At 38.9% G+C, this 57671-nt stretch carries 59 protein-coding genes and 1 tRNA gene (2 of these 60 only partly in view); 40 read left to right on the forward strand and 20 right to left on the reverse strand.

The annotated features are described in order from the left end of the window. The 9 genes from LDM93_RS04200 to gdhA all read left to right on the forward strand — a co-directional run. A protein-coding gene (locus LDM93_RS04200) for a 2Fe-2S iron-sulfur cluster-binding protein (protein WP_223890826.1) crosses the window boundary here: on the forward strand, positions 1 to 376 show its final stretch. Its footprint begins 968 nt before the window's first position; 376 of the gene's 1344 nt are visible here — the last part of the coding sequence; its start codon lies off the left edge, out of view; it ends in the stop codon at positions 374 to 376. Next, on the forward strand, positions 373 to 1635 hold the full coding sequence (locus LDM93_RS04205; RefSeq protein ID WP_223890827.1) for a complex I subunit 1 family protein: 1263 nt from the start codon (positions 373 to 375) through the stop codon (positions 1633 to 1635). Before LDM93_RS04200 ends, LDM93_RS04205 begins: the two co-directional genes overlap by 4 nt. Further along, entirely contained in the window at positions 1625 to 2143 is a 519-nt protein-coding gene (locus LDM93_RS04210; RefSeq protein WP_223890828.1) for an NADH-quinone oxidoreductase subunit I, read from the forward strand. Before LDM93_RS04205 ends, LDM93_RS04210 begins: the two co-directional genes overlap by 11 nt. Continuing rightward, positions 2118 to 2633 carry an NADH-quinone oxidoreductase subunit J gene (locus LDM93_RS04215; protein WP_223890831.1) on the forward strand — a complete coding sequence of 172 codons (516 nt, stop codon included), beginning with the start codon at positions 2118 to 2120 and terminating at the stop codon, positions 2631 to 2633. The genes LDM93_RS04210 and LDM93_RS04215 overlap by 26 nt, the downstream gene beginning before the upstream one ends. Next, positions 2633 to 2941: an NADH-quinone oxidoreductase subunit NuoK gene (nuoK, locus tag LDM93_RS04220; RefSeq protein WP_223890832.1), complete on the forward strand. Its 309-nt coding sequence runs from the start codon at positions 2633 to 2635 to the stop codon at positions 2939 to 2941. The genes LDM93_RS04215 and nuoK overlap by 1 nt, the downstream gene beginning before the upstream one ends. Then, the gene (gene nuoL / locus LDM93_RS04225) at positions 2931 to 4823 is read left to right on the forward strand and encodes an NADH-quinone oxidoreductase subunit L (protein ID WP_223890833.1); all 1893 of its coding nucleotides are present in this window, start codon (positions 2931 to 2933) and stop codon (positions 4821 to 4823) included. The genes nuoK and nuoL overlap by 11 nt, the downstream gene beginning before the upstream one ends. Further along, the gene (locus tag LDM93_RS04230; RefSeq protein ID WP_223890835.1) at positions 4820 to 6292 is read left to right on the forward strand and encodes a NuoM family protein; all 1473 of its coding nucleotides are present in this window, start codon (positions 4820 to 4822) and stop codon (positions 6290 to 6292) included. The genes nuoL and LDM93_RS04230 overlap by 4 nt, the downstream gene beginning before the upstream one ends. Then, positions 6285 to 7775: an NADH-quinone oxidoreductase subunit N gene (locus tag LDM93_RS04235; protein ID WP_223890836.1), complete on the forward strand. Its 1491-nt coding sequence runs from the start codon at positions 6285 to 6287 to the stop codon at positions 7773 to 7775. Before LDM93_RS04230 ends, LDM93_RS04235 begins: the two co-directional genes overlap by 8 nt. A gap of 242 nt (positions 7776 to 8017) precedes the next feature. After that, positions 8018 to 9409, forward strand: a complete 1392-nt coding sequence (gdhA, locus tag LDM93_RS04240) for an NADP-specific glutamate dehydrogenase (protein ID WP_223890837.1) — start codon at positions 8018 to 8020, stop codon at positions 9407 to 9409. A 245-nt stretch (positions 9410 to 9654) separates the two neighbouring features. On the opposite strand, the gene LDM93_RS04245 is transcribed toward gdhA, so the two are convergent. Together LDM93_RS04245 and LDM93_RS04250 are read right to left on the reverse strand one after the other, a co-directional pair. Then, positions 9655 to 9936, reverse strand: a complete 282-nt coding sequence (locus LDM93_RS04245; RefSeq protein ID WP_223890838.1) for a hypothetical protein — start codon at positions 9934 to 9936, stop codon at positions 9655 to 9657. A 293-nt stretch (positions 9937 to 10229) separates the two neighbouring features. Further along, positions 10230 to 10320, reverse strand: a tRNA-Ser gene (locus LDM93_RS04250). A gap of 168 nt (positions 10321 to 10488) precedes the next feature. Here LDM93_RS04250 and LDM93_RS11320 point away from each other — a divergent pair. After that, complete coding sequence (locus tag LDM93_RS11320; RefSeq protein WP_255586205.1) at positions 10489 to 10611, forward strand: hypothetical protein; 123 nt, start codon at positions 10489 to 10491, stop codon at positions 10609 to 10611. Here LDM93_RS11320 and pyrF read toward each other — a convergent pair. Continuing rightward, the gene (pyrF, locus tag LDM93_RS04255) at positions 10601 to 11293 is read right to left on the reverse strand and encodes an orotidine-5'-phosphate decarboxylase (RefSeq protein ID WP_223890839.1); all 693 of its coding nucleotides are present in this window, start codon (positions 11291 to 11293) and stop codon (positions 10601 to 10603) included. The two genes, LDM93_RS11320 and pyrF, sit on opposite strands and share 11 nt — an antisense overlap. 67 nt (positions 11294 to 11360) lie before the next feature. Here pyrF and LDM93_RS04260 point away from each other — a divergent pair, with 67 nt between their 5' ends. The 5 genes from LDM93_RS04260 (at position 11361) to LDM93_RS04280 (ending at position 15710) form a co-directional block, all read left to right on the forward strand. Next, on the forward strand, positions 11361 to 11882 hold the full coding sequence (locus tag LDM93_RS04260; protein WP_223890840.1) for a peptidylprolyl isomerase: 522 nt from the start codon (positions 11361 to 11363) through the stop codon (positions 11880 to 11882). A 112-nt stretch (positions 11883 to 11994) separates the two neighbouring features. Next, on the forward strand, positions 11995 to 13893 hold the full coding sequence (locus LDM93_RS04265; protein ID WP_223890841.1) for an NAD(+) synthase: 1899 nt from the start codon (positions 11995 to 11997) through the stop codon (positions 13891 to 13893). Then, positions 13890 to 14546, forward strand: coding sequence for a DUF502 domain-containing protein (locus LDM93_RS04270; RefSeq protein WP_223890842.1), 657 nt, complete (start codon positions 13890 to 13892; stop codon positions 14544 to 14546). Before LDM93_RS04265 ends, LDM93_RS04270 begins: the two co-directional genes overlap by 4 nt. Before the next feature lie 187 nt (positions 14547 to 14733). Then, positions 14734 to 15210 carry a hypothetical protein gene (locus tag LDM93_RS04275; RefSeq protein ID WP_223890843.1) on the forward strand — a complete coding sequence of 159 codons (477 nt, stop codon included), beginning with the start codon at positions 14734 to 14736 and terminating at the stop codon, positions 15208 to 15210. Positions 15211 to 15491: 281 nt separating this feature from the next. After that, on the forward strand, positions 15492 to 15710 hold the full coding sequence (locus LDM93_RS04280; RefSeq protein ID WP_223890844.1) for a cold-shock protein: 219 nt from the start codon (positions 15492 to 15494) through the stop codon (positions 15708 to 15710). A gap of 53 nt (positions 15711 to 15763) precedes the next feature. Here LDM93_RS04280 and LDM93_RS04285 read toward each other — a convergent pair whose 3' ends face one another. Both LDM93_RS04285 and LDM93_RS04290 read right to left on the reverse strand, forming a co-directional pair. Further along, complete coding sequence (locus LDM93_RS04285; protein WP_223890845.1) at positions 15764 to 17179, reverse strand: DUF4139 domain-containing protein; 1416 nt, start codon at positions 17177 to 17179, stop codon at positions 15764 to 15766. A gap of 40 nt (positions 17180 to 17219) precedes the next feature. Continuing rightward, positions 17220 to 17585, reverse strand: a complete 366-nt coding sequence (locus LDM93_RS04290; RefSeq protein ID WP_223890846.1) for a c-type cytochrome — start codon at positions 17583 to 17585, stop codon at positions 17220 to 17222. An 89-nt stretch (positions 17586 to 17674) separates the two neighbouring features. Here LDM93_RS04290 and folD point away from each other — a divergent pair, with 89 nt between their 5' ends. The 8 genes from folD to trpB all read left to right on the forward strand — a co-directional run bounded on the left by folD (position 17675) and on the right by trpB (position 24486). Beyond that, on the forward strand, positions 17675 to 18520 hold the full coding sequence (gene folD, locus LDM93_RS04295; protein ID WP_223890848.1) for a bifunctional methylenetetrahydrofolate dehydrogenase/methenyltetrahydrofolate cyclohydrolase FolD: 846 nt from the start codon (positions 17675 to 17677) through the stop codon (positions 18518 to 18520). Beyond that, on the forward strand, positions 18520 to 19491 hold the full coding sequence (lepB, locus tag LDM93_RS04300) for a signal peptidase I (RefSeq protein WP_223890850.1): 972 nt from the start codon (positions 18520 to 18522) through the stop codon (positions 19489 to 19491). The genes folD and lepB overlap by 1 nt, the downstream gene beginning before the upstream one ends. Before the next feature lie 10 nt (positions 19492 to 19501). Then, the gene (gene rpiB, locus LDM93_RS04305; protein WP_223890852.1) at positions 19502 to 19960 is read left to right on the forward strand and encodes a ribose 5-phosphate isomerase B; all 459 of its coding nucleotides are present in this window, start codon (positions 19502 to 19504) and stop codon (positions 19958 to 19960) included. 385 nt (positions 19961 to 20345) lie between these two features. Continuing rightward, a complete protein-coding gene (locus LDM93_RS04310) occupies positions 20346 to 20924 on the forward strand; it encodes a hypothetical protein (protein ID WP_223890853.1) in 579 nt (192 codons plus the stop codon). Between the two features lie 283 nt (positions 20925 to 21207). Continuing rightward, positions 21208 to 21750, forward strand: a complete 543-nt coding sequence (locus tag LDM93_RS04315) for an adenine phosphoribosyltransferase (protein WP_223890854.1) — start codon at positions 21208 to 21210, stop codon at positions 21748 to 21750. Next, the gene (locus tag LDM93_RS04320) at positions 21750 to 21881 is read left to right on the forward strand and encodes a DUF2164 family protein (protein ID WP_223890855.1); all 132 of its coding nucleotides are present in this window, start codon (positions 21750 to 21752) and stop codon (positions 21879 to 21881) included. Before LDM93_RS04315 ends, LDM93_RS04320 begins: the two co-directional genes overlap by 1 nt. 61 nt (positions 21882 to 21942) lie before the next feature. Then, positions 21943 to 23043: a metallophosphoesterase gene (locus LDM93_RS04325; RefSeq protein WP_223890856.1), complete on the forward strand. Its 1101-nt coding sequence runs from the start codon at positions 21943 to 21945 to the stop codon at positions 23041 to 23043. A 198-nt stretch (positions 23044 to 23241) separates the two neighbouring features. Beyond that, positions 23242 to 24486, forward strand: coding sequence for a tryptophan synthase subunit beta (gene trpB, locus LDM93_RS04330; RefSeq protein WP_223890857.1), 1245 nt, complete (start codon positions 23242 to 23244; stop codon positions 24484 to 24486). 12 nt (positions 24487 to 24498) lie between these two features. On the opposite strand, the gene LDM93_RS04335 is transcribed toward trpB, so the two are convergent. Then, the gene (locus tag LDM93_RS04335) at positions 24499 to 25440 is read right to left on the reverse strand and encodes a hypothetical protein (RefSeq protein ID WP_223890858.1); all 942 of its coding nucleotides are present in this window, start codon (positions 25438 to 25440) and stop codon (positions 24499 to 24501) included. A gap of 144 nt (positions 25441 to 25584) precedes the next feature. On the opposite strand from LDM93_RS04335, the gene LDM93_RS04340 reads away from it, so the two are divergent. Beyond that, entirely contained in the window at positions 25585 to 27051 is a 1467-nt protein-coding gene (locus tag LDM93_RS04340; protein ID WP_223890859.1) for a leucyl aminopeptidase, read from the forward strand. Positions 27052 to 27092: 41 nt separating this feature from the next. Here LDM93_RS04340 and LDM93_RS04345 read toward each other — a convergent pair whose 3' ends face one another. Next, positions 27093 to 28718: a cation:proton antiporter gene (locus tag LDM93_RS04345; RefSeq protein WP_223890860.1), complete on the reverse strand. Its 1626-nt coding sequence runs from the start codon at positions 28716 to 28718 to the stop codon at positions 27093 to 27095. 183 nt (positions 28719 to 28901) lie between these two features. On the opposite strand from LDM93_RS04345, the gene LDM93_RS04350 reads away from it, so the two are divergent. Next, positions 28902 to 31319 (forward strand): Lon protease family protein, encoded by a 2418-nt coding sequence (locus LDM93_RS04350; protein ID WP_223890862.1) that lies wholly within the window; start codon positions 28902 to 28904, stop codon positions 31317 to 31319. A 16-nt stretch (positions 31320 to 31335) separates the two neighbouring features. Here the strand turns inward: LDM93_RS04350 and dnaJ are convergent, their stop codons facing one another. Further along, a complete protein-coding gene (dnaJ, locus tag LDM93_RS04355) occupies positions 31336 to 32433 on the reverse strand; it encodes a molecular chaperone DnaJ (RefSeq protein WP_223890863.1) in 1098 nt (365 codons plus the stop codon). A 16-nt stretch (positions 32434 to 32449) separates the two neighbouring features. After that, a complete protein-coding gene (gene dnaK, locus LDM93_RS04360; protein ID WP_223890864.1) occupies positions 32450 to 34282 on the reverse strand; it encodes a molecular chaperone DnaK in 1833 nt (610 codons plus the stop codon). A 198-nt stretch (positions 34283 to 34480) separates the two neighbouring features. Between dnaK and ychF the strand changes: the two genes are divergently transcribed. Genes ychF through LDM93_RS04380 form a run of 4 tightly spaced genes read left to right on the forward strand, consistent with a single transcriptional unit; the run spans position 34481 to position 36938 of the window. Further along, a complete protein-coding gene (ychF, locus tag LDM93_RS04365; protein WP_223890865.1) occupies positions 34481 to 35584 on the forward strand; it encodes a redox-regulated ATPase YchF in 1104 nt (367 codons plus the stop codon). 12 nt (positions 35585 to 35596) lie between these two features. After that, complete coding sequence (locus LDM93_RS04370) at positions 35597 to 36058, forward strand: DUF302 domain-containing protein (protein ID WP_223890866.1); 462 nt, start codon at positions 35597 to 35599, stop codon at positions 36056 to 36058. 1 nt (position 36059) lies between these two features. Further along, positions 36060 to 36539, forward strand: coding sequence for a DUF1456 family protein (locus LDM93_RS04375; RefSeq protein ID WP_223890867.1), 480 nt, complete (start codon positions 36060 to 36062; stop codon positions 36537 to 36539). Positions 36540 to 36557: 18 nt separating this feature from the next. Beyond that, on the forward strand, positions 36558 to 36938 hold the full coding sequence (locus LDM93_RS04380; protein WP_223890868.1) for a hypothetical protein: 381 nt from the start codon (positions 36558 to 36560) through the stop codon (positions 36936 to 36938). Positions 36939 to 36970: 32 nt separating this feature from the next. Here LDM93_RS04380 and LDM93_RS04385 read toward each other — a convergent pair whose 3' ends face one another. Continuing rightward, complete coding sequence (locus LDM93_RS04385; protein ID WP_223890870.1) at positions 36971 to 37750, reverse strand: exodeoxyribonuclease III; 780 nt, start codon at positions 37748 to 37750, stop codon at positions 36971 to 36973. A 97-nt stretch (positions 37751 to 37847) separates the two neighbouring features. Between LDM93_RS04385 and LDM93_RS04390 the strand changes: the two genes are divergently transcribed. Next, positions 37848 to 38420 (forward strand): bifunctional 2-polyprenyl-6-hydroxyphenol methylase/3-demethylubiquinol 3-O-methyltransferase UbiG, encoded by a 573-nt coding sequence (locus LDM93_RS04390; protein ID WP_223890871.1) that lies wholly within the window; start codon positions 37848 to 37850, stop codon positions 38418 to 38420. Positions 38421 to 38495: 75 nt separating this feature from the next. Here LDM93_RS04390 and LDM93_RS04395 read toward each other — a convergent pair whose 3' ends face one another. Then, positions 38496 to 39200, reverse strand: coding sequence for a DUF445 domain-containing protein (locus tag LDM93_RS04395; protein ID WP_223890873.1), 705 nt, complete (start codon positions 39198 to 39200; stop codon positions 38496 to 38498). Between the two features lie 130 nt (positions 39201 to 39330). On the opposite strand from LDM93_RS04395, the gene LDM93_RS04400 reads away from it, so the two are divergent. Continuing rightward, positions 39331 to 40479 (forward strand): MFS transporter, encoded by a 1149-nt coding sequence (locus LDM93_RS04400; protein ID WP_223890874.1) that lies wholly within the window; start codon positions 39331 to 39333, stop codon positions 40477 to 40479. Positions 40480 to 40503: 24 nt separating this feature from the next. Here LDM93_RS04400 and LDM93_RS04405 read toward each other — a convergent pair whose 3' ends face one another. The 3 genes from LDM93_RS04405 to LDM93_RS04415 are packed head-to-tail and all read right to left on the reverse strand — an operon-like array spanning position 40504 to position 42890. After that, positions 40504 to 41124, reverse strand: coding sequence for an HAD family hydrolase (locus LDM93_RS04405; protein ID WP_223890875.1), 621 nt, complete (start codon positions 41122 to 41124; stop codon positions 40504 to 40506). After that, positions 41124 to 42047 carry a PDC sensor domain-containing protein gene (locus tag LDM93_RS04410; RefSeq protein WP_223890876.1) on the reverse strand — a complete coding sequence of 308 codons (924 nt, stop codon included), beginning with the start codon at positions 42045 to 42047 and terminating at the stop codon, positions 41124 to 41126. Before LDM93_RS04410 ends, LDM93_RS04405 begins: the two co-directional genes overlap by 1 nt. Positions 42048 to 42074: 27 nt before the next feature. Next, a complete protein-coding gene (locus LDM93_RS04415; RefSeq protein WP_223890877.1) occupies positions 42075 to 42890 on the reverse strand; it encodes a phosphatidylserine decarboxylase in 816 nt (271 codons plus the stop codon). Between the two features lie 143 nt (positions 42891 to 43033). On the opposite strand from LDM93_RS04415, the gene LDM93_RS04420 reads away from it, so the two are divergent. Further along, positions 43034 to 43774 carry an exonuclease domain-containing protein gene (locus LDM93_RS04420; protein ID WP_223890878.1) on the forward strand — a complete coding sequence of 247 codons (741 nt, stop codon included), beginning with the start codon at positions 43034 to 43036 and terminating at the stop codon, positions 43772 to 43774. A gap of 33 nt (positions 43775 to 43807) precedes the next feature. Here LDM93_RS04420 and LDM93_RS04425 read toward each other — a convergent pair whose 3' ends face one another. The 3 genes from LDM93_RS04425 to LDM93_RS04435 form a co-directional block, all read right to left on the reverse strand. Next, entirely contained in the window at positions 43808 to 45511 is a 1704-nt protein-coding gene (locus tag LDM93_RS04425; RefSeq protein ID WP_223890879.1) for a diguanylate cyclase, read from the reverse strand. A gap of 116 nt (positions 45512 to 45627) precedes the next feature. Beyond that, a complete protein-coding gene (locus tag LDM93_RS04430; RefSeq protein ID WP_223890880.1) occupies positions 45628 to 46827 on the reverse strand; it encodes a class I SAM-dependent rRNA methyltransferase in 1200 nt (399 codons plus the stop codon). Positions 46828 to 46903: 76 nt separating this feature from the next. Continuing rightward, complete coding sequence (locus tag LDM93_RS04435) at positions 46904 to 49168, reverse strand: glutamine--tRNA ligase/YqeY domain fusion protein (protein WP_223890881.1); 2265 nt, start codon at positions 49166 to 49168, stop codon at positions 46904 to 46906. Positions 49169 to 49388: 220 nt separating this feature from the next. On the opposite strand from LDM93_RS04435, the gene gltX reads away from it, so the two are divergent. Genes gltX through LDM93_RS04450 form a run of 3 tightly spaced genes read left to right on the forward strand, consistent with a single transcriptional unit; the run spans position 49389 to position 52249 of the window. Then, on the forward strand, positions 49389 to 50696 hold the full coding sequence (gene gltX / locus LDM93_RS04440) for a glutamate--tRNA ligase (RefSeq protein WP_223890882.1): 1308 nt from the start codon (positions 49389 to 49391) through the stop codon (positions 50694 to 50696). Continuing rightward, positions 50693 to 50968 carry a YggT family protein gene (locus tag LDM93_RS04445; protein ID WP_223890884.1) on the forward strand — a complete coding sequence of 92 codons (276 nt, stop codon included), beginning with the start codon at positions 50693 to 50695 and terminating at the stop codon, positions 50966 to 50968. Before gltX ends, LDM93_RS04445 begins: the two co-directional genes overlap by 4 nt. Positions 50969 to 50971: 3 nt before the next feature. Beyond that, a complete protein-coding gene (locus LDM93_RS04450; protein ID WP_223890885.1) occupies positions 50972 to 52249 on the forward strand; it encodes a transglycosylase SLT domain-containing protein in 1278 nt (425 codons plus the stop codon). 18 nt (positions 52250 to 52267) lie between these two features. Here LDM93_RS04450 and LDM93_RS04455 read toward each other — a convergent pair whose 3' ends face one another. Continuing rightward, positions 52268 to 52786, reverse strand: a complete 519-nt coding sequence (locus LDM93_RS04455; RefSeq protein WP_223890886.1) for a hypothetical protein — start codon at positions 52784 to 52786, stop codon at positions 52268 to 52270. A gap of 91 nt (positions 52787 to 52877) precedes the next feature. Between LDM93_RS04455 and mobB the strand changes: the two genes are divergently transcribed. From mobB to LDM93_RS04470, 3 genes are read left to right on the forward strand one after another with little or no spacing between them, the layout of a single operon-like run. Beyond that, positions 52878 to 53375, forward strand: coding sequence for a molybdopterin-guanine dinucleotide biosynthesis protein B (gene mobB, locus LDM93_RS04460; protein ID WP_223890887.1), 498 nt, complete (start codon positions 52878 to 52880; stop codon positions 53373 to 53375). 17 nt (positions 53376 to 53392) lie between these two features. Further along, the gene (locus LDM93_RS04465) at positions 53393 to 54244 is read left to right on the forward strand and encodes a class 1 fructose-bisphosphatase (RefSeq protein ID WP_223890888.1); all 852 of its coding nucleotides are present in this window, start codon (positions 53393 to 53395) and stop codon (positions 54242 to 54244) included. After that, the gene (locus LDM93_RS04470; RefSeq protein WP_223890889.1) at positions 54244 to 54441 is read left to right on the forward strand and encodes a hypothetical protein; all 198 of its coding nucleotides are present in this window, start codon (positions 54244 to 54246) and stop codon (positions 54439 to 54441) included. Before LDM93_RS04465 ends, LDM93_RS04470 begins: the two co-directional genes overlap by 1 nt. Here LDM93_RS04470 and LDM93_RS04475 read toward each other — a convergent pair. Both LDM93_RS04475 and LDM93_RS04480 read right to left on the reverse strand, forming a co-directional pair. Next, entirely contained in the window at positions 54438 to 54686 is a 249-nt protein-coding gene (locus tag LDM93_RS04475; RefSeq protein ID WP_223890890.1) for a GIY-YIG nuclease family protein, read from the reverse strand. The genes LDM93_RS04470 and LDM93_RS04475 overlap by 4 nt on opposite strands. A 9-nt stretch (positions 54687 to 54695) precedes the next feature. After that, positions 54696 to 55211, reverse strand: coding sequence for a hypothetical protein (locus tag LDM93_RS04480; protein ID WP_223890891.1), 516 nt, complete (start codon positions 55209 to 55211; stop codon positions 54696 to 54698). On the opposite strand from LDM93_RS04480, the gene metG reads away from it, so the two are divergent. Next, on the forward strand, positions 55200 to 57326 hold the full coding sequence (gene metG, locus LDM93_RS04485) for a methionine--tRNA ligase (protein WP_255586206.1): 2127 nt from the start codon (positions 55200 to 55202) through the stop codon (positions 57324 to 57326). The genes LDM93_RS04480 and metG overlap by 12 nt on opposite strands. Positions 57327 to 57328: 2 nt before the next feature. Further along, positions 57329 to 57671, forward strand: partial view of a hypothetical protein gene (locus tag LDM93_RS04490; RefSeq protein ID WP_223890893.1) — the 5' portion only. Its footprint extends 638 nt past the window's final position; the window shows 343 of its 981 coding nt (coding positions 1–343); the start codon lies at positions 57329 to 57331; its stop codon lies off the right edge, out of view.

Below are 57671 nucleotides of genomic sequence, written 5' to 3' on the forward strand. Positions count from 1 at the left end.
TTCTCTAGCCTATATGGATGAGAATTTTGGGGATGACTGGCTAAGGACCAATGATCTCAGTGCTAACTTTACAGGGGTAAAAGAGCTCAATATCAATAGTTCTAAAGAGGCGTTTGAGACTTCTTTGGAAAATGCAGAAGTAGTCATCAATTTTGATCATGACCTTTTAAAACATCAAGCCTTACACCATAAGAGAGTGGTTCAATTCACAACATCAAATTGTGATACGCATTATGAACTTATTTTTGCTATTGCCAACTTTGCGCATGACAATGGTACTATTATCAACTGCGATGGTATAAGACAAGATTTTTATGCCACTAAATATAAGAGTGAGACCCCTACTTTAGTAGAACTCTTAGGAGAGTTAGTATGAATACCATTTTCATTCTTCTCCCCCTGGTTTTAACACTGCTTTACTCACTTGCCAGTGTTCCTATTTTGGTCTGGATGGAGAGAAGAGTTGCTGCGTTGATCCAAGACAGACTTGGACCTAATAGATGTCATATAAAAGGATTTAGACTTGGCGGAATTATTCAATCCGTTGCGGACATGATGAAGCTTGTTTTCAAGGAAGAATTTTTACCTTCACATATTAAAAATAAATTTTACTATTTGGTAGCGCCCTCTATTGCCTTTATGAGTGCATTTTTAACTTTTATGGTGATACCTTATGCTGACAACATCACGATCGATGAGAAGACGTATCACATGCAAGCGCTACCGACAGAGTTAGGTGTATTATGGTTCTTGGCATTTGCAGGGTTAGGTGTGTATGGCATTATCATTGGCGGTTGGGCCAGTCACAATAAATATGCCATTTTAGGTTCTCTGCGCGCTACTGCACAAGTGATCGGCTATGAAGTTGCTATGGGTTTATCTTTAGTATCTATGCTGATCACTTACGGTACCATCAGTTTAAATGATATGGTCGTTTACCAGTCACAAAGCTTTTTTATACTTCCTGCATGGGGTGTTGTACTCCAGCCTCTAGCCACGATCATTTTTATAGTCACAGCATTTGCTGAGACGAACAGAGCCCCTTTTGATGCAGCTGAAGGAGAAAGTGAAGTAGTTGCCGGGTATCATACTGAGTATGGTGCAATGAAATTTGGTCTTTTTTTTGTAGCGGAGTATATTGCTATGGCAGCTTCAGGTGCATTGATCGTGACGCTCTTTTTTGGTGGATACCAACTTCCCTATCTCAGTACAGCTGACCTTTTAAACCATTTTGAATTAGTCTTATGGATCATCATAGCCTTTGCTGTTGTAAGTTCTCTGATATTTTTAAAATGGATGAGAAAACACAACATATTTAGAACGTCTGGTTTCAATGAGACAAAAATATATACAACGATGATTATTGGGCTTACGATCTTTGCAATCATGCTGATGTCTTATTATGCTCTTGGACTGGGAGATGCCGGTACATTAGGTGTCATGCTCTTACAGTTCGCTATTTTTACTGTCAAGCTTTTCTTTCTACACTTTGTTTTTATCTGGGTGAGATGGACGTTGCCTCGTTTTCGGTATGACCAAACCCAAAAACTCGGGTGGAATATTTTACTGCCGCTTTCTCTGGCAAATATCTTTATCACAGCGATGGTTGTAGTAGGAGTGAATTATGGGAATTAAAGTGGTTGAACGTCATGGAAATACCTTTAAAGAGAAAATCTATCTGCATGCTGTATTTTCCGGGATGAAAACAACACTTAAGCATTTCACAGCAAACTTAAGTAATGCCAGTAATATCCCTACGATCTGTTATCCTGAACAGATGCCTACAGATATTACGCCTCGTTACCGTGGAGTACATAGACTGACACATAGAGAAGAAGATGATTCCATTGCGTGTGTAGCCTGTTTTATGTGTGCCACAGCTTGTCCAGCAGACTGTATCAACATTGTTGCTGTCGCCAGAGAGGACAGTGTGGATGAAAAGATGCCCGAAGTGTTTAATATTGATTTGTTAGAGTGTGTGTTCTGTGGGTATTGTGTTGAAGCCTGTCCCTGTGATGCCATCCGGATGGATAGCGGTATATTCTCAGTCATAGGTGATAACAGAGAAGACTTTATCTACAACAAAGAGAAACTACTGAGTATCAAAGGTATCTCAGATGAGGAGTATAGCCTTGCAAAATGAGATCATTTTTTTGATATTGGCAGTGCTTGCTGTTGTAAGCTCCATAGTGATGATCACTGCGCATAGACCTATTGATTCAGCACTCAGTTTTATCGTGACACTTATCAGTATTGCTGCACTTTTTGGACTTGTAAATGCAACATTTTTATTTGTTGTACAGATCATTATCTATGCAGGTGCCATTTTAACACTGATATTGTTTATTATTATGTTTTTAAATATCAAGGATGAGAATTTACCTGATGAAAAGTACAAAAACCTGTGGCTGCTCGGAACAACTCTCCTTATCCTGCCCTTTTCTGCTATTCTGATTCATTTGATCCTTAAAAGTGACATTGCTCTCAACAGTGTCACAGATGAGTCATTCGGAACGATCAAAGATGTGGGTTTGACACTTTACAGTCAGTGGGTATTGCCTTTTGAATTGGTCTCTGTCTTACTACTCGTTGCATTGGTTGGTTCTGTAACGCTCTCAAAAAGGAATGATTGATGTTAAAAGCATACATGATACTCTCGATCATACTTTTCTCCATTGGGATGGTGGGACTGATAAGCAGAAGGAACATTATTGTGATATATATGTCTATAGAACTGCTGCTCAATGCCGTAAACTTATCTTTGATCGCCATAAGTGGAGATCTGGGAGACTCCTCAGGTCATGTCATGTCACTGATCATCATAGCTATTGCAGCGGCAGAAGCTGCACTTTTTATGTCTTTGTTCGTTGTACTATTTAGAAAAAAGGGCTCACTTGATGCCAATATTTTTGATCTACTAGGTAGTAAATATGAGTCATAGCATACTTTTAAATATTTTACTTCTTGCTCCGCTCACAAGTGCATTTCTGATTTTTTTACTCACTATCAGCACGAGATATACCAAACAGACGCTCTATACGTTTTTGGCATTATCAGGTTCCGGACTAAGTGCAATGATTGCTTTGTATATCAGTTATAGTAGTTATTTTGAACATAAACTTTTTGTTTCACATCTTTTTACATGGTTGAATATCGGTGATTTTACCATTGAAGTGACACTCAAAGCTGATGCACTAAGTTCTTTTATGTTGCTTTTTGTTGCACCGGTTAGTTTTCTCATTCATATTTATGCCACAGGTTATATGCATAAAGACAAGAGTTATGGGCGTTTTTTTACGTATTTTAATCTGTTTATCTTTTTTATGTTTTTACTGGTATTGGCAGATAATCCTATTATTATGTTTGTAGGCTGGGAGGGAGTCGGACTCATATCCTATCTACTTATAGGTTTTTATTTTGATGATATTAAAAATACCTATGCCGGAAATAAAGCATTTATTGTAAATAGAGTGGGAGACTTCGGATTTTTAAGTGCATTGATGCTTTTGTTTATTGAAATAGGCAGTGGTGGTTTCTCTTATCATGCAATATTTTCAAACCTATCTTCCATAGAGTCACCCATGTTAAGTTTAATTGCCCTCTTACTTTTTGTTGGAGCGATGGGGAAATCTGCACAATTACCGTTATTTGTATGGTTACCTGATGCAATGGCAGGGCCAACACCTGTTTCTGCACTGATACATGCCGCCACTATGGTTACAGCAGGTATTTATATGGTTGCCCGTTTTGCACCTTTATACACTCTCACCGTCGATGTTTCACTTTTGATCGCATACGTTGGAGCACTTAGTGCAATGTTTGCCGCTGTCGTTGCTACAAGACAATATGATATTAAAAAGATACTTGCCTATTCAACGATCTCTCAACTGGGATTTATGTTTATGGCTCTTGGAGTTGGTGCCTACTCTACTGCATTATTTCATATGTTCACACATGCCTTTTTTAAAGGATTACTCTTTATGGGAGCCGGTGCCATTATCGTTGCATTTCATCATACACAAGATATACGGAAACTTCGTGGCATAAGAAAGTCTGTACCTACTGTTTTTATCATGATGCTTATAGGGTCACTGACTATTTCTGCTATACCTCCCCTGTCCGCTTTCGTTTCTAAAGATGCCATTATGACTGTCCTATATGCCAGTCATCATTTAGATCTGTTTTTGATGGCACTGCTCTCTTCATTATTCACTGCCTTGTATATGTTCAGGATGCTATTTGTACTCTTTTTCAGTGAAACTACCTATGAAGCTACGCTGGAACCTTCCCGAAACAGTGTCAAATCCATGATCTATCCGATGGCCATTTTAACACTGCTTTCTATCTTTGCAGGCATGCTAAACCTTCCCGAAATATTTGGTGGAAATTTACATATTTCATGCTGGCTTGATCTTGCAAATAGACACTTTGTTCTTTCGCATACCCATGAGATAGTGTTAATGTCAGTCAATACGGTATTAATACTCTCTGTCATATTCTATGCCTATAAAAGATATGCATACAAGGATACGATCCTGAAAGAGAGCAACACCGGCTTTGTTGCAAATAAATTTTATATTGATGCACTATACAACCTGATCATTGTCAAACCCCTATACCTATTATCTGTTTTCTTAGATAGAAAAATAAGCCACGAACTCATTGATAATACGATTAATTCAATGGCATTCAATTATAGAAAACTTGGAAAATTTTTCTCAATTCTTGAAAATGGAAATGTGAGGTTCTATGCACTTTATATGCTCATAGGTCTTGTTTTAGGATTCATATATCTATTTTTATTATTGAAGGCAATACTATGAATATATTAAGCATCATTATCTTCTTGCCTATCATCACTGCAGTGCTATTGTTTTTTGTAAGAATACCTATCAGACTCATTAAGATCATTTATATGATGGTAACATCGATGATCGCATTTTTAACACTAAAACTCTACATAAGTTTTGAACATCATGCTTCTATACAATTTGAAGAGATGCATCGTTGGATATCTGAGTATGGTATCAATTATCATATTGGTGTGGATGGGGTATCTCTTGGTATTGTTGTCATGAATGCGATCTTAATGCCACTGGTAGCCATAGCCCTATATAAGCAAAGAGATAAACGCGGTTACTGGATTAATTTATTGTTTGTTCAAGGTGGTATCATGGGGGTTGCATTATCTCTTGACCTGATGCTTTTTTATCTATTTTGGGAGATTATGCTGCTACCAATATTTTTAATGATCGGTTTTTTCGGTTATGGAAACAAAAATTTTATTACAATGAAATTTAATATATATACTATATTTGGCTCATTAATGATGCTTATTTCTATCTTATATATCGCAGTACAATATAAACTACAGTTTGGTGTCTACACTTTTGATCTAGATAAACTTCAAAACCTCGTTTTAGATTCGACACAATCTATTTTGGTATTTAGTGGTTTTATGATTGCGTTTGCTATAAAGATCCCCATATTTCCATTTCATACGTGGCTGATCGACACGTACAGGAGTGCACCAACAGGAGCTGTCGTGGTCATGTCGGCACTCATGGCAAAACTTGGTGCTTATGCAATATGGAGAGTGTTATTTACCCTATTGGATAAGACTTCCCATGAACTAGCCTCTTATTTTATAGGAATCGGACTTTTGGGACTGATATATTTTGGTATATCCGCTATGAGTCAAACCCATTTAAAAAGTATGTTCGCACTCTCATCTGCTTCTCATTTATCTTTAATTGTCGTTGGTTTTTTTATCTACGATGTCTATGGACTGATCGGTTCATCTTATCTGATCGTTGCTCATGCTATCTCTTCTGCTGCTCTATTTATGATGGCTGCTATGTTATATGAAAGAACCAAGACATATGACATCTCTTCTCTTGGCGGTATTGCAGCAGTTGCACCAAGATTTTCGTTATTCTTCACTTTGTTTGCTTTGAGTATTGTTGGCGTACCTATGACAGCAGGTTTTGTTGCTGAAGTTTTGATCGTTCTTGGTGCATTTCACTATAATATCTATATAGGATTTATGACTGCCACTACCCTATTGATAGCAATGCTTTTTATGTTTAAAATGATAAGTCAAGTTTTATATGGCAAGGTAAATAAGGCTACAGAAAACTTTGAAGACCTTCGAATGCATGAGCTTATTGCATTAATACCTCTGGCTTTACTCATCTTAGCGATGGGGATCTTCCCAAACTATTTTATGCAAAAGATTGAGCCGACAGCTCTATCTTATACCGTTGAAAAAGAGGTATCTTATCATGAGTGATGCATTTATCGCTTTAGCAGTACCAGCATTATTATTATTTAGTGCTCTGTTTATTTTACTTTTTGGCTTTAGTTCATACTATAATAAAAATAGAGGTTATTATATTACTCTAACCACTCTGTTTATCACTTTCTGTATTTCTGTCAATGGTGTAGGTGACATACACTCTGCTGAACTTTTGCCTCAACTATTTAACGCAATGGTCATCTATGATACCTTTAGTGCTACCTTTATTTCTCTCTTCTTACTTGGTGGTTTTTTATCCTTAGCTATTGCAAAATCGTTTATAGATCAAACAAACTTTTTTACCCATGAATCATTTGTTTTATTTCTTTTTTCACTTTTTGGCATGGTAGTTTTAACGATGGCAAATGAACTGCTTACAGCTTTTATAGCTTTGGAAATTGCCTCAATGTCTGTGTATGTTTTGGTGGGACTCAATAAAGAATCTCTGAGAGCATCAGAAGCATTTTTCAAGTATTTATTACTCGGCTCATTTTCCGCATCATTTTATTTACTGGGGATGATGCTTATCTATGCACAGGCTAAAAGTACACATTTAAATGTTATTGCAGCATATATTTTAAACCATGATCTAAACTCTCAACTATTGATCATCGCAGGTGGTATGTTGATCATTATCACCATTATGTTTAAAATAGCGGCTCTTCCATTTGGAGCTTGGGTTCTTGATGTATATGAAGGGGCTTCTCTCCCTATTACAGCGTATATGGCCACGGTATTTAAAATTGCTGTATTTGCATTTACCATAAGAGTATTTTTGAAAAACAATGATCTGATTCAACTGGTTTTTGACCCTTTGATTGTGATAGGGGCAGTCATAACAATGATTGGTGGCTCACTCTTAGCTGTCATTCAAAATAGTGTTAAAAAGATGTTGGCAGCTTCTTCTGTTGTTCATAGCGGGTATTTGATGATAGCTTTAGCATCCATTGAAGATGCAGACTCAAGTGCTTCCAGTGCTATTATTTTTTATTTATTTGCATATTTTATCAGTGCCATAGGCGCATTTGGGGTTTTAAGTTATATCAGTAAAGGTACGGATAAACTTATATCTTTTGATGACTTAAATGGTCTTGGTAAAAACACCCCGATCATTGCAGTCTCTTTAACAATTTTCATGCTTTCATTGGCCGGATTTCCATCCACCATAGGTTTTATCGGTAAATTCTACATATTCACATCAGCCATTGAATCAGGCTATACACTGTTGGCTCTTTTTGGTGCAATTACTGCTTTTATTTCCATCTATTATTATTTTAAAGTCATCGTACATCTATATTTTAAAGAGTCTGCCTATGTAAAAGTAGAGTATGGATATAGAGTATCGTTAGCTTTTATCATTACCGCTGCCTTTATTGTATTGTGGGGAGGCGTAGGAACATCATTAATACTAAATATTCCAGGTATTAATGAACTATATGAATTGAGTAAACATGCCATACAATCGCTTAATTTCTAATACCTTATTTGTATAATAACAAAATTCAAAAAAAGTGAATTTCTGGCCTATAATTCACTGGCTACAATTCACTTGCATTTTATTAAGGGACTATAGTAGCCCCTTAATTTTTTATTACTGATTATTAATTTTACAAGTGCTACAATAAGTATAGGAGCTATAGTAAGTTCTTATGTCTCTCTATCACAAAAGTAGCATAGATTATACGATCCTCATATCATCATTTTAAGGAATATTAAATAATGTCACATATAGATATAACACTAGAAGAAGCACACGAGTATATAAAAAAAGAGATAGAAAAAGAAATAGAGCACTATCGTTGTGAACATGATATCTTTTTTCAAGCAGTGGAAGAGGTTTTATTGTCTATTGCTCCACTTTATCTTGCGGACGATAGATATGCAAAACATAACATTATCAGAAGATTGGCACATCCTGACAGAATTATAAAGTTTAAGATCGAATGGTTGAATGATAAAAACGAAATTCGGGTCAATACCGGCTACAGAGTTCAGTTTAATAATTCAATGGGACCATACAAGGGAGGGCTTCGTTTTCATCCATCAGTTAATGAAGGGGTTTTGAAGTTTTTAGGGTTTGAACAGATCCTTAAAAATGCACTGACAGGTCTTCCTATAGGTGGTGCTAAAGGTGGAAGTGACTTTGATCCAAAAGGGAAAAGTGACTTTGAGATCATGAAATTCTGCAGGGCTTTCATGAGAGAACTACACAAATACATCGGTCCACGTATGGATGTTCCTGCCGGAGATATCGGCGTGGGTTCAAGAGAAATATCATATCTTTTCGGTGAATACAAAAAGATCACGTCAACCTTTGACGGTATCTTAACGGGTAAACCGCTTTTCTCAGGGGGTTCTCTCGCGCGTACGGAGGCCACAGGCTATGGCGTTGTTTATTTTACCGAAGCGATGCTGGAAATAGAAAATAAAGAGAGTTTAAAAGGCAAGATATGTACGGTGAGCGGTGCAGGAAATGTAGCACTTCACACCATAGAAAAGCTTCTTGAGATAGGAGCCATTCCAGTTACTTGTACAGACTCAAGAGGAACAGTTTATGATGCCAGAGGTGTAGATATCGCATACCTCAAAGAGTTGAAGTTCAACCGTAGAGGAGGATCGTTGGAGGAATACATTGTCAAACATCCCGAGGCGACTTACATTCCTGCATCAGAATATCCTGAAGATGGGCATGCGGTATGGAACATAGAGTGTTATGCCGCTTTTCCTTGTTCTACACAAAATGAGCTGACTGATCTTGATGCTAAAAATCTGATTGCAAATGGTTGTGTCTCTGTAACTGAGGGGGCCAATATGCCATCTACTCCGGAAGCCATTGCAACCTTTTTAAAAAATAAAATCTGTTTCGGTCCAGCTAAGGCAGCCAATGCAGGCGGAGTTGCTGTAAGTAATTTTGAAATGAGTCAAAATGCTTCTATGTTGAAATGGAGTTTTGAAGAGGTTGATGCCAAACTAAAAGAGACAATGTATGATATTTGTCATAATGTTGCTGCTACGGCTAAAGAGTATGGTGTCGAAGGCAACTATGTGGATGGTGCAAATATTTCCGCATTCAAAAAAGTTGCAGATGTAATGATCTCTGAGGGAATATAAAAAGACAAAATCAGATGATATGATTGCAGTAAATATTGCTATCTACCTGTTTTACTTCCATCATTCTTTTGATTGTTTTTTCTTTAAGTGTTCAACATGAACTATTAGTCCATCAACTGTTTTCTTTAATAAATCGAGTTCGTCAATAGTCAGATCATCTAACTGTTCGAGGTTGTACTCTATTGTGTCAATTATCTTCTTATGAGGTCGTTGCATAGGTTTCATAAAATAGGATGTGACAGTTGCTACAATCGTTCCAAAAAAAATATTGAACCAATTACTATCCACAGACCACCAACAAACTGAGCGGTACTCGAGGTTGGTGTATCAGCGATGCCTGCGGTAGAAAATGCCTCTCCATATGAATCTATAGATGCACCCTCAACACCCTGCTCAGCTAAATATAGTCCAGCAGAAAATATTAACCATAATACAATTAATAAAAGTATCATTTTTATAAATAGAGTGTGAACAATAATATCATTAATAAATCTCTTAAATCGTGTATGTCGCCCTATTCTTCTCATTACTTTATCTTTCGAAAACGTAATAATAACCCCAACTCTATCATTTGAATTATTCCGTTTATAGTATATAAATTTAATCTGTCAATTTCTAAAAATTAATGCAAAAGGTAGTTATTGGCCTCTTGCACATGATTCGCACTAAATGATTACTTTTTTATAATTATTAATTTTATAAAAGATGTACTTCAGATAATAACTATGTACCCTCACTAGTAAAATATTAGTAAATGATAATAAAGTTGGCAGAGTCATTTTTTTAAAGTGTCTGGAAAGGCCGTAAATAAGGGATTAGATGGCGGACAGTGAGGGATTCGAACCCTCGGTACCCTTACGAGTACGCATCCTTAGCAGGGATGTGGTTTCAGCCAACTCACCCAACTGTCCATGTGTTTTTGTGGATGAGATTATAATTAGATTGGGTTAAATAGAAGCTTAAAATAATATCAATTCGTTCTAAATTGATTTTTTTTCACTCTATGCTATTATTTTTTAGGAAAATCACTAAAAAACTGATTATCATTACATCATATATTTACAGAAAAAGGTACCAAAATGTTAAAAAAACTCACACCTCTTATCGTACTTGCACTGTTTGCTTTAGGTGCTTACTTTATGATGCAGGGTATGGATCAGGCTGTCCATATGACTAAAGAAAAGAAAGAGATCAAAAAGTAGCGATTACCTTCAGTATCTCTTCTACTTTACTTTGAGGATCACTGTCTTTGTAGATAGGTCTTCCTACTACAGGGTAGTCTACACCCTCTTCATTCGCAAGATCCAGGGTTGCTACACGCTGTTGATCTCCGGCATCTTCTCCAAAAGGTCTGATCCCTGGACAGAGTGTCAAGAATGTGTCAGACGTTGCATTTTTGATAGCCCTACTCTCAAAAGTGGAACACACCACACCGTCCAAACCATTTTCATAACTCATTTTTGCGAACTGTTCTGCTTTTTCATCTATGCTTTTTTCGTAGACGGTCTGGAAGTTTGCTTCATCAAAAGAGGTCAATGCCGTCACAGCCAGTACCAAAGGACGGTTTTCATAGGGAGCCAGTCTGTCCATCACTGTTTTCATCGCGACAGCCCCTGCTGATGCATGAATGTTGAACATATCTACACCTATCTTAGCTATCTCTTCTGCTGCATCTGCCATCGTGTTGGGGATATCGTAAAGTTTGAGGTCTAAAAATATCTTGAAATCAGGGTTTATCGCTTTTAACGCTTCTATAAAAGGTTTGCCATCACGAATATAGGCACGAAATCCTACTTTCATCCAGACATTGTACGATTTCAGTGACTCTGCAAGGGCCAAATTCTCTTCAGCTGACGGCAAATCAAGTGCTACACATAGTTCCATAGTTAAAACCTCTTATCTTTTAATGGTATAATAATAGCCTAATTTTAATATATAAGGACTAAACAATATGTTTGGAAAAGAATCAAAAAGATACGATATCGTTCAATCTGTAATGGATACATATAACTACGCAAAATTTACAACTTCTAAAGGGGTCATCTGGGCTAAGCTTTTTAAAGATGATGCACCTAACACCGTTGCAAACTTTGCTCACCTTGCAGAAGAGGGGTTCTACAACGGCCTTAAATTCCACAGAGTGATCCCTGGATTTATGGCACAAGGCGGTTGTCCTCATTCTAAAGACAATCCATCTATGGCTGGTACAGGCGGTCCAGGCTGGAATATAGACTGTGAAACGGACACTAGTACACATCCGCACAGAAGAGGAACACTTTCTATGGCACATGCCGGACCGAACACAGGTGGAAGCCAGTTCTTTATCACTTTTGTAGCTACACCACACCTTGATGGTGTTCACACTGTATTTGGTGCTATCGATGAAGATGATACTGAAAGCTTCATGGTTCTGGACAAGATTGATCAAAATGATGACATCGTTAGTATTGAAGTGGTTGAATCAAGAGATTAATGCATTTTCTCATTCTCGTGCTTAGCACGAGGATCTAAGATTAAAACGGAAATAAAAACCTGTAGATTCCAGTGTCAAGCATGAGAATAACGGGTATTTAAAAAGGAACTGTATGTTTGGATATTATAGAGTTGCATCGGCTGTGAACAAAACCACCGTAGGAAATCCTGCAAAAAATGCCGAAGAAGTCATCAAACTCATCCAAGAAGCACAGTCTAAAGAGGTTAGTGTCGTTGTATTTCCGGAACTCACGCTTACAGGATACACTGCCAGTGACCTCCTTCTCAATCAAACACTCATGGCTTCTCAAAATGAGCAACTCAAGCATCTATTACAAAAGACAGAAAAGATCAATACCATTGCGATCATCGGTATTGCTCTACTTGAAGCAGACAGACTTTACAATTGTGCAGCTGTACTGCAAAGTGGAAAGATCTTAGGGATCATACCTAAAAGCTATCTGCCTAACAAAAAAGAGTTTTACGAAAAACGTCAATTTGTAACGGGCCGGGATATCACAAGAGCCACAACAGAGCTATGGGAAGAGGAGATACCTTTCGGGGTTGACCTTCTTTTCAGTGACACTAAAGAGATGACCTTTGGGGTGGAGATATGTGAAGATCTTTGGGCGGTGACTCCTCCTAGCAACCATATGGCAAACAATGGTGCCAACCTTCTTTTTAACCTTTCGGCAAGCAATGAACTCATAGGCAAAGCTGAATATCGCGAAGAGTTGGTACGTACACAAAGCGGCCGTTGTATGGCTGCCTATGTCTATGCTTCTTCCGGTGTAGGTGAATCAACGACCGACACTGTTTTTGGAGGACATGCGATCATCTCGGAGTATGGTACAACTTTGGTTCAAAATGGCCGCTTCAGTCTGGAAAATACACTTATCACAGCGGATGTGGATCTGGAACGTTTAAGATGGCTTAGACTCAATGAATCAAGCTACTCTGACGGAAGACGTAAAAAAACACGGGTCATTAAAGTAGGACAGCTTCCTGCTATGCATGAACTGGAACGCGCTATCAACCCTATGCCATTCGTGCCTTCACGTTTTGCAGAGAAAACACACCGTTGTGATGAAATTACCCATATACAAGCCCATGGACTTATCAAACGTATGCGTCATGCACATATCAAAAAAGCGGTCATAGGTATCTCCGGCGGACTTGACTCCACACTTGCCCTGCTCTCTACACACAAAGCTTTTGAAATAATGGACTGGGATGTGAAAGATATCATTGCAGTCACGATGCCTGGATTTGGGACCACCAGCCGTACCAAGTCCAATGCAGTCAAACTTTGTGAAGCATTGGGTGTGACCTTTAAAACCATCGATGTCACAGAAATCTCCCATAAAGAGTTTGAAGCTATAGAACACGATGTTAATGAACATACTGTCACCTATGAGAATGTACAGGCAAGAGCAAGAACGTCGATCCTGATGAATATGGCCAATAAAGAAGGTGGCCTTGTGATCGGTACGGGTGACCTTAGTGAGATAGCCCTTGGCTGGTCTACTTACAATGGTGATCACATGAGCATGTATGCTCTCAACTCAGGCATACCCAAGACGCTCATACAGTATGTCATCGAGTATTATAAGTCTAATATATCTATTGCTGATATTATCGATGATATACTTGATACGCCTATCAGTCCGGAGTTGCTTCCTCATGTAGATGATAAGATCGTCCAGGAAACAGAAGAGATCGTCGGAGCGTATGAGCTGCATGATTTCTTTCTCTACCATTTTATCAAGTACGGTGCACATCCTACCAAGATACGATTCCTGGCACAACAAGCCTTTGATGGAAAATATGATGAGGCGACCATTACAAAGTGGCTCAAACTCTTTTTGAGACGTTTCTTCACCCAGCAGTTTAAACGTTCGTGCATGCCTGATGGACCAAAAGTAGGTACGATCTCTTTAAGTCCGAGAGCGGATTGGAAGATGGCCAGTGATGCAGATGTTGAAATTTGGTTAGAGGAGTTAGACAGATGAAGTCAAACAATACAATAAAGCACTTCATCAACACGATGATCCAGGGAGTGTTTTGGCTTTTGCCGATCGTTGCCATTATCATCATCATTTCATGGCTTTTTGGCAAAATAGAACTGTTAGTGGGTGAAGTATTCAGGTTTATCGGTTTTATACCTGAAAAGTATTTCTTTTTGTGGGAAGTTTTCGCGGTAGTTGTCTTTTTAGTTACACTTTACATACTGGGGCATCTTGCACGAACAAAACTTGCAGGTCTATTTGAGCACCTATTTGCAAGAATCCCCGGTTACACTACGATCAAAGAACTCGTAGGTATTTTCAACTCTTCCAAAAAAGGCAAAAATCAAGTATTGGTCGTAGCGATCAAAGGTTTTGGAAACGCAGGTTACAACATAGGTCTGATGTATTCACAAAAAGAAAGTATCATCAAAGACCATTACACCATTACGCTCTCTATGTCACCCATACCCAATGGTGGATTTATGTTTGAGATCCATAAAGAGAAGATCTATGTCATAGACAATGCCACCTTCGACAACAACTTACAATACCTGCTCTCGATGGGTGTAAAAAGTTTTACCGAGATCCTAAGGATCGAACCTAAAAGTATAGATGAATTTACCCCGCTTTGTGAGTGGATCAAAAATAATGAATAATTAATCCTACCACGCTATCTAACACCCTTTCATTCATTCAGGGGTATTGGATAGCGAAAATATCTACAAAATCAGCAAGAGACTTTTAGGGTCTCCACTCCTCAGATCTTAGTCATATTTTTCTTAAAATATAATCTCTCCAAAAATGATATAATAATTCTATATAATCTATACCAAAGGATCAAAAATGGAAAAAGAGTTCAAAAAAGTTATCTCAGAGTCTAAGAAGTCCTTAGAGAAAATTGAGAAGGAGATAGAAGCCAAAAGTGATGACTTTACGGAAGAAGTGAGTGAACTTTGGATTGACTTGAAAAAATATTTATCTGAAGTAAAAGAGAAACTTAAAGAGGCCTACGATCATTTGGAAGATCAATCAGAACTCAAAGGACATTTAGGGATCATGGAGGCGCGAGATAGAATGGAAAGGCTCCAAGAGGCTACCTATGATTTCAGCTATAAAGTTTCGAACAATGCACAACAAGAGCTGGATATTGCAGCCTTGAAAGCACACCTTGTAAAAATGGAAAGTGAAGATTGGTGGGCAGAGAAACAAAAAGAGCTTTTGCATATCTATAGTGACGCTAAAGACGAAGCGGAAAAAGCTGCCAGTAAAGCAGCAAAAGAACTTAATAATATAATGTTAAAAGTAACAGAAATGATATAATTTTCTAAAAACAGTAGCCTGATGCATCTGTGTCAATACTGCTGGAAGCCCGTCTGTAGCGTATAAGATGCAGGTGGAGATTACAAATTATATTTAAAATAAATATTTTTATTTTAAATAAGGTTATAAGTTTAAAAATAGGCTACAATATAGTTGAAGAAAGATGAGGTTCGAGTTCATCTTTCGTGTGTTAAGTGTTATTGCTAGACCCCGAAAGACTTCTCTCACATTTGGATTCCACTTAAATTATAAGTGAAAATTATTACCAAAAGGTACAAAAAATGGCAGCATTAGTAAACGGAACTGTTAAATGGTTCAACGATGAAAAAGGTTATGGATTTATCCAACAAGAGAATGGTGGAGATGATGTATTCGTACACTTTCGTCAAGTTAATAACGAAGGTGGTGGTCGTGTGACTCTCGCTGAAGGTCAAGCAGTAACATTTGAAGTTGGTGAAGGTCAAAAAGGCCCACAAGCTGAGAACGTAACTCCACTCTAGTAGTGGCTTGCAGGCTTCATGCCTGCAAATTCAATTTCCTCTTTATCTCCCTCTTAATAATTCACTTTTAAATCTTTATCATACGATAATTCAAACAATACTTCTATGTTTTTCGTTTCATTTGCAGCTAATATAAGTCTCATTTCTATCTGTCCGTCTTTGAGCATTTTGTAGTTTACTTTTTTCTTTGCGTTGATACTTAACAGTTTTGATTTGATCTCTTCTGTAGTGGAGGTCGGTATACGTTCGATGAGTGTAAGTTTTTTTACTTTATCTGATTTGTTCGTGACCGTAAGTCTATAGCCATCTTTTTTACGTGCAGTACCGCCAAATATACCCGTTTCACGTTCTTTATTTACTATGGGCTTGCGTGTTATTTTAATATCTTCTTCTATTTTTGTATACAGATCGTATTTCCCCTCCCTGTACTCACCCAGTGCTTTTTCATTGATCACATCATGAGAAGACTTTACTTTCCATTGGTGACTCTCTATTTGATATTTTGGTTCAAACGAACACACATGAAAGGCTTTGATATTGGTATAAGGGTAGGCACGGACTTCACAAGAGAGTGGCGCTTTCCATTGCAAAACTTTGACATCCAAAGGTACGCCGGTTGAAGGTAACACAAGTTTTTCTATCTTATACTCTCTGGCATCTTCATAAGAAACTGCCGGTGCAGATGCGATCTCTCTTTCCTCCGCCATCATAAGCATATCCATCTGTGCACTTTTTGCCTTAGCCCTTTTCGCAAGGATTTGTGGTCTTGGTTCATACTTTCTCACAATCCATGGATAAAAGTGTGTTGGGCGTACATACTGCTTAGCTGAACGATAATAGAACATGGCACTGTCTGCTTCAATGTCTATACCGCTTCTGTTTGTGATGGAGAGAGTTTGTGTGACGAGTACCTCTTTTTCATCTTGTATATCGGCTTCATATGCTGTAGAAAAAGATACATACCCGTAAGGGATGATAAGCTCTACCTCTGTATTGCATGTTTTCACAGTCTCTATTGCCCGTCTGCCAGGTGCCTGTTTATCAAATGTTCTTTCTTTGATCTGCACTGCTTCACGCAAACCCTTTTCTTCTTCTAAAAGTCTTGCCTGTGCGTCTCCCAGCTCTTTTGCAGCTTCTATCAAACCATTGGCATCAACAGCTGTAGGTTGAGGCAGTGAGGCAAGTTGTCTTAAAAACTTACTGTTTTGCTGAACAGCTTGTACCTTTTGCTCTGTATTTTTCAGATCTGTTAAAACTTGACATAATCTATCATCTGAAGGACAACTGCTCCTCATAGTGAGTGGGAGTGTTGTTCCCTCACACTTTGCTTTTAGACCTTTGGAAAAGCCTATAAAATGGTTTTTAGGTGTGAGATTATAAAAAGTTTTGTCCTGATAGACAGCAAGTGAAGAAGCATAGCTCATGCTTCCACTTAAAAATAGTATGCTAATAGAAGTAGTAAATTTCATGGATCATCCTTCATAATAATATAAGAATGATTATAACCAATTATTTTGCGCTGTTACTCTCTGTGAATTGTGATAGGTATGCTTGGTTTTTCTTTTGCAGATAATCATAGATCGCTTTGACCTCTTCATTTGTCAAATAATAACGAGGCATGACCTTATGATACGTATTGACTGCTTTGATCATGTCATCGAGTGTGTTTCTGCGTATATCTGAGCCTTTTAACGCCTGTTTCCCATGTATATCCCGGTATTCGACAATGGTTTGACCTTCACCGCTTTTTCCATGACATTGAGAACAGCTTACCCCTCTGGGATTTGCATAGAGCATTTCACCATACTCATAGTGTGAGATAAAATCTTCTTGTCCCCATACCATTAAAGGCAGTAATATCCATAATAGTCTCATGATAGTATCAACGTTTACTCCAAACCGGGCAAAACGGTATTGCCTAAAGTATTTTTGATATAATACAATAAAAAATATAAGGGCACTCTATGCAACTCATCGATGGTAAATCCTTAGCCAAGAAAGTGCAAGCTACCGTAACTACTGAAGTCGCACAACTCAAACAAGAAAAAAATATCGTTCCCGGACTCGCAGTGATCCTCGTTGGTGATGATCCTGCCAGTCATGCGTATGTCAAAATGAAAGCAAAAGCATGTGAAAATGTAGGGGTCTACTCTATCACACACAACATGCCTGACACAATCAGTCAAGATGAGATCATCGCAACCATAGAGATGATGAACAATAACCCTCGTATAGATGGTATATTGGTACAGCTTCCTTTACCGAAACAAATAGATACGGACAAGATACTCGAGGTCATAGACCCGAAAAAAGATGTAGATGGTTTCCATGCCTATAATGTAGGTCGTTTGGTCACAGGACTTGACAGTTTTGTACCATGTACACCGCTTGGTGTGATGAAAATGTTTGAAGAGTACGATATAGAACTTCGAGGAAAAGATGTATGTGTGGTAGGTGCCAGTAACATCGTAGGAAAACCTATGGCTTCCCTCCTTTTGAATGCAGAAGCAACAGTGACTGTCACACACATCTATACCAAAGACCTCAAAGCACATACAAGTAAAGCTGATATTATAGTCGTAGGTGTAGGTGTAGCAGGACTCATCAAAGAGGATATGGTGAAAGAAGGTGCTGTCGTGATAGATATCGGTATGAACCGTATAGAAGACGGCTCACTGGTGGGCGATGTAGACTTTCCAAATGTAAGTCCGAAATGTTCTTATATCACTCCTGTACCGGGTGGTGTGGGTCCGATGACCATAGCGATGCTCTTGAGCAATACACTTAAATCTGCTAAAGCCAGAGCATAATGAGAGGTTTTATACAGGCTTCAGGCCGTTTTGCCAGTTCATGGACAGGAACGATCATTATCGTACTTTTTCTCATCTTCTTTGTTGCGCAATCTTTTGTCATTCCATCTGGATCGATGAAAAGAACACAGCTGATCGGTGACTTTTTATTTGCCAAGAAGTTTTCCTATGGGATCCCTACCCCTCACTTACCATGGCTGGAGATCCCTCTTTTGCCGGACTTTAACGGAAACGGACACCTCATAGAAGGGCCTAGACCTCAAAGAGAAGATATCGTTATCTTCCGTTATCCAAAAAACCACAAAATACACTATGTCAAACGTTGCGTTGCTGTAGGTGGAGATGAAATACTTTATACCAATGAAAAACTGCTCATTCACTTCCATGAAGGTGACGAGTACATAAAAACAAACTATCCTGCAGATAAGATCGTTTCACTCAGAGATAAACTTTGGGTTGAAAACCCTTATATATCAAAATATCCAGGTATACAGTATGAGCCTGAAGGTGCTCCTATATTTGAGGGACTTTTACAGTACTATGCATACAATAAAGAGATCGATATGATACCTGTCTATGTGGATGGTCTTGATGCACCCACCTATGAAATCACGGGAAAAGGTATCAATGCACTCTATGCAAAAGTCGATGAGGATCATTTCTATATGATAGGTGATAACCGTGACAACTCTAATGACAGCCGTTTTTGGGGTGCTGTTCCTTATAAACTTATCGTAGGAAAGCCTTGGTTGAACTATATGAGTTTGGAACACCGTTCCTATGAGAGTGTACTTAATGGTGATGCATATGGAAGCGGAAAAGACAATGCAAGACTTAAACGTTTATGTGGTGATATAGCAATTGATTCTCAAGCGTGTGAAGATCTCTGGAACAAACAACGATTTACAGTTCGATGGGGACGTGTAGGAAGACGCATTGATAGTATCCAAAAAGAACAGCCAATAGAATAAGGGAAAACAGATGAAAAAATTTTACATTGCAACAGACCATGCAGGATATGCACTTAAAGCCTATGTTAAAGATTATGTAAAGTCTTTAGGTCATGAGATCGTTGATCTTGGTCCAGACTCTGCAGATAGAGTGGACTACCCTGATTTTGCAAAAAAATGTGCAGATGCTGTACTGGCAGACAAAGGCAGTTTTGGTATCCTGATCTGTGGTACCGGTATCGGTATTTCTATTGCTGCGAACAAAGTACCTGGTATACGTGCAGCACTTTGCCATGATACCTATACGGCAAAACTTACAAGACAACACAATGATGCGAACATCCTCTGCTTTGGCGAACGTGTGGTAGGAAAAGGTGTCATAGAAGATATGATAGAAGCGTTTGCAAGTACAGAATTTGAAGGCGGCAGACATGCCGGACGTGTGGCAAAGATAGAAAGTGTCTGTGCTTTCGGTTCAGATCTGGGTTAATATTTAATACATAGTATCCAAAGGGCTAACTGCCCTATCCTTATTGATCTCTTCCATAACGTACATGTAGACCATCCTAGTATCTATAGATCTAGCAAACAATTCTTGAATATTCTCAGAATCACACTTTTTTCTCATATCTAGCTAAATAACATAAGAATTTTTAATAACTGTATAGTTATTCCACAAAAATAGTAAAAAGATCAATAATTATCATACTTCTTGCAATAGCGAGACATTTTATCATATACTATATAGAATATAAAAAAGATTGGGATTATATATGTTCAGAGTTTTCCTATGGGGATAAAGAAAAACTAATCTGTAGATAACTTCTGTGATCATCATTAACATATATTATCAATTATGGACAAGGATAATAATCATGACAAATCGAATGGACGATACTGAAATCGATTATCTCAACCAAGAAAAAGATAAGATTTTATATAAGGAACTAGAAGAAAAACTAGAGAAGGTAGACAGAGACCATGATGTCGCGCTATGGGCTCTTAAAGAAGCAAATAATGTAGTGGACGCTATTTGGGAAAAAAGACAAAAACTTAAAAAAGAGTTGAGAAATGTTTCCAGAAGACTGAGAGAAAGAGACATGAGTAGAAACATGTATACGATTGATTTCAGGTTAGAAATGGAGCTCTACTCTCCAAAGATAGTCTTCGAGCACAAACATCTCATCTCTGCTATTTTCAGTGACGGGGAAGTTAAGATAGAAAAGACACTACAGGGAAGGATTAAAGATGAACTTACATGGGATGCGATCTTCTCACACATTAATCCTATGGAAACCTATGTGATTCTAAGAACCATCATACTCAAAAGATTCTATAAAGATACAGCATATGTTATAGGTGGAAATATGAATGAAGATAAGGTGAAGGACATCGAAAGAAAGGCATTTGAAAAAATGAGGAAGATGTCTTTTATCGAAAATATCTACAAATAGGTCTGCACTTTTTTAGATCAGGGATGTCAACCCTCTTCCAAAGACACTTTCAATGTATAAGTAGTTGAAATTGCAATGATGTACCGCTGTAATAGAGTCTAAACTATGAGAGATGCTGAATTTACATCTGATAACACCTCACAATACAGGTAGACAAATATTAACCGTAATGCAAGTTAGTATTTCTCACGATAACGTTATTTAAGACTGTATTTTCGATACAAAATTCAAACAACTATGATACAATTAATCCAACATAACAGTATAATCCCAAGGAAATAACATGACACTCACCTCAGAAGATAAAAAAGTCATTCTGGACAGCATTAGAGATATCCCAGACTTCCCAAAACCCGGCATCATCTTTAAAGATATCACCACCCTGCTTTCTACACCTCATGCTTTTGATACACTGATGACACACCTATCAGATCGTTATAAAAGTTATGAATTGGACTTTATTGCAGGTATTGATGCAAGAGGGTTTATCTTTGGTTCTATTTTGGCTGATAGACTGGGTGTTGGTTTTGTACCTGTTCGAAAAAAGGGAAAATTACCCTATACCACTGTGGCTGAGAAATACAGCCTGGAGTACGGATTTGATGAAGTGGAGATACATATTGATGCTTTTGGAGAAAAGGAAAACCCAAATGTCCTTCTAATAGATGATCTTATCGCAACAGGCGGGACAGCAAAAGCTGCCGCGAACCTGATAGATAAAGTGGGTGCAAATTGTGTTGAGGCATGTTTCATTATGGAGCTTGCTTTCCTCAATGGACGTGAAGGATTCGAGTCACCTGTTTATTCTGTTTTAGAGATAGACTAATGTCTGATATTATCGGACCTTACCACTATAATCATGCTTTACATGATGCACGTGCTATGATAGAAGAACAAACACAGAATATGATACAAACTTTTTATAAAATGGAAAAAGTCACAGAATTTATCAAATAATCCCCTACTCAATACACAAGCAATATAGAGTATAATGTAAAAATATCAACAAGGTGTTTTTATGAGAGTTTATATGTTTTTTACCATTTTTCTTCTACTGTTCTTCTCTATACATTACCTTTTTTACTCAAGAGTGATCAAAAAGCTTTTAGTGTCTGAAAAAGTAAAAAAAACCTTCACTCTGTTTTTAAGTGTCAATTTTATTTTCAATATACTCTATGTTGTAGGTCGATACACAGATATCATAGGCAATACACTCTATTATCTCTTCTCTTTATCAATAGGTGTCTCTTTTATGCTTCTTTTGTATCTGATATTACACGAGATTCTCCATTTGTTCCATAAAACACTCAAGCATGTTGATCATTCAAAAAGAGCGTTCATTAAAAAAAGCAGCGATGGTGCCATGCTGGCACTTGCAACCTCCTATGTCAGTGCAGGTGCCTATGAGGGTATGAAAGAACCGGTAGTCAATATAGTAGAATTGGATCATTTTGATTTTTCCATCGTACAGATCAGTGATTTTCATATAGGTGGACTGATAGACAAAGAATTTGTTAAAAACTCTGTCTTAAAGATCAATGCACTAAAACCGGATATCGTCTTCATCACCGGAGACCTTGTAGATACCGGGCTTGAATATATAGAAGATACAGTAAGGGAACTTGATGCGATCTCTTCAAAACATGGTATCTATTATATTTTAGGTAATCATGAGTATTTCCATGATCCTCTGAAGATCATTGATTTCATTAAAACGACACAGATAAAGCTGCTCTTGAATGAACATGTCACCATTGATACACTGAAACTCAATGTAGTGGGTGTGACAGATCGTATGGGTTACCGTACGAATTTTCTTGCACCTGACATCCATAAAGCATTTTCAGGATGTAACGATGCTTACAAAACGATCCTTTTAGCCCATCAACCCAAATATATAGAAGAACTTGGAGACTACACGCCTGATCTCATACTCAGCGGACATACACATGGAGGGCAGATCTGGCCTTTTGGGCACTTGGTCAAACTGCAGCAACCCTATGTCAAAGGACTGCACAAACTTCCCAATGGCAGCCATCTCTATGTCAATAGCGGCATCGGGTTTTGGGGACCGCCTATGAGACTTGATTCACAGGCTGAGATCACTTATATCGTTTGACAGAAGTAAGTGCATTCACTACTGTAAGGCGATTTCTAACCTCTCATTGGATATAATCTTTCAAATTAATTTATAAGCTTTCTCTTGCGAAGGGCAAAGCTTTTCCGAGAAAGCTTTTAGAGCTTTCTTGTATAAGATTTTAATCAAAAGTGAAAGGAATTTGTGAGGAGCTTTGCTTCTTGCAAAGGAAACATTGATATGAACTTACATAAAGAAATATATATCCCAAAACCAAGCCCGCATGATCCGGATGAGCTAGGACATTTTGGCAGCATTGAAGCAGGACAAACAGGTTTTGGTGGACGATTTGTACCGGAAACACTGATGCCTGCACTTGAACAACTTAGACTTGACTATGAAGCAGTACGTTTTGATAAAGACTTCTGGGCAGAAGTAGACTATTACTACAAAAACTACGTAGGTCGCCCCTCTTCGCTCTACTTTGCTGAAAACCTCTCTAGAGAACTTGATGCAAAGATCTATCTTAAGCGTGAAGACCTTAACCACACAGGTGCACACAAGATAAACCACGCTGTAGCACAAGCGGTACTTGCAAAAAGACTGGGTAAGAAAAAGGTCATTGCAGAGACCGGTGCAGGTCAACATGGTGTGGCTACAGCTACAGCTGCAGCACTCTTTGGTCTGGAGTGTGAAATATTTATGGGTGCTAAAGATGCAGCACGTCAGGAACTTAATGTCTTCCGTATGAAACTTCTTGGGGCAAAAGTACATGCCGTTGAATCTGGAAGCAAAACACTCAAAGATGCCATGAATGATGCTATCAGACACTGGGTAACCAATGCCCGTGACACGTACTACATCATCGGTACCGTTGCAGGTCCCCACCCTTACCCTATGATGGTACGTGACATTCAGTCTATCATCGGCTGGGAAGCGAAACAACAGCTTAATGTAGTCGAAGGGTGTTTACCGGATAAAGTGATCGCCTGTATCGGTGGAGGTTCGAATGCCCTGGGTATTTTTAACCACTTTTTAGAAGATGAGAGTGTAGAGTGTATCGGTATAGAGGCAGGCGGATTTGGACTTGACTCTAAACATGGCTGTTGTCTTGCAAAAGGCAGTCCCGGTGTACTTCATGGACAACTCAGTTACCTACTTCAAGATGAAGATGGTCAGGTACAAGAAGCGCACTCTATCTCAGCAGGACTTGACTACCCTGGCATAGGCCCGGAACATTCATTCCTAAAAGATGAAGGTATCGCTAAATATGATTACATTACAGATGATGAAGCATTAGATGCTTTTGTGTGGCTTTCACAGGCTGAGGGCATCATCCCTGCGTTTGAGAGTTCTCATGCCATTGCCTACCTCAAAAAGATGAAACCTGAAGAAGTCAAAGGTAAAACGATCTTGATCAATCTCTCCGGACGTGGCGATAAAGATATGATACAGGCAAAAGAAATTTTAAAAGACCAATTTTAGTAAACGAACTACCTATACATTCGTCATATACTTATTGCTGACCACTATAGATAATGGGATCTGTACTAGATAGGCGAACATAATAGGCAGAAGCATCGAAACTCCAAAAGTACCTGCCGAAAAGGTAGAAAGTACTAAAGCCAAAGTGATGTACCTTGTGATACTTTGCCAGAATGCCGCTCGCTCTTGCGGTGAGTTTAAATCATAGATCATTTTTGAAGCCACAAATATGAGCAGATAGAATACAGCTACTGCGACAAGGGCAATAAAAAAGAGTTCAGGTTCAAAATCATAAATCTCGATCAAGAGTTGAGAACTCTGCAGACCAAACAAATAGAATAAAATGATAAAGATACTGATACGACTGATCTGTTTACTGTAGGTTTCAATGAACGTAAGCAGTGGTTTGATGAAGAGTACCACCCTACTTGCAATAAATGGTATAAGTATTAAAAGAGTGATCACCGGTTCTGCAAATCTGCTGATAGCTATCTGTTCATCATATGTCACGTCAAAGTACCCTGCGCTATAAGTAGCAAACAGATGCAGCATCAATAATGAGAGTGAAACAAAAACAAGATTAATGAAGAGAAGCAAGAAGCCTAAAGAGGTGTCAGCATTAGACCTTTTGATCCAGTGCATGACCATACCTCCGCCACTCAGTACTGAAAGTAAAAACAATCCGGCAGTAATACCGAAGTCATTGGTCATAAAACCGATGATCAGTGCAAAGATCGGTAAGAGTAGATAGTTGACCAATAGTCCTTTAAACAGGACTGACCTATACTCCCATACCAATATGCTATCTCGTAACTTGAATTTAAAAAGTGATGGCATGATAAGGGTAAGACCTGCAAAGAGGCAGATGTTTTTATCGAAAATAAACCCATCTGTAGTATACCCATACGTAAAACCTAATAGTGCTCCTGCTATAACAATAATGATCAACAGCATCATCTCTCCTTGCAATATTTTACATAGTATACTACAAAAAGTATTTTGACTCTTTGGAGAATGAGGTGGGTTCTTCATTCTCATACGCGTCTTTACCAATATTTTGATATACTCCATAGAATAAAAACATACCAAAGGTTATCCATGAATTTCGAATTAACTCAACTCCCCGTAGCAGATATCCAAGGTGATATAGAAGTCATTATCGTCATCGACAAAAATACAGATCATACGTTTGTACAAGATAAAAAGCTGTTAAAAAAAGCAGGTTTTGAAGGTGGACAGGATGAAACATCTCTGCTTGTAAGTAAAGACAGACTCTATGTAGGTGCTGACTCTACACTGAGTAAAGATATTAGAACTGCTGCAGCCAATGCCATTAAAGCACTCAAAGGTACAGAATACAGATCTATCAAAGTTGCAACCTATCTCAATAGCAACAAATGTACGAACTCTCTGCGTGCCATGGTGGAAGGCTTTATCTTGGGCGCATACACTTTTGAGAATTATAAATCAAAAAAAACTAAGAGTAAGATCAAACATATATCTATCTCACTTGAAGAGTATAGCGGGTACACAGTAGATATAGAAAAAGCTTCTACTGTTATTCATAAAGCACAGATCGTCGCTGATGCCACAAACTTTACACGTGACATCGTCAACACCACACCTGATGACTGTTACCCGGATGTTATGGCAGAGATCGCTGAGGCGATGGCCAGTGAAACAGGTCTGAAATGTAAAGTACTTAAGCCAAAAGCACTGAGAAAAGAGAAGATGGAAACACTGCTTGCGGTTGCACGGGCAAGCCGTCATAGACCAAGAGTCATACACCTTGCACACAAACCAAAAGATGCAAAATGTGTAGTGACTCTTGTAGGTAAAGGTCTTACATATGACAGTGGTGGACTAAGCCTTAAACCGGCAGACTTCATGGTAACGATGAAGTCAGACAAGAGTGGCGGTTCTGCAGTCATCGGTATCATGAAAGCCGTAGCAGAAATGAACTTGCCTGTAGAGGTCCATGGTTTTGTAGGTGCCGTAGAAAACATGATCGGTGGAGATGCGTATAAACCTGATGATGTACTCGTTGCGAAGAATGGTAAAACGATCGAGGTACGTAACACAGATGCTGAAGGTCGATTGGTACTTGCCGATACGCTGTGTTATGCCCAACAGGAAGTAAAAGCTGACTATCTCTTCGACTTTGCAACACTCACGGGTGCCTGTGTGGTAGGTGTAGGAAACTACACATCAGGTGTAATGGGTAACAGTGAGGCAATGAAATCACTTGTAGTCGATGCGGCAAAACGTTCAGGAGAATTGGCAACGGCCTTAGACTTCAACCCTTACCTCAAAAAAACCATCAAATCTGAAATAGCAGATGTATGTAATATTTCCAATACACGTTATGGCGGAGCGATCACAGCAGCTCAATTCCTCTCCGAGTTTATAGACAAAGAGCATGGAGAAAAATGGGCTCACATAGATATCGCAGGTCCTGCATTTGTAGAACATGCTTGGGGAGAAAACCCTCATGGTGCTTCTGGTGCCGGAGTTAGAATGATGGTAAAACTCATAGAGAACTTAGTAGAAACTGAAGAAAAGTAAAACTATTGCATATCAGGTATCTATGACCTGTTATGGTACTTTTACTCTTTTATTTTAAGATGGCAAGCCAAGGCCTCTTCTGCCAGCATATCAGCAATAGTATCTCTACTATTAATGATATGCTTGATACCTAAGGCTGAAATCATCTTTTCCTCTGCTTTATTATTTACTCTTACGATACTGTTGATATTCGGGCTGAATGAAACGATATTTTCACAGATCAATTGTCTCTGTATCTCATTTTCTATCGTGACGATGATCGCAGTACATTGATTCACATTAAAATGAGATAAAACCATTTGCTGTGCTGCATTGGCAAGATAAATGGCTTCTTCTCCTTTTGAAAGTACTTCATCAACTACCTTCACGTCGTGTTCAAGGATCACATAGAGTAATTTTCTTTTTTTAAACTTTTTAACCAGTTTTCGTCCTACCGGTCCATACCCACACACAATAATATGGTCTTGAAACGTACCACCAAGAAGGGCCCTGTCACGTAATGCTACAGGTTCTTTGGTGAATATATCTGCAAGTTTTTTAATGTTCTTCAACACAAAAGGTGTCAATATCATGGAAAGCACGATGGTAATAATCATAATTTGATTGAGTTCTTCAGAGATCAGATCATTTGCACGAGCCAGTGAAAATATTGCCAAGGAAAATTCACCTACCTGGAAAAGTGCCAATGCTGTTTTCAGAGCAGTTCTTTTTTGTACAAAGAAACGTAAAATACCAAAGATCAATACGCCTTTTATCAACATCAAAACCACTAAAAGTTCCAAGATAATATCTACATAATTGATAAGAGAATGCCAGTCTATCAGCATCCCTATCGTCACAAAAAAGACACCTAGAAGTATATCTCTAAAAGGGATCAGGTCTGCTTCTATTCGATAACGGAATTTTGTTTCTGCTATGGTCATACCTGCGATAAAAGCACCTAGTGAGTAGGTAAATCCAAACACATGCGCCAAAAATGAGGCACCCATAACGATAAACAGTACCGCAACAAGGAATATCTCTTCTGAACCTGTAGACATTACCCAGCTAAAAAAGTGATTCAAGACGTATTTACCGATCATGAATAGAATTAAAAAAACAACAATGGCACTGCCCAATGTTCCCAGTAGAAGTACTGAGACGGACTGTGACTCTGATGTAAAGAAAGAGACCATTAAAAGTATAGGAATAACCGCAAGGTCCTGAAAGAGTAAAATACCCAGTGTATTGCGCCCATATCCTGAATGGATCTCATTGTTTTCATTCAGTATTTTCAATACGATCGCAGTGGAAGAGAGAGACAAAGCAAAACCTACGATAATAGCACTCTTCGTATCCAATGCAAAGACCATAGTTCCAAGCAGTGTAAAAAGAAGTCCAGTAAGCATGACCTGGAGCGTTCCATAGACAAATACTTCTTGTTTCATATTTTTAAGATGATTGACTGAGAATTCCAATCCTATAGTAAACATTAAAAACACGATCCCAAACTCTGCCAGATGGGATAGCATTTCCTTAGAATCTTCAGCAAAATGAAACATAGATGAAATAACGAAACCGGAGATGACATACCCTATGATCGTTGGTATATCAAATCTTTTAAAAAAAACGTTGAGCACAGTAGCAATAGCAATGGTAATAATGAGTATTAGTAAGGGATTTTCCATTGATTCTCCTGTTTTCTTTATAGTATTTCAATTGTATACTTTTATCATAGCAAAACTGTATGTAAAAAAGGCAGTTTATTCTGTAATTTATCTTTATCAGTAATCTTTAAAGATAAAAAACCATTCTCAATCGACAATTAATTTCGCTACACTAATAATAATATTTGATGTTTAAGGATAATTATGAAAAATTCTCTAACTATATCAGAACTTTATCATTCCTGTGACAGCACTGTATTTTCTTTTACTACTACTGAGGAATTAGAAACACTAGAACAGCCAATCGGTCAAGAGAATGCTATAGATGCCATTAACTTTGCTTCTAGTATAGAGCAAGATGGGTATAACCTTTTTGCAATGGGTCCATCAGGAAGTGGTAAACACTCCTCTGTTATGAGCTTTCTAGAAAAAAAAGCTTCTAGTGAATCCCCTCCTAAAGACTGGTGTTATGTCAACAATTTTAAAGATCCTAGAAAACCTATTGCCATAGAGTTACCTTTTAGAGAGGGCTTTAAATTTAAAGATGATATTGATGAACTGATTGAACTTTTAAAAGTATTACTTCCTAGTGTTTTTGAAGGAAATACGTACCGAGATGAACATGAAGCGATTAATCAAAAATATATCGATGAAAAAGCATCCATCTTTAATCATTTAGAAGAAGAGGCAAAAAAACATAATATCTCCTTAAATGCTTCTTCCAAAAGTAGAATCACCTTTACACCTATTGTTGATGGAAAAATACTTTCTGAAGAAGAATTTAAAGCAATTCCTGATGAAAAAAAAGAGGAGATCAATCATAGGGTTGACGAGTTTGAGATCATCGTCAGAGATGCACTGCACAAAGTCGGTGAGTCGAACAAGGAAATGCAAAAAGAATTTAAGACACATGATCAAAAAACTACATATGAAGCAGTGAAGTCCTCCATAGATGAACTACGTCAGAAGTATGCATCTTCAGAAAAGATCATTCATTATCTCAATGATCTACAGAGTGATATCATTCACCATGTCAGAGATTTTTTATTGAAACCCGAAGAGGCAAATATACCTATATTTCTTCAAGAGTATTATAAGCCTTCGTTTACACGTTATAAAGTCAATCTTTTTATCTCTCATCACAACGGAACACAAACTGCACCCGTTATCTTTGAAGATAATCCCATTCATCAAAATCTTATAGGTAGAATCGAACATCTATCTCAAGTAGGTACACTCACCACTGATTTCAGCATGATAAAACCCGGTGCACTACATAAGGCTAATGGCGGATACCTGGTCATTGATGCTAGAAAATTACTGATGCAGCCTTTTTCTTATGAAGAGCTCAAGAGAGTCTTACGCTCTAAAGAACTACGTATTGAGTCACTGGGACAACAGTACTCCTTGATTAGTACCATAACACTTGAACCTGAACCTATTCCTATCAATGTAAAAGTCATTTTGATCGGTGAGCGGATCTTATATTATCTCTTACATCATTATGATCCTGAGTTTCAAGAGCTTTTTAAAGTCAATGCTGATTTTGAAGATGATATACCTCGAAATGATGAGAACATCCAACTCTATGCAAGAATGATAGGAACCATTGCAAATAGACACGATTTACTTCCTTTTACCGCTGAAGCTGTTGCAAGGATTATTGAACAAAGTTCACGTGATGTATCACATGCTTTAAAGTTTTCAACTCATCTCAGTACACTTTCTGATCTTTTAAAAGAAGGTGATTATTGGGCTAGAAAAAATAATCATTCTGCCATAGAGAAAAGCGATATTGAAAAGGTGCTTGAGACACGTATACAGCGCCTTAACCGTATTCAAAGGAAATTGTATGAACAGATAGACGAAGATACGATCATGATCAATGTCAAAGGCAGTATGGTTGGTCAGATCAATGCACTAAGCTTCATCTCCCTAGGAGGGTATCAGTTTGGTCTTCCATCACGTGTCACTGCAAGAACACGTATCGGAAAAGGAGATATTATTAACATAGAACGTAAAGTGGAACTTAGTGGTCCCATCCACGCAAAAGGAATTATGATCCTAAGTGCTTATTTAGGATCTACCTATGCTTCTGATCTACCACTCAGTCTATCTGCATCTTTAGTCTTTGAACAATCCTATGGAGTGATCGAAGGAGATAGTGCCTCTTCTACAGAGCTTTATGCACTACTCTCATCACTTTCCACTCTTCCGATCAAACAGAATATAGCAGTAACTGGTTCAGTCAATCAATTTGGTGAGATTCAAGCCATCGGTGGCATCAATGAAAAAATAGAAGGCTTTTTTGATATTTGTATGCGTAAAGATCCTGAAGCTTTTTACGGTGTCATAATTCCTGAAGCAAATGTCAAGCACCTTATGCTCAAAAAAGAGCTGCTTGATGCTGTTGAAAAAGAAAAATTTGCTATCTATGCTGTAAAAACCATTGATGAAGGGATATCGATTCTTACAGGTATAGAGGCTGGTAAAGCAGATGAAAAAGGAGATTTTCCACCTGAATCCGTTAATGGAAGAGTAGTGACACGTCTTCAAGAGTTTTCAAAAATAGCAAAAGAATTTAGTCAATCAAAAGAGAATAAAAACAATGCAGAAGAGTAAGCAGAAGAGGTGTTGATCACTTATCTCTTCCAAGTTTTCGAAGTCGTGTATAAAGTTCTCTCTCCTCTTGACTTAAGCTCTCAGGTATGTGCACATGAAGACGAAGGTAGAGATCTCCTCTTTTTGTTTCTCCAAAATGAGGAAGTCCTTTCCCACCAAGGCGCAGTACAGAATTGGGCTGTGTACCTTGGGGAACGGTAACAGTCACAGAACCTTCCATCGTTGGCACTTCCATTTCCATGCCCAATACTGCATCGATCAATTCAATACTCTTTGAATGCCAGAGATCAGCACCTGCACGTTTAAAACGTTCATCATATGCTGTACGTACGATCACAAGAAGATCACCCGGTTTTCCTTCTTTACTTTGACTGGGTCGACCATGAGACGGCACTCGTAGCACCATACCCTCTTCGGCTCCTACAGGTATCTTTACTGTCAATGTTTCAGGTTCATCTATCATACCTGTACCATGACATTTTTGACAGGGTTCATCGATAAATTTACCCTTTCCTGCACAATTTGGGCATGTTCTTATTTCCTGATAGGCAACATTACCCTCTTGTCTAGTATTAACCATATTACCAGTACCGTTACATGTTTTACAGATGCGAGGTTCTGTTCCTGGTGCTGCACCGGTTCCCTTACATTCAGGACAGGCACGAAGGTGGCTTATATGTATATCTTCATCACCTCCGGTGACGATCTTTTTCAGTGGTACATAAACCTCCACTCGTATATCTGCACCTCTGGAAGCATACTCACCTCCACGATTAAAGAAACTGCCAAAGAGACCTCCACCAAAACCCCCAAGGTCAAAATCGAAACCGCTTCCCTTAAAGATATCATCAAAATTGATACCACCAAAAAGATCCTCTTGAGAAAATCCTGAAACCGCTTCAAACCCTCTATTATCATACTCTTTGCGCTTTTTGTGATCAGAAAGTACCGCATAGGCTTCAGCTATCTCTTTGAATTTTTCTTCTGCATCCGGCTCTTTATTTCTATCAGGATGGTACTTTAAGGCAAGTTTGCGAAAGGTATCTTTTATCTCTTTTTGATCCGCATCCTTTTTGACGCCAAGTACTTCATAATAATCCCTTTTCTCTGCCATATCAATACTCTATGGACTACTTGGATTCATGGAAATCCGCATCTACTACCCTCTCATAGGGAGCATCTCCACTTTTCGTTTCTCCACCTTGACTACCGGCTGAACCAGTCTGTCCCTGTGTCTGGCCATAGATAGCACTACCTGCTTCTTTCATAACCTCTTTCAGTGCTTCTGAACGCTCAGTAGCCAAATCGATGTCGGCACTTTGAACTGCTTCTTTCGTTTCTTTAAGTTTTTCTTCTATTTTGCTTTTCAGATCACCCTCTAGTTTATCACCATAATCAGCCAACATTCTTTCAGCCTCGTAACATATGGCATCCGCTGCATTTAGTTTGTCTGCTTTTTCTTTTCTTTTTTTATCTTCATCTGCATATTTTTCAGCCTCTTCTACCATTCTCTCTTTCTCTTCATTAGAGAGTCTTGTAGATGCAGTGATTTTGATCGATTGACTTTTACCTGTTGCAACATCTTTAGCAGTAACATTGAGTATCCCACTTGCATCTATATCAAACGTTACATCTATCTTTGGTATACCACGCGGTGCTGGAACTATACCATCAAGATTGAACTGTCCAAGAGAGGTATTGTCAGCAGCCATCGGTCGTTCCCCCTGAAGTACATGTACAGTAACACTTGTCTGCATATCAGCAGCTGTTGTAAACGTTTCTGTATGCTTCACTGGAATCGGGGAATTTCGGGAAATCAATGGAGTCACAACTCCACCCAGTGTCTCAACACCCAGACTGAGCGGAGTCACATCTACCAGAACGATATCACCGATCTCTCCAGAAAGCACCCCTGCTTGTATAGCAGCACCGCTTGCAACACACTCCATAGGATCTACTCCACCTTCGGCCTTTTTGCCAAGAAGTTCTTCAAAATATTCACGAACCACAGGCATTCTTGTAGGTCCACCCACAAAGACAATTTTATCTACACCTTTCTCTGTGATACCTGCATCGCTTAATGCCTGTTCTATAGGTCCTTTACAGCGTTCAACAACCGGACGGACAAGACGTTCCAGTTCTGTACGGGTCAAGTCAAGTTCAAGATGTTTATCAGCTGATATATAAGGAAGGCTGACATGTGTGGTTGTACTTGTTGTCAATTCGATCTTTGCCATTTCTGAGGCATCCATCAACCTTGCAGAAGCCTTTTTGTCACTCCTGACATCAATGCCGCTCTGCTCTTTAAATTTGTCAGCAAGGTGCTGAAAAATATTTTCATTCATATCTGTTCCGCCAAGCTGGGTATCACCGCTTGTAGATTTGACTTCAAATACCCCGTTACCAAACTCCATGATCGTTACATCAAGCGTTCCCCCACCAAAATCAATCACAGCTATTTTAATATCTTCACCTGCTCTGTCAAGACCATAGGCTAGTGCAGCGGCTGTAGGTTCATTCACAAGACGTATCACCTCAAGGCCTGCAATTTTACATGCATCTTTTGTTGCACTTCGCTGATTATCATTAAAATATGCAGGTACTGTGACAACAGCTTTTTCAACGGGTTCACCTAGAAATGCTTCTGCATCGTTTTTAATCTTTTGCAAAAGAAAAGCCGATAATTGTTCAGGGGTGAACTCTTTATCTCTTAATCTGACTTTTTCACGCTTTCCCATTTGTCTTTTAAAAGCATAAGCTGTTCCCTCAGGATTTTCAGCAGCCTGTCTACGTGCAGGTTCCCCTACGAGCTTATTTCCATCAGCAGTAATAGCAACATAACTGGGAAAAGCTTTCCCACTAAGACTGATACCTTCCGTACTAGGGATAATCACTGGTTTACCGCCACGAAGGACAGCTGCTGCCGAATTTGAAGTTCCAAGATCAATACCTATAATTGCCATAACTATACCTTTGTGATAGATTTTACTATACTATATAGTAACATATATTTTAAATATAATAATATATAAGTATTAAAATATAATTTTTACATAGGTTTCATTTTATGGATGATGAAAACGCTGGCTTAGAAACTAATCCCTTCTTCACTAATATTTCGCTAAAATCGCGATAATAATATATAACACTTAAGGAATATCATGGGACTAGGCATCGGACTTGTTGGACTACCAAATGTAGGAAAATCTACAACTTTTAACGCACTCACTAAAGCACAAAATGCAGAAAGTGCAAACTATCCGTTTTGTACCATTGAACCAAATAAAGCAGTGGTACCTGTACCAGACAAAAGACTGGATGAACTTGCGAAGATCGTCAATCCTGAAAAAATACAACACTCAACACTTGATTTCGTTGATATCGCCGGGCTTGTAGCCGGTGCAAGCAAGGGTGAAGGTCTGGGAAATAAATTTCTTGGAAACATCCGTGAAACGGAAGTGATCTTGCATATCGTAAGATGTTTTCATGATGAAAACATTGTGCATACGGAAGGTTCTATTGACCCTATTCGTGATGTTGAGATCATCGAGCAGGAACTGCTCTTTGCTGATATTGATGCTGTACTTAAGCGAATCGAAATGCTTAAGAAAAAGGCCAAAGGTAATGACAAAGATGCAAAAGAACAACTTGTCGTTGCCGAGGCTTTACTTGCACATATAGAAGAAGGTCACCCTGTATCTACTTTTGAAGACAAAGAGAGTGATAGCTTTTTGGCGATAAACAAAGATCTACGTCTTCTTACAGCAAAACCGATCATCTATGGTGCAAATGTAGATGAAGATGGTCTGAGTGAAGACAATGAATATGTACAAAAACTGAAAGCCTATGCTGCTGAACGAAACTCAGAAGTGATCAAACTTTGTGCCAAAGTAGAAGAAGACATGGTAGACTTTGATGATGAGGAAAGAGAAGAAATGCTTGCAGATCTGGGTGTTGAAGAGAGTGGTCTTGACCAGATCATACACAAAGGTTTTGACAAACTTGGACTCATGAGCTACTTTACTGCAGGGGTAAAAGAAGTACGTGCCTGGACAATCCGTAAGGGTACTACAGCGCCTAAAGCTGCAGCAGTTATACATAATGACTTTGAAAAAGGTTTCATCCGTGCAGAAGTCATAAGTTATGAAGACTTTGTACAATACGGTGGTGAAGCTGGTGCTAAAGAAGCGGGTAAAAACAGACTTGAAGGTAAAGAGTACATCGTACAGGATGGCGATGTCATGCACTTTAGATTCAATGTTTAAGAAAGGACTATGATGAGAAAATTACTTTTAATTGGATTGATCGGTTTTACTTTACTGGGTTGTGATAGTAAAAAAGGTACATTTCTTGAAACGGTTAAAAGTGAAAATAACCATTCTACTTCTGTAGCCAAACTAGAGAAACTCATCGTAGATCAAGGTCTCACGCATTTCAGTACTATGGACCATAGAGCAAATGCCAGAAATGTCAAAATGAATTTGAAACCTGAAACGGTTGTGGTCTTTGGCAATCCTAAGATGGGAACGGTCCTCATGAACTGTAATCCTTCTATGGGATTGGATCTGCCTCTTCGTATACTTGTCACAACAAACTATGAGGGTACTACAAGCATTATCTATACCAATCCGGAATACTGGTCTTTAAAACACAATATTAAAGACAAAAATTGTTTAAATATATTAAAAAAAGCAAAAATGGCATTGGCCAATCTTGCTGAAGAAGCAGGTAAAAAATAATATGCAGATCCCTACAAATGAAATACTCTACCGTATACAAAAAGCACTGAACCTCACAACAGAAGAAATGTTAGAAGCCTACAAGCTTGAAGCATATAAAATGGATGCTTCACATTTGGAGTCTCTTTTAAAACGTCATCAAGATGATGGTTTTAACGTAGCTACCTATGAAGAATTAGGTGTATTTTTAGATGGACTTGTTACGCTTAAACGCGGCCCGTCTCCTAAAAAACCCAATGATGATGAAGCTGTAGAACTGACCAATAATCTTATACTCAAAAAGCTTCGTATTGCCCTGGAACTCAAAGAAGCTGAAACAGAGATCATCTTTGGCCTGGCAGATGTTGAACTCAGCAAACAACAACTTGCTTCCCTATTTCGTAAAGAGGGACATAAAAACTTCAGAGCATGCTCTGATGAGTTACTGATGGCATTTTTAGATGGATTGAATGAATTTTATTATGTGGGAGATATAGACTAAGTCTATCTCTTCAATATCGTGAACTTAGAAAAATCACTTCAAGCTATAAAAACCGAATTAGCAAAAAGAGAAACAACATTCAAATTTATACAGCAAATCTACCCGTACTTAGGACATCTCTCTCAAGCAGAAATACTTGCATACTTTCAAGTCACTACGGTCGATGCACTGGACAAACATATTCAACAGATCAAAAGCACGAACTTACACCACACTGATCATTTGAGCAGTGAGAACGCCATCTGCAATTGTACAGACAGTACAGGAGCGTTAAAGACCCTTTATGAGACACAGGCACTTGCAGAACTGGAAATGAAGCAATTAAACGTTAACAATCTTCTAACACTTAGGGTCTATGCATGTCCAAGCGGGAACGGATGGCATTTGACAAAAGGATAACACCTGTCACTGCCTGCCATCATAACTGAAGCTTAGACTTCCAAAACTAGCTTCACAGGACAGTGGTCAGATCCCATGACATGGTCCAAGATATCAGCATCGACTATCTTATCTTTTAAGTCATCAGAAACAAAGAAATAATCGATTCTCCATCCTACGTTCTTTCCTCTGGCTCCTGCTCTGTAACTCCACCAGCTGTAACGGTCTGTTTCATCGCCTTTGACATGTCTAAAAGTATCTATGTAGCCATGATCTATGAGTTTATCCATCCATTCACGTTCTATAGGTAAGAAACCAGATGTTTTTTCATTGGCTTTAGGACGTGCCAGATCAAACTCTTTATGTGCAGTGTTCACATCACCGCATACGACTATAGATTTTCCCTCTTCTCTTAAGGTATTGATATGATTTAAAAAACGATCATAGAACTCCATTTTATAGACCAAACGTTCATCATTGCGTTGTCCGTTCGGGAAATAGACATTAAAATATGCGATATCTCCAAAGTGGTATTCATTGATGCGTCCCTCATCCAGGATATCAACATGCGAACAGCAAGATGCTTCACCTTTGATATCGGTATAGAGTGCTACACCTGACTGTCCTTTGTTGGATGACGAGTTGATACTTTGGAATTTATACTCTCTCTCAAAGATAGTGTCAGGGATCTGGTCTGCCTCTGCTTTGATCTCCTGCAGGCCCAAAAAGTCTACATTTTCTTCATCTATCCACTTGAGTGCCTGCTTCTTCTCTACGGCTCTAATACCATTTACGTTCCATGATATAAAAGTGAGCGTATTGCGGTCTGACATTTTTTCTCCTTGCTGCGAATTTTCGTATGTGTTTATAAATTTCTTCATTATTTTGATAGAATAATACCAAAAGAGACTTCAAAGAAAAAGGGGATCTATGGCACAAGAAGACAAAGCACGCTGGGATGACAAATGGCAGAACAATCCAATGACGGATGAACCCATCAAACTGGTCAGTGACTATGCTTCACTGGCTCCCGGGCTACAGGCACTTGATATTGCCTGCGGTATGGGAAGACATAGCAAATATCTGGCTTCCAGGGGATTTGAAGTCGATGCACTCGACATCTCTTCGGTTGCGATAGAAGAGCTTCAGAATATTCCTCATATTCATGCAAAAGAAGTTGATTTTGATACCTATACCCTGCCAAAAGAGAAGTATGACCTTATCGTATGTACCTATTTTTTAGAGCGCAGACTCTTTCCCCAGATGATCGATGCGCTTAAACCCAACGGTATCATCCTTATGGAAACTTTTTTACATCATCCTGACAATGAGCGTACTGCTTCCAATCCGGCTTTTCTTTTGAATGAAGGTGAACTTGAAACCACTTTTAATACGAAGTGTGAACTTCTACAACTGCCTGAATTTTGGGATCAAGACTATAGAGGATTCAAAACGATGAAAACATCAATGGTGGCTAAAAAGAAAAGTGCGGCTGACAAATGAAATTTTTGAGTCGTAACTATCACACTTAGAACATGAGGGCCAGTTTGCATACTGACCAGCAAGGCTTATGATGTCTTAGATCAAAGATGATGATACCAGTCCAATAAGACCACCGAAAACACCGCCCCACACAACAAGCCACCCTAAATGTTCTTTGATCAGATCTTGTACCAATTCTTTCACCATTTTAGGTGTCAATTCATCCAATCTTCTTGTAATGAGTCCTTCCACCGAAGCGATCATATCTTCACTTAATGCTGAGCTTTGTATATGATGGTCCAGTTGTGCTTTGAATGCAGAAGAAGAAACAATGGAACTTACAGCACTCTTGAGTTTACGTGAAAAAGGATCACGTAATCCTTCTAAGGCTTCTTCCCCACCGAACATCGCGATAGCACCGCCAAATTTCGACTCCATCACCGTCTTAGAGAGTGCATCAAAAGCGGGAGAAAAGTCTGCACCTTCAACCAAAGGGGTCAGATCTATCTTCTCTTCTTCCTTTGCAAAAAAGTCTCCCAGCTGCTCTTTGGTAAAGAACTGTTTCATGATCATTTCACGGATCGATGCTTTAAATGCAGTAAAGTTTTTTTCTATCACGCCTGAACCATAAAGAAATGGTACCTTTTCAAATAACATATGAATAGCAAGTTGGTTTGTTATGGCCCCGGAGAGTGCAAACAGTCCCGTAAAAAGCAGTACATCACGATAGTGAGACGGCACCAGGAAAGATACCCCTACAAGGAGTAAAGAAAAGAGATCTGTTGTGAGGGTTTTTGACATGTGATATCCTCTTCGCATTTTTGGTGTAATATAGCAAAATCTGGATTATATTACGCTATCAACTCAATACCTCAACATTAAAAAGAAGGTATAATCGATTTTAACCATTAATTTATCTATAAAGCTTCTCATGTCTAAAACACTAAACAAAAAGATACAGATCTCACTCTTACTGATCGCAACAATGGGTGTGATGTCCGGCATCACTGTCGTTTCTTCTCTCCCCCTCATCAGTAAAACATTCAGCCATCTCCCTCATATCGAATTTCTTTCAAAGCTGATGTTGACCATTCCTTCCATCATCATTGCACTTTTTGCCCCGATAGCTGGGATCATTGTAGATAAATTTGGCAGGTTAAAACCGCTTTATACAGGGATCTTTCTCTTTGTACTCGGCGGAAGCTCAGGATTTTATCTTGAGAATTTCTATGCTATTCTTGCCGGCCGGGCGGTTCTAGGTACAGCTGTTGCACTACTCATGACCAGTTCTACTGCACTCATAGGTGATTATCTTGATGAAATGGCACGGCATAAATTTATGTCTATTCAAGGGATGGCCGTGGCTATGGGAGGGATAGTCTTTATCACAGCTGGCGGTCTACTAGCTCAACTGCATTGGTCCTACCCTTTTGCTATTTATATCTTGCCTCTGTTCTTTCTTCCTCTGTTACTTACCTCTCTCTATGAACCCGAGAAACATAGGCATGTCGAAAGTGACATAGAGATTGAGGCCAAACTCTGGCCTGTTTACCTCACTGCTTTTTTTGCGATGGTACTTTTTTATATGCTGCCAACACAATTACCTTATCTTATTATAGAGACTTTACATGGCAAGCCAAGTACAATAGGGTTGGTCATTGCTACAGCGATGCTTTTCAATGCACTCACCGCAAGACAATATGCAAAACTCAAAGCAAGGTTTTCCTATATGCATATTTATATGATTACTTTTATTTTTTTTGGTATAGGTCTGTTCATCATTTCTCAAGCCCATTCTATTGCACAACTCTTTTACAGTACTGCATTTATAGGTATAGGATTTGGCCTGATCCTTGTCAATACCAATTCATGGTTTCTTTCGAAAGTCCCTGCCCACAAAAGGGGGAAAGCTTCAGGAGTACTTGCATCAAGTTTCTTTTTAGGACAGTTTTCTTCTCCGTTGCTCCTGGAACCTATAGTACAACTCTATGGGATTCAAGGACTATTTTTGATCGTATCATGTATAGCCTTAATGATATCACTCATACTGTTTTTAAAAGGTAAAATGTCTAAAGCGTAAAAGTATAGATAAAAAGTAGAGGATTCAACGTATCAGTAATTGATGCAGTTCATCGACACTGCGTACGGCATCTGTATGGTCTGTAAAACCCCAGTCTACCATGATATAGTCTATCTCTGCTCTTTTACTTGCCATCTCATCACGTGGACCATCTCCGATAAAAAGTGCCTGGTGACTACTATGTTCCAACTCCTCCAAGATCTTGTGAAGCATCGCCGGATGAGGCTTTCCTTCATGCACATCATCATAACAGGCGATCGTATCAAAATGCCCATAGACCTCTAAGTGTGTCAGTGATTCTATCGTAGAACCCCTATAGGCATTGGTAGCTACTGCCAGGTCGTGCCCTTTGTCTTTAAGGGTTTCAAGCAGTTCTTTAATACCATCATAGAGTACCAATTCCCTTTCATGGTTTTTCGTATAGTACTCAGAAAACCATTTTTCATGGTCCCTGTCAAATGCTTTTGCATGGTAAAAGGTTTGTGCAGGATTAATCGTATGGTCATTCACCAAGCTTAAAATATACTCTTGTTCCATAGGTTCGAAACCCAGGTTTTCACGTACATAATTGATAGCATTGGCTATGGTCAACGAAGAGTTGACCAGTGTACCATCCATATCAAAAATAATCAGTTTTTTATCCACTATTTACTGTTCTTTTTATTCTTAATGGTTGCTTGGTTAAACTTCACGTAAACAGAAAGACTTACTAAAAGCAGTGCGACACCAGAGATAAGATATACGGCATACTCTAGCTGAGCTGGATCTGTCAGTGCAAACTTAAAGACAAGCATCAAGGCTTCAATGGAGAGCGCAATGATAATGGAACCTAAAAAACGTATCATGGTCTGGTGCCCTTCACCTGCCCCCTCTCTTTTCTCCTTACCCAAAACCTCTTCCTCAAATATCGCTTTGACCAGATCAAAAATAGCTAGAGAGAGGGTCAAAAGGATCGTTGCTTTAAACATTTCATTGATGTCAATGGCAGAAAAATCCATTCCGAAATGCAAGAATGCTGTAACACCTTTGACAAAGAGTAAGAGTGAAACGCCTGCAAGTGCTAAAGAGAAAGCGGTATATGCAATTTTACTTAATGTTCCCGAAAATGAGTCAATAGAACTTGGATGCACCATACGTAAAATATTTGGCAAAGTGATATCTACACAGATAATACTGATCAAATTATCTTTGTCATCTACAATAGGAAATGATACAGTGACAACCATCTCATTACTTACATTGGATGGGTATGGTTCCGTTAGGGAACAACGATGCTCTCTTAGCGTTCTATAATAGTAAGCCCTGTCACTTCTATCCTCACCTTTACCAATACCTCTAAGCTTTTTATTCTTAGAGATATTTTCAGTGATCTGTATGCCTTTACCGTCCAGAGCATAGATCGCTTCTGCATCAGCGATACTCTCGTTAAGCGGTTCTAACTTTGCAAGCACCGTAGAAACATCACCATTGATAATAGTTTGAGAAATATGTCTTCCTATGATATAACAAAGGTAAGCTCTTGCTTTCGCACGGACCTGTGCATACTCTTCTATCTCTTTAATCTGCATACTATTCTTCCTTTTATTTGTAAACTTCTATAATACTTTACCTAAAACATCCGTAAATTTTACTTTTTGATTGATCGCTACTTCCGGGAAGATACTCCCCTTTTCTGAGAAGGTCAAAATAGTAGAACCCATCTCAAACCAACCATAGAACTCTCCCCTCTCTACCCAAAAATCTTCATATTCATAATGCACCGGTTCTCTTATCTCTGAGTTCGTTCTCACTTTTTCTTCAAAGGTCACAACCATTTGGCCTACATTAAGTGCAGCCACAAGAACCAAGACCTGCGTTCTGCCCTTTTCATCTTCACACTCAATCACCACTCTCTCATTTTCAATGAACAGGTCCACTTTATGACGAAGCAATGGAAAGTTCACAGGATAGTGTTTACCGGGGATATGTGTCAGGGACTTCACTTTGAGTCTCATCGGCATATGATAACGATGGTAATCCTTGGGAGAAAGATAGAAATTGATAAACTCTCCTCCTTCTACCTTGCTTACTGCCTCCTGATGGTATGCACCAAAAAGCTTCTCAATACTGTAACTCATCCCTTTGATCTGATAGGCTTTACCTTCTTTGATCGGCCCTGCATCAGTGATAAGTGCATCCACACCCGAGATCAGTGCATCTTTATCAGCAGGTAATGCTCTAGGTGTTTCAAAAGCTCTTGTAAAGAGTTTGTTCAGTGTTGGATAAGCGCTAGGCTCCTTAAACTCACTCATATCAAGCCCCATGAGTTTTACATACCCTTTGTTAATAAAATTTTGTACGGGCGATGAGAATGCTTTAGAAGCGAACTTTCCAAATGCACTGGAGAGGATGGAGGTAAAGTGTTTAGCCATTGTGTTTCCTGTAATTGAACCTATGTGTCTGATCCTGGCCAGACGGTTCATAATATATGGAGTATTATACCATTTGTCATTTAGGGTTGGGGTTGTTAGATAAAATACGATACTATCTGTGTCAATATATTCAAGGATACAGCATGGCAAAATACGTACTTTTCGATACAGAGACCACAGGAAACCAAGAACAGGACCGCATCATACAGGTAGGTGCGATGATCGTACACAGTAAAGATGAGATCGAAGTGTTTGATGAACTGTGCCTAGCCCCTGTACCCATCAGTATAGAAGCCATGGAAGTACACAACATCACACCAGACCTCATAGCAGATAAGGGTCTCTATGATGAAACTGATTTTGCGGTAAAAGTACAGCAACTCAACCAAAAAGAGAACTATCTTATCGCGCATAATATCTCTTTTGATATGGGCATGCTGGAAAAAGAGGGTTTTCAAAATCACTATACCCTGATAGATACACTGCGTTGTGCCAAGCACCTGCTTCCTGACAGCCCTAATCACAGACTGCAGTATCTGCGATACGCGCTTGAACTCTATCAGATCGAACAGGCAGAAGCGCAAAAACTTGGCATCACTATCAAAGCTCATGATGCAATAGGTGATGTGCTTGTGATGAAACTGCTGCTTTCTAAACTGGTACGTCTGACACAGGAGAAATTTGCAGGAGTCAACCCTATGCAAAAACTGGCTGAACTCACACAAACGCCTGTGATAATGAAAACCTTTAAATTCGGAAAATATAAAGACAGAGAGATCGCTGAAGTCGTGAATGAAGACAGAGGCTACATTACATGGATGAGAGCGAATCTGGACCTGGATGAAGATATGACCTTTACTTTGGACTATTATCTGGCATCATAAGTGTGGGAGATTGTAGGCAATCTATTTCTACACTCACACTCTGATGAATTTATCTAAAGCTTTCACCCTATTTCTTCCGCTCTCTTTGACATGGTAAAGGGCTTTATCGGCTCTTCTTACAATCGTCTCTATGCTTCTTTCAATATGGTTATATTGGCTGATACCAAAACTGGCAGTGATAAAGAACGTATTATCTTTATCTGTGAACTTTTTAGTGGCTACTCTTTTTCTGATACGTTCAGCAAGGAACAAGGCTTGTTTTTCATTGGTTTCAGGCAATAAAACCAAAAACTCATCACCACCCATTCTAAAAGCATAATCATATTCCCGGATCACACCTTTTACGATCTTTGCTACAGCTTTCAATACATTGTCTCCTGCATCATGACCATAGGTATCATTGATCTCTTTAAAATGGTCGATATCAAACATAATGATCGAGAGACATCTATTGTGCCGTAAGAGACGGTTAAACTCTTTATGTGATATCTCATAATATGCTCTGCGGTTATAGAGCCCTGTTAAGATATCTGTTTTTGCCTCTTTTTCTGCGATGATCCTTTTCTCCTGTGTCATTTTCATACGATCTGCCAGTGCCATAGAAAGCAGAACCACATCGATATACATACCAATGTCATTGGCCTTATAGGTCAGATAGGTATACGGGATATACGACATGACCGTCAGTGCAGTAATAAAAGCACCGATCAAACCACTGGCAGTACCCAGAAGAAAAAATCGGGCAGAATGGTTCCCCGTGAGTAAACTGTACAGAGCGATACCAAAAAGATAAACACTGATCAACAGTATGGATATGATTGAAAGCATCACATGATAATGATAGCCACCGATCATAGCTGAGAGTACTGCTACACCAACGATACCAAAGATCAGGAACGTTGTGATGATGTAAAGGGTATGATGGTATTTCACAAAGTTTAAAAATGATCTTGCAAAAAGCAGTGCGGTCACTACATAAAAATAGATCGAGGTAGACTGTGCCCAGTTTTGCACGGTAGGCCAATGAGGAAAGAGGTACATAAAAGTATAGCCGTTATAAGAAGCATTCATCGCAAAAAAGGCGACCAGGAAGAGTACATAATGAGCATAGTAACGGGCTTTCACACCAAAATAGAGAAAAAGATTATAGAAGAGCATGGCAACAATACCACCATACACCAAACCGATATACATCGACGCATCAGCCTGTTCGGCTAAAAATGATGCTTTATCCATAACAGACATTGCAAAAATAAAAGGATCTCTTGTTTTCACTTGAACATATACGGTAGATATACCCGGTTCAAACAGTGGTTCAAAATTGATAAGATAGTGATCGAGTGCCCTTTTTGAATAAGGATAGATGTTTCCTCCCTGATAGGTTCTGACTTCTCCTTTTGAAGATATGACAGTAACGTTCACTGAGTCAAGCCAGGCTGGTTCAAAGATGATAAGTCTGGATAGAGGTTTGTCTTCTTTATTGATCGCTTTGAACTGATACCAAAATGCTGAATTTGTAAAGGGATGGCTTGCTACGGGTTTATTGAGTGGTATAAAATCTTTAGAAGGAAGATGGCGTATCTCGGATAATGTCATCTTCGCAGTCGTATCCTCATACTCAAGCATCGATTCACCGATTTCATAGTGTGAGTTTGAAAGGTCCAGTACCTTTAACTGTACATCTCCATAGAGAAGGGAAAGATAAGAAAAAAGTACTAAAAAAATTGTTTTTTGCATCTTTTATCCTTGCTATTGATAAGACACACTCTTTTGTACTAGTTTTAATTCTAATTTTGGGTTACTATAATAACATAAAATTATTAACAGGCATTATTTTGATAACATTAGTGTATTCAAACTACCTTTCTGATGAATACTACTTTCAGATAATCTCCCTCTTTAAATTTTTCCATGACCCTGAAATCTTTGGGTAGAGAAAACGTATCTTCTATCTTGTACTTTCCCCCCAGCTCTTTAAATGCCTTGTCAATAAACTCTTTGAATTTCCCCATGTTCAAATTCGCATAATTCGTTGATGCAACGATCACCCCGTCCCTATTTGTTATCTGTATCGCCTCTTTAAGCAGTTTGACATAGTCTTTTGCCACAGAGAAGGTATGCTTTTTCGATCTGGCAAAACTAGGCGGATCCAGTACCACTACATCAAAGAGTATCTCTTTTTTGACTGCATATTTAAAGTAATGAAAGACATCTTCAACAATGATATCCTGTGCTTCTGGATCAATGCCGTTAATGATGAATTGTTCCTCTGTTTTACTGCGGCTTCTTTTCGCAAGATCCACACTGGTGGTCTTGGTTGCACCACCCAAGGCGGCAAAAACAGAAAATGCTCCTGTGTAAGAGAAAGTGTTGAGTACCGTTTTTCCTTTGGCATAACTATCACGAATCGTTTTTCTCACTTCTCTTTGGTCTAAAAAGACACCCACCATAGGTCCATCATCCAGATAGATGGCGAATTTTGCACCATTTTCTTTTACGATCAAAGGAAACTCACCTCTGCTACCACAGACAAAATCATCTGCATCATCAAGGTATTGACCTTTTGTATCAAATCTCTTTTTCTGATAGATACCCTTATACTCTACTTGAGACTTCAGTGCTTCCAGGATATCTTCTCTGAATGCATAAATACCCAGACTGTACCAGGTCACCAGGTAAAAGCCATCAAAATAATCTATCGTTAAACCACCTACGCCGTCACCTTCACCGTTAAAGACCCTGAAAGCAGTAGTGTTATTATCGTTGTAGTAACCTTTTCGGTATTGTATAGCCGCTTTTATTTTATTTCTAAAATACGAAACATCGATCTTTTCCTCTTTTTTAGAGGAGAGTACCCAGCCATACCCTTTGTTCTGTTGACCGTAATACCCTTTAGCGATAAACTTTTTTCTATCATCAAGCAGATGAACGATCATTCCTTCATCTTTTACTTTGCTCCAGTCCACTATAGAGTCTTTGGAGATTAAGGGATATCCGTTCCTGTAATTTTTGATATATTGTGGTTTAATGGTTAAGTCTATTGCATTATTCATATTCATCCTTGACAGCGTACTAACTCTACACCGACATACAATTATTTGTTCCACCGCAGAAGTGGTGTAACTTCCTTTATGACTTTAACTTTTCAGCCACTAGTTCATTCACCACTTGCGGGTTTGCTTTGCCCCCTGTGGCTTTGAGTACTTGTCCTACAAAGAAGCCTAATAATTTTGTATTTCCTGCTTTGAACTTTTCAACATTATCCGGATTTTTTGCAATCACTTCATCAATAATAGGTAAGATTTGTGAAGGGTCACTTATCTGTACAAGCCCTTTATCTTCAACGATCTGTGCCGGACTTTCTCCTGTTTTAGCCATCTCTTCAAATACTTGTTTGGCAATTTTACTTGAAATGGTCTCATCATCAACCATCTTAACAAGTTCACCTATTTGTCTTGCGCTAAATTTCAGCTCATCTGCTTGTTTCTCTTTGAACTCTCTGGCTACTTCATTGGCAACGATGTTAGCGATTGTTACAGGACTATTGTTTACAGATAGAGCCGCTTCATAAAATGATGAAAGTTGTTCATCTCTAGCTAAAATATCAGCAACCATGTCATTTAGTTTTAGCTCAGTAGTGTACTTATCAAACAGTGCTTGTTCAGCTTCACTCATAGGGGATACTTCACCATCTATTTGCACTTGTTTAGCTTGAGGTTTACGTTCACTCTTAGGTGATCCATCATCTGCTTTTTTCTTTTTAGTATAAGAGTCTTTAAGAGCGACAATTTTATTGAACACCGGTGTTTCATCCGTATAATCTATAGGATCGGCATAGAAATACCCCTGTCTTTCAAACTGGAATCTCTCATCAGGTTTCTCTGTGATGACCGCAGGCTCGATCAGCGCATTTTTGATCACTTTTAAAGAGTCTGGATTGATATCTTCCAACCCTTCAGGGGCTTCATCTTTAAAGAGTCTGTCATAGAGTCTTAGTTCTACTCTTTTAGCCTGGGTAGCATCTACCCATTGGATAGCACTTTTAACCTTGATACCACTGGTATCTGAACCACTTTTAGAATCACGGTGATACGCTGCTTTTATCTCTATGATAGTGCCGTCAGCATCTTTGATCACTTCCTTACAAGTGATGATATAAGCATGTCTAAGTCTGACCGGTTGCTCTGGTGTAAGACGGTAATAACCTTTTGGAGGGTTCTCCATAAAGTCATCACGCTCAATATAGATCTCTTTTGAAAAAGGTATCTTTCTTGAACCCTCTTTAGGTACATCATGTGGGTAGTATGGCGCATCAAGTGCTTCTGAACCCTCATAATTTTCAATGGTGACTTTAAGTGGGTCAAGTACACACATCACACGCGGTACTTTTGTATTGAGGTCATCTCTGATACAAAACTCGAGTTGAGAAACATCCACCGTTGAGTTTGCTTTAGCGATACCTATTTGATCACAGAAGTTTAGAATAGACTCTGGCGTATACCCTCTTCTTCTATATCCGGCAATTGTTGGCAATCTAGGGTCATCCCAGCCGCTAACCCTTCCTTCATTCACTAATTCTAAAAGCAATCTTTTACTCATCACCGTATAGTTGATAGCAAGCCTTGCAAACTCATGCTGATAAGGTCTTGGCGGTTTTAGCCCAAGCGTATCAAGTACCCAATCATAAATATCACGGTTATTTTCAAACTCCAGTGTACAGATAGAATGCGTAATGCCTTCAATATAGTCAGACAAGCAGTGACCAAAGTCATACATTGGGAAAATATGCCACGCATCGCCTGCTCTATAGTGGTGTGCGTGTCTGATACGATAGAGAAGCGGATCTCTCATTTTCATATTCGCTGCGGACATATCGATCTTGGCGCGCAGGACGTGTTCACCGTCTTTAAACTCACCGTTTTTCATTCTTTCAAAAAGGTCCAGGTTTTCTTCAACACTGCGATCGGCATATTGAGAGCGTTTTCCCGCTTCGGTGACCGTTCCTCGATATTCACGGATCTCATCTTCACTGAGGCTATCCACGTATGCCTTGCCCATTTTAATAAGTGTAACAGCATAATCGTAGAGTTCAGGAAAATAGTCAGAAGTAAAACGTACACTATTATCCCATTCAAATCCAAGCCACTGTACAGCATCTTTGAGTGCTTCAACATATTTCGTGTCTTCTGTAGTGGGGTTGGTATCATCCATTCTAAGGTTGCAGCGTCCCTGATAGTCACGTGCAATACCAAAATTTATAGCGATAGATTTGGCGTGTCCGATATGTGGGAAACCATTAGGCTCTGGAGGGAATCTTGTATGAACTTCTTTATACTTGCCTGATTCTAAGTCCGCTTCAACGATAGTACGTAAAAAATCTTTGCTCTCACTCATTATTATTAAACCTTTTGATTTTAAAGTTGTATTTTATCCAATTAGAGCTTATCACATCTTAGGTAAAGCGTATTGTCTTCATACTAAATGGCAGGTTGAGTCACGAGAAAAGTGCTTCAAAGTAAAAAGCATAGCAAAACCTATCGCTCTTTAACATACTTATAAATTAAACCCACTATAATAACACTCTTATAAAGTCACAACTTTTGGAGTCAGATAAATGCTTAGATTTGCCCCATCACCTACGGGTGATATGCATATAGAAAACCTTCGTGTAGCACTATTCAACTACATGACAGCCAGACAAAAAGATGTCAACTTCATCGTACGTATAGAAGATACGGATAAAGAGCGAAACATCACTGGCAAAGATACTGAGATCATGGAGATCCTTGAGAAGTTCGCGCTTCCTCACGACAGCGTCTCTCACCAGAGTGAGAACCTTCATATACACCAAACACTGGCGATCAGACTCCTTGAAGAGAAAAAAGCATTTGTCTGTACCTGTACACCCAAAGAGATCGAGGCAGACAGAGAAGAGGCAAAACAGAATAATGTGGCTTACAACTACAGCGGACGGTGTTCAACTGTAGGTGCAGAAGAGCTAAAAAAACTCAAAGAAGATAAGACACCATTTGTCGTGCGTATCAAAAAACCTGATGCACCGATAATCAACCATGACCTTATCAAGGGAGATATTGAGACTGCACCCAATGAAGTAGACTCTTTTGTCATTTTAAAAAGTGACGGAACACCTACTTATAACTTTGCTTGTGCCTGTGATGATATGATCTCAGGGATCAGTCTCATCATCCGTAGTGAGGACCACCTCTCAAACACTCCGAAACAAACACATATCAAAACACTTCTTGGTTATGAGCAGGAGACAGAGTACGCACATTTGCCTATCATACTTAACAGTAAAGGTGAGAAGATGGATATGCAGGATGATGCCAGCTCGATCAAGTGGCTTTTTGAGCAGGGATTCATACCCGATGCGATCGTCAACTACCTGATCTCACTTGGCAACGAAACACCCACAGAGATCTTTACCATGCCTGAGGCACTCGAATGGTTTGATCTGAGCAAACTTTCCAAATCACCTGTAAAGTTTGACATAGATACACTCCGTTTTATCAACGCAGAACACCTTAAACGTCTGGATGACAAACTTCTCTCTACACTCTTTGGTTTTGCAGATGAAGACATCGGAAAACTGGCTAAGCTCTACCTTGAAGAGGCAAGTACGATCAACGAACTTGAATCGAAGATCAACCCTATCTTTGCACCTAAAAATTTTGAAGGTGAATGGAGTGCCCAGATGCACACCCTAGAAGACATCATCCATAATGCTCCTATGATAAATGACTTTAACGCATTTAAAGCACACCTTATGAAAGAGAGTGGACTGGAAGGGAAGAACTTCTTTACACCCTTAAGACTCATTCTTACAGGTGCGGAACATGGACCTGAACTTTCCCAGATCTATTCGCTTATCAAACCATACTTACTGGAGGTAGCATCATGAATGCTCTTATCTACGCCATTGTACAAACTTTACACACAGTACTGAATCTTTATATCTGGATCGTGATCATTGCTGCACTGTTAAGTTTTGTACGACCTGATCCCTATAACCCTATCGTGCAGGTACTTCACCGTTTAACAGAACCTGTCCTAAGCTTTATCAGACGTAAAATGCCATTTGTTGTACTTTCAGGTATCGATCTCTCACCCTTGGTTGTGATCTTAGGTCTACAACTCATTGACAATTTTATGATGCGTGCTGTACTCGGATAATACATGCGCGTGAAGTTTCTTTTTCTTTTATTGCTGCTTGTACTCTCTATGGGTACATCCACACTGCATGCGAAAAAGTTCACCTACGAACAGATCCACAAGATGCCAAAGAGTATAGAAAAAGATTACTATATCTGGCGTTTTCTTTCACAGACCAACACTACAGCTGCTGAAGCCAAAAAGATCATCTATGAAGCAAGCAGACTCAATACAAAGCTTCGAAAAGCTTACAATAACAGAACCGGATCAACTGTTGAACTCCCAAAGATCACAGCAACCGGAGAAACAAACAAAAACTGGAGAAGAAGAAGCAAAGCTCACAAAAGTTTCAAGCATGGGCTTGCTCTGATGCAGCAAAGAAAGCCTAAGCAGGCAGCAGATTATTTTGAGGATGCTAGCAAAAATTATGTACAGCGTTATGACATAGACAAGTCTCTCTTCTGGCTCTATTTGAGTACCAAAGAGGATGAATACATCAAACTTTTACGTGAGAGCTGTGATGTCAATATCTATACATTAATGGCAGCAGACACGATAAACGGAAGATATCCAAAAACCATTACAGAATCCCTTTGGAAAAGTAGTACATGGGGGTTTGATATCGAAGACCCTATCTGTTGGGCTAAAGTCAAACAGAAGATGCATTCAGGTGTTGACCTGGATGATCTGGCAGAGGATCATAAGTCTCAAGAAACGATCGGAATCTATACCTACCTCAAAGCCAAGGCCTGTAACTATACGGAGTCTTACTTCCCCATGCCTTACCGTAAGGCCATGAAACATATGACACCGGAAAGACAAGCACTTATCTATGCTATAGCAAGACAAGAGAGTCGTTTTGTACCGGCTTCTGTCTCACGTTCCTTTGCATTGGGTATGATGCAGTTTATGCCATTTCTCATCGAACATGTTTCCAAAGAGAAAGGTGAGAAGATAGATTATGATGAGATATTCAATCCCTACAAGGCCATAGAGTATGCAGATTACCACCTTGACTATCTTACCAAGTACCTTTACCATCCACTTTTCATAGCCTATGCTTACAATGGAGGTATAGGCTTTACAAGAAGACATATAACTAAAAAACAAAACTTCAGAAGAGGTCCTTATGAACCCTATATGAGTATGGAAAAAATGGAAAACGAAGAAGCTAGAGAATATGGAAAAAAGGTTCTGGCAAATTATGTCATCTATCTCAATAAACTTGGGGTGACAACACGTATATTTCCACTTTTAAGCGTACTGGCCTCACCTTCTGAAACCGATAAATTCAGGAAGTAATATAAAAAACACTGACTATTAAAACGCTTCTTTGGTCAATACATATTTCGCCACTTTGGCAAAGTGTAACGTACCTTTTCCGTAGCGTTTGCTCTCAAAGAGAAGTGTGATCTTTTTATTTGACTCATGGGGAAAAGTAACAAGATAATAACTGCTCCACGGGGTCACAAAAGATAAATCTTTTAATCGTTCATCCTTCAAACTCAGTGCTTTGATCTCTTTAGCTTTTTTTCCATTCAGAGTTAAGGTATTTTCCTCAGAATGTAACGCTCCTGATGCTTTACCTTCCATAGACAATCCCACGATAAAAACTTCATCTCGCGTATCATTATTTTCAAAATTCGGAGTATAGAGATAGGTTGCAGTTAACATGACTTTTGTCACATTATCCTGGTAGAGTTGTGTCTTTTCTGTTTTTTGTAACTGCTTATGATACGTCACTTTTTCACTATAGCCCTGGATCAGATCTGTCTCTTGTTTGGATGTGCAGCCAAGCAGGAGAGCAATGGCTATGAACGATAAACAGGATCTAACCATGTGCACTCCTTGTAATTAATACGGATTTTAACATACATTCAATAAAGATTTATGTATAATTCATTTAATCATCATTCAAGGAAATCATACTGTGAGTAAAAGAGTTGCTGTTGCATTTACCGGTCCATCAAACAGTGGGAAAACCACTCTGGTAGAAAAAGTTGCACAAATATTGATAAAAGAACGTAAAGTAGCCATCATAAAAAATGATCCTAAAGACAAAGCACAGTTTGATGTAGAAGGAAAAGACAGCCATAAATTCTCACAAACAGGTGCAGAAGTCGTGGTCACTTCACCTACACGTACCACCTACTTCTCACAAAGAGAAAAAACATTGGACGATATCGTAGCCATGATCAATGACTTTGATATTCTACTTGTTGAAGGGCTTAAAACGCTTCCGCTGCCGCGTATTGCTGTTTTCAGAAACAAGATCGATGAAAGTTATTTTGCCTGCAGTGAAGCCATAGCGATTGATGACACTATAGACATTGCAAGCTATACTATACCGGAGAATATCGATATACTTGACCTGAATAACACTGCCCAGATCATAGAGTGGATCCATGAGCATGCACAACAATTATAAGTAAAAGAGGATAAAAGATGTTAACCATATTTGAAACCATAGAAAAAATTGCGATCAAAATAGACCATGCGATCAAAACAGAAGACCTAGGGTACAGTGACAGCTCAAACACATCTGGGGAAGATCAACTTAAACTGGATGTAAAAAGCGACTATATTGTAGAAGAAGCTTTTAAAGATGTCTCTCTTGTAAAAGCCTTGGTAAGTGAAGAAAAAGAAGGTGTCTTAGCGTTACATGATAATGGTAAATACACTGTCTGTTATGACCCTTTAGATGGTTCAAGCCTGGCAGATGTCAACCTCTCTGTAGGGTCTATCTTCGGTATCTATGAAGGTGAATTGAAAGCTGAAAATCTTGTAGCCTCTGCTTATGTTGTGTATGGTCCGCGTATTGAACTTGTAACAGCAAGAAAAGGTAGTAACCCGAAACATTACAGAGCACAGGAGGGTCTTTTCAACTTCATCTCCGAGATCACACTCGATGAAAAAGGAAAACTCAATGCTCCTGGCGGGACACAACAAAACTGGATCGAATATCACAAAACATTTGTAGATAGCCTTTTTGCTGAAGGGTACCGTCTCAGATACTCTGGCGGTATGGTACCCGACCTTCACCAGATCCTTTTAAAAGGTGGCGGGATCTTCTCATACCCTGCTACATCAGACAAACCAAATGGTAAACTCAGACAGCTTTTTGAAGTCATTCCTTTTGCTTTCATGTATGAACAGGCTGGTGGACAAGCCATTAATGATAAAGGGTTGAGACTGATGGAACTTATTCCAGGTCACCCGCATGATACAAGCCCTTGTTTCTTCGGTTCCAATTATGAGATCACTAAACTAAAAGATGCTTATGGGATCAAAGCGTAATGTCAGACCAAGTACTCGATGAGTGGCAAATTGCCCTAAAACAGAAAAAATCTGAACTAGAAGCCTGTCAAAAAGAGCATCAGCTAAAAAGCTGTATGCGTTGTGAAAAACTGCTTGATTGTGTCGTTCGTGATAGCTATATCCAAGCTGTCTATGACAGTATGAGTAAAGGTGCCGGTGGGGGATTTGAGTTCTAATAAGACTTTATCAACTTCAACTTCTCTGCCCTGCTCATCTTTTTTTTGATCTCATACTCACGTTTAGAAGCTGAACTTCTATCTGCGTACTCTTCGCTATAAACTAAGCTTACAGGTCTTCTGACACGTGTATATTTTGCCCCTTTATCCGAGCCGTTATGCTCTTCTATACGACGTTCCAATTCTGTAGCGATACCCGTATAAAGTGTCTCATCTGCACACTTTACTATATACACATAATACATCTCTTCTTTTTACTTCTCATCTTCAAGGGCATACGCTTTAAAATAGACACGTACCCAATCATACGAGACAAAAAATTTGTCTGAATATATTTCAGTTTTAATGAGTACATCTTTCTTTTTCACTTCATATTCACTGATAGATTTATAATAAAGTGTAATAATACTTGCTCTAGTGTTGATTTTATCACAATCTGCGATCTCTATATAATACTCTCGTTCCATATTTGTAAATTTATAGAACTCTTTATTTGCGATCTTATAACGCTTTTTATTATGAAGCCGTTTCTTTTTGATCTCTTCCCGTTTTTGAGTACTGAGTCTTTTTTCATTGAGTTTGTCTAAGATCTTCTTTTTTTCTTCTTCCGTAAATGATCTTTTTTTACCTTGGAGTTCCTCTTCTGCTCTTTGATGGATCAGTCTTTCTTCATTTAACCTATCCATGATCATTTTTTTTTCTTCAGCCGTGTAGGTTTCTTTTTTAGAGAAACTCTTTATATCTGTTATTTCACGTGAATGGTCATCCATGTTTGTCCTTTTAGATTGTTCCCACTCAATTCCCTCTTCTGGTATAATTATACATCATTAACATATAATTTTCTTTTCTCACCCATAATACAGCACTTTTTGGCTAAAATATTTACCAAATTTACTCTACAAACTCATTTGTTTAAGGAACTACACAATATGTCATGTCACAAAAAATCTTATATTACCACCCCGATCTATTACGTTAACGACATTGCCCACATCGGCCATGCGTATACAACTATCATTGCAGATACACTTGCACGTTATTCTCGTATGTCAGGATTGGAGACTTTCTTTCTGACCGGTACAGATGAACACGGACAAAAAATAGAAGAAGCTGCAAAAGCAAGAGGAAAAACGACCCAAGCCTATGCAGATGAGATCTCTGCCACTTTTAAAAACCTTTGGGATGATTTTGACATCTCTTATGATAAATTTATCAGAACCACAGATGCAGACCACATGAAAGGTGTACAAAAAGCCTTTTCGATCATGTATGAAAATGGTGATATTTATAAAGATACCTATAAGGGTCACTACTGTATCTCATGTGAAACCTTCTTCCCTAGCATACAATTAGTTGATGATGAGTTTTGTCCGGAGTGTGGAAAGAGCACGACTATAGTAGAAGAAGAAAGTTACTTTTTCAAACTCTCTAAATATCAGGATAAGCTGCTTCAATATTATGAAGAGCATCCAAATTTCATTTTACCAAAAAGTAAAAGAAATGAAGTGATCCGTTTTGTTGAAGGCGGACTCCAGGACCTTTCCATTACGCGTACAAGTTTTGACTGGGGTGTGAAACTGCCAGCAGAGATGGATGACCCTAAACATGTGATGTATGTATGGCTCGATGCACTTATGAACTATGTAACGGCACTGGGGTATGGGACTGACGAAGCAAAAATGGACCTATGGCCTGCACGTGTTCAACTCATAGGTAAAGATATTTTACGTTTCCATGCTATCTACTGGCCGGCATTCCTCATGAGTCTTGACCTGCCTCTTCCTACACACATCGCAGCCCATGGATGGTGGACAAGAGATGGCGAAAAGATGAGTAAGTCTAAAGGCAATGTTGTGAATCCTAGAGAAGTAGCAAATGCCTATGGACTGGACAACTTCCGTTACTTTATGCTTAGAGAAGTGCCATTTGGCGGTGACGGTGACTTTAGCCAAAAAGCACTCATAGACCGTATCAACTCCGACCTGGGTAATGACCTTGGAAACCTACTCAACCGTCTCATAGGAATGAGCGGTAAATACTTTAACGGTACTGTAGACTCAGCCAATGTCTCCAAATACTATCAGGCTGAACTTGATGAAGTACATGCCTCTTTAGACACTTTGGAACCACTGCTTTTTGATATGCAGATACACAGATATCTCGAAGAGCTTTGGAGACCGCTCACTGTAGCGAACAAAGCCATCGATATGTATCAGCCCTGGACACTGATGAAAGAAGGCAAAGAAGAAGAGGCGATGGCCCTTAACGGACTTATAGCGGCGATACTTGCAAAAGTATCGATCATGCTTTCACCTGTCATGCCTGAAGTATGTAAAAAGATCTCAAATGCGCTACACTTTACCATAGACAATGACTCATGGAACAGCATGGTGAAAGATACTAAACTACTTGAGACATTTACATTAGAGAAGATAGACCCTCTTTTCCCACGTATAGAAGAGCCTTTACTGGAACAAGCAGAACCTGTTGATGTAAAGGAACAAGAGAAAGCGCCTAAAAAAGAAGCTACTAAAAAAGAAACAAAAGGAGAAGGGTTAGCACTGATAGGTATAGACCAATTCTTCCAAACTTCTCTGAAAGTAGGAACGGTTGTAAAGGCAGAGGAAGTACCAAAGAGTAAAAAACTTCTTTTACTGCAAGTCGATGTAGGTGAAGATGAGCCTAGACAAGTGGTTGCAGGTATCAAAGAGTGGTATAGTGCTGAAGATATGCTAAACACACAAGTCTGTGTTGTTGCAAACCTTAAACCGGCTAAACTCATGGGTCTCAAGAGTGAAGGTATGCTTCTTGCTGCCAAAGATGAAGATGGTCTGTGTATGATACGTCCAGAAAAGCCAAAAACGGCTGGAACACCTATAGGTTAAATATGAAAATTGAAGATATAGTAAACCTCACTGAGGGAACACTCACCAACACACCAAACGTTCAAGCTATAGAAGCTGCGACTGTTTACTACTCAAAAGTAGAGCATGGTGATCTTTTCTTCTCTTCAAATCAGGAAGAAATAGACCAAGCCATAGCCAATGGTGCGTATGCCATCGTTTACGCTGATGAAAGTATAGTCAAAAAGGATGATGAAATAGCCTGGATCAAGGTCTCTGATCTCCAACTTGCAGCCTTTAAACTCATTCGTTATGTGGTCATTAGAAAAGAATCAAAATTTTTCTTACTTTCAGAACATGAACAGACCTTTCTTAAGATGATACTTG

It is taken from the genome of Sulfurovum sp. TSL6, assembly GCF_019972115.1.
GTDB lineage: Bacteria > Campylobacterota > Campylobacteria > Campylobacterales > Sulfurovaceae > Sulfurovum.

Coding starts and splice junctions, on each gene's coding strand:
- LDM93_RS04345 (WP_223890860.1), bottom strand. CDS start 28,718: ATGGAAAATCCCTTACTAATACTCATTATTACCATTGCTATTGCTACT.
- LDM93_RS04480 (WP_223890891.1), bottom strand. CDS start 55,211: ATGGATGACCATTCACGTGAAATAACAGATATAAAGAGTTTCTCTAAA.
- gltX (WP_223890882.1), top strand. CDS start 49,389: ATGCTTAGATTTGCCCCATCACCTACGGGTGATATGCATATAGAAAAC.
- LDM93_RS04400 (WP_223890874.1), top strand. CDS start 39,331: ATGTCTAAAACACTAAACAAAAAGATACAGATCTCACTCTTACTGATC.
- LDM93_RS04315 (WP_223890854.1), top strand. CDS start 21,208: ATGACACTCACCTCAGAAGATAAAAAAGTCATTCTGGACAGCATTAGA.
- LDM93_RS04385 (WP_223890870.1), bottom strand. CDS start 37,750: ATGTCAGACCGCAATACGCTCACTTTTATATCATGGAACGTAAATGGT.
- LDM93_RS04280 (WP_223890844.1), top strand. CDS start 15,492: ATGGCAGCATTAGTAAACGGAACTGTTAAATGGTTCAACGATGAAAAA.
- ychF (WP_223890865.1), top strand. CDS start 34,481: ATGGGACTAGGCATCGGACTTGTTGGACTACCAAATGTAGGAAAATCT.
- LDM93_RS04370 (WP_223890866.1), top strand. CDS start 35,597: ATGAGAAAATTACTTTTAATTGGATTGATCGGTTTTACTTTACTGGGT.
- LDM93_RS04230 (WP_223890835.1), top strand. CDS start 4,820: ATGAATATATTAAGCATCATTATCTTCTTGCCTATCATCACTGCAGTG.
- LDM93_RS04420 (WP_223890878.1), top strand. CDS start 43,034: ATGGCAAAATACGTACTTTTCGATACAGAGACCACAGGAAACCAAGAA.
- LDM93_RS04350 (WP_223890862.1), top strand. CDS start 28,902: ATGAAAAATTCTCTAACTATATCAGAACTTTATCATTCCTGTGACAGC.
- LDM93_RS04445 (WP_223890884.1), top strand. CDS start 50,693: ATGAATGCTCTTATCTACGCCATTGTACAAACTTTACACACAGTACTG.
- LDM93_RS04260 (WP_223890840.1), top strand. CDS start 11,361: ATGTTTGGAAAAGAATCAAAAAGATACGATATCGTTCAATCTGTAATG.
- LDM93_RS04450 (WP_223890885.1), top strand. CDS start 50,972: ATGCGCGTGAAGTTTCTTTTTCTTTTATTGCTGCTTGTACTCTCTATG.
- LDM93_RS04395 (WP_223890873.1), bottom strand. CDS start 39,200: ATGTCAAAAACCCTCACAACAGATCTCTTTTCTTTACTCCTTGTAGGG.
- LDM93_RS04310 (WP_223890853.1), top strand. CDS start 20,346: ATGACAAATCGAATGGACGATACTGAAATCGATTATCTCAACCAAGAA.
- gdhA (WP_223890837.1), top strand. CDS start 8,018: ATGTCACATATAGATATAACACTAGAAGAAGCACACGAGTATATAAAA.
- trpB (WP_223890857.1), top strand. CDS start 23,242: ATGAACTTACATAAAGAAATATATATCCCAAAACCAAGCCCGCATGAT.
- metG (WP_255586206.1), top strand. CDS start 55,200: ATGGTCATCCATGTTTGTCCTTTTAGATTGTTCCCACTCAATTCCCTC.
- LDM93_RS04475 (WP_223890890.1), bottom strand. CDS start 54,686: ATGTATTATGTGTATATAGTAAAGTGTGCAGATGAGACACTTTATACG.
- LDM93_RS04325 (WP_223890856.1), top strand. CDS start 21,943: ATGAGAGTTTATATGTTTTTTACCATTTTTCTTCTACTGTTCTTCTCT.
- LDM93_RS04265 (WP_223890841.1), top strand. CDS start 11,995: ATGTTTGGATATTATAGAGTTGCATCGGCTGTGAACAAAACCACCGTA.
- LDM93_RS04290 (WP_223890846.1), bottom strand. CDS start 17,585: ATGAGACTATTATGGATATTACTGCCTTTAATGGTATGGGGACAAGAA.
- LDM93_RS04455 (WP_223890886.1), bottom strand. CDS start 52,786: ATGGTTAGATCCTGTTTATCGTTCATAGCCATTGCTCTCCTGCTTGGC.
- LDM93_RS04430 (WP_223890880.1), bottom strand. CDS start 46,827: ATGAATAATGCAATAGACTTAACCATTAAACCACAATATATCAAAAAT.
- LDM93_RS04340 (WP_223890859.1), top strand. CDS start 25,585: ATGAATTTCGAATTAACTCAACTCCCCGTAGCAGATATCCAAGGTGAT.
- LDM93_RS04470 (WP_223890889.1), top strand. CDS start 54,244: ATGTCAGACCAAGTACTCGATGAGTGGCAAATTGCCCTAAAACAGAAA.
- LDM93_RS04320 (WP_223890855.1), top strand. CDS start 21,750: ATGTCTGATATTATCGGACCTTACCACTATAATCATGCTTTACATGAT.
- rpiB (WP_223890852.1), top strand. CDS start 19,502: ATGAAAAAATTTTACATTGCAACAGACCATGCAGGATATGCACTTAAA.
- LDM93_RS11320 (WP_255586205.1), top strand. CDS start 10,489: ATGTTAAAAAAACTCACACCTCTTATCGTACTTGCACTGTTTGCTTTA.
- LDM93_RS04415 (WP_223890877.1), bottom strand. CDS start 42,890: ATGGCTAAACACTTTACCTCCATCCTCTCCAGTGCATTTGGAAAGTTC.
- folD (WP_223890848.1), top strand. CDS start 17,675: ATGCAACTCATCGATGGTAAATCCTTAGCCAAGAAAGTGCAAGCTACC.
- LDM93_RS04465 (WP_223890888.1), top strand. CDS start 53,393: ATGTTAACCATATTTGAAACCATAGAAAAAATTGCGATCAAAATAGAC.
- LDM93_RS04390 (WP_223890871.1), top strand. CDS start 37,848: ATGGCACAAGAAGACAAAGCACGCTGGGATGACAAATGGCAGAACAAT.
- LDM93_RS04245 (WP_223890838.1), bottom strand. CDS start 9,936: ATGAGAAGAATAGGGCGACATACACGATTTAAGAGATTTATTAATGAT.
- LDM93_RS04215 (WP_223890831.1), top strand. CDS start 2,118: ATGAGGAGTATAGCCTTGCAAAATGAGATCATTTTTTTGATATTGGCA.
- LDM93_RS04375 (WP_223890867.1), top strand. CDS start 36,060: ATGCAGATCCCTACAAATGAAATACTCTACCGTATACAAAAAGCACTG.
- lepB (WP_223890850.1), top strand. CDS start 18,520: ATGAGAGGTTTTATACAGGCTTCAGGCCGTTTTGCCAGTTCATGGACA.
- LDM93_RS04425 (WP_223890879.1), bottom strand. CDS start 45,511: ATGCAAAAAACAATTTTTTTAGTACTTTTTTCTTATCTTTCCCTTCTC.
- LDM93_RS04335 (WP_223890858.1), bottom strand. CDS start 25,440: ATGCTGTTGATCATTATTGTTATAGCAGGAGCACTATTAGGTTTTACG.
- pyrF (WP_223890839.1), bottom strand. CDS start 11,293: ATGGAACTATGTGTAGCACTTGATTTGCCGTCAGCTGAAGAGAATTTG.
- nuoL (WP_223890833.1), top strand. CDS start 2,931: ATGAGTCATAGCATACTTTTAAATATTTTACTTCTTGCTCCGCTCACA.
- LDM93_RS04235 (WP_223890836.1), top strand. CDS start 6,285: ATGAGTGATGCATTTATCGCTTTAGCAGTACCAGCATTATTATTATTT.
- dnaJ (WP_223890863.1), bottom strand. CDS start 32,433: ATGGCAGAGAAAAGGGATTATTATGAAGTACTTGGCGTCAAAAAGGAT.
- LDM93_RS04285 (WP_223890845.1), bottom strand. CDS start 17,179: ATGAAATTTACTACTTCTATTAGCATACTATTTTTAAGTGGAAGCATG.
- LDM93_RS04270 (WP_223890842.1), top strand. CDS start 13,890: ATGAAGTCAAACAATACAATAAAGCACTTCATCAACACGATGATCCAG.
- LDM93_RS04275 (WP_223890843.1), top strand. CDS start 14,734: ATGGAAAAAGAGTTCAAAAAAGTTATCTCAGAGTCTAAGAAGTCCTTA.
- LDM93_RS04410 (WP_223890876.1), bottom strand. CDS start 42,047: ATGCAGATTAAAGAGATAGAAGAGTATGCACAGGTCCGTGCGAAAGCA.
- nuoK (WP_223890832.1), top strand. CDS start 2,633: ATGTTAAAAGCATACATGATACTCTCGATCATACTTTTCTCCATTGGG.
- LDM93_RS04435 (WP_223890881.1), bottom strand. CDS start 49,168: ATGAGTGAGAGCAAAGATTTTTTACGTACTATCGTTGAAGCGGACTTA.
- LDM93_RS04205 (WP_223890827.1), top strand. CDS start 373: ATGAATACCATTTTCATTCTTCTCCCCCTGGTTTTAACACTGCTTTAC.
- dnaK (WP_223890864.1), bottom strand. CDS start 34,282: ATGGCAATTATAGGTATTGATCTTGGAACTTCAAATTCGGCAGCAGCT.
- LDM93_RS04210 (WP_223890828.1), top strand. CDS start 1,625: ATGGGAATTAAAGTGGTTGAACGTCATGGAAATACCTTTAAAGAGAAA.